The following is a 54,596-nucleotide window of genomic DNA, read 5'->3' on the forward strand; positions in this document are numbered from 1 at the left end:
CCGCCGACAGCGACAACTCCCCGTCGATCGGTCCGTGATTCTCCCGTCGAGACCGTCAGTACAACCGCTTCGATACAAAACTCAGGCTTCAGAAACAGCTAGTCGAGGATGCTTTGTGAGGTACTGAACCTAGGTGTCGCGTCCTACGTTCTGGCGAGCGTCTCGGACGCTGAGCGACCCAGAAACTTCTACCAGTGGGGAAGCATGGGCGTGACGACAGCCGTCGGACTCGGCCTCGCCATCAGCACCGACGAACCCGTCACCGTCCTGGAAGGCGACGGGTCGTTGCTGATGTCGCTCGGCACGCTCACGACCGTCGCGCGATGCGATCCTGACAACCTGACGGTCGTCGTGTGGGCGAACGACGTCTACGGAACGACGGGCGGGCAGTCGCTTCAGGCTAAGCACACCGATTTCGCCGGGATCGCTGAAAACAGCGGTCTCGACGCAGTCACTGTTCGGGACTCTGAGGCGTTCACAGACGCCTACCGGGAGGCCACCGAGTCATCGAGCGTCACCGTCATCGTGTGCCACGTCGACCCCATCGATCCCGACGCACGACCACCGTTCGATTTCCCGTACATCGCTCGGCGTGTCCGTGAGTCGCTCTCGACCGACTCATCGTAGCCTGAACGTCGTCCGCCCCGGAATCGTGTCCTAGTGTCACTGCCGACAGTAGCTGGGATGGTCTGTGCGCAGGTCACGCGACGCTCTGTTCGTCGAGTGGTGACCCGTTTTCGAACCGATTGGCCGCGAGCTGGGAGACGTCGACGAGATCCGTCTCGCCGTCGAAAATTAAGTCAGAGACGATCCGCGCGGTCGCCGGTGCGTGTTGGAACCCGTGACCGGAAAACCCGGCAGCGGTCACGAGGCCCGGGAGCGTCTCCTCGAGGATCGGGTGGTTGTCGGGCGTCACTGCGTACAGCCCGGCCCAGCCCCGTTTGATCCGCGTTTCCGGGCCGAAGTACGCCGCGCAGTCGGCGGCACGCTCGACCGCTTCGGCGGCCCATTCCATCTCTATGTTCCGGTCGTACCCGTCCGGATCGACGGCGTGGTCGTCCTCGGCGAAGTGTCCGCCGACGATCGCGGCGCCGTCGCGCTCGGGTCGGAAGTACGATCCCGTTTCTATATCGATTGTCAGCGGTACTGACTCGGGAACCTGTTTTGACGGGGCGACGACGGCGATTTGCCGTCGTCGCGGGGAGATCGGGAGCGTCGTGCCGGCCATTTCAGCGAGTCTGGACGACCACGCGCCGGTCGCATTGACGACGTAATCAACGTCGATCCGCTCCGTGGCTCCGTTCTCGACGATGTCTACACCAACGACGCGATCGCCGGACCGATGAATATCAGTGACCGTCGTCTTGGGTCGGATCTCGACCCCGAGACCGCGGGCGGCCTCGGCGTACCCCTGTACGGCGAGGTTCGGGTCGGCGAACCCGTCTGTCGGGTTGTACGTCGCGGCGCGGAAGCGTTCGGTGTTGAGTTCCGGACAGTACTCGGTCGCCGCTCCCGGGTCGAGGAATTCGGTTTCGGCTCCGAGGTCGCGTTGCATCTGGACGTCGTCGCGGAATCGCTCGGCCACTGATTCGCTTCGCGCGAGGAACAGGTATCCGCTCGTTCGCAATCCGATATCGACGTCGAATCGATCCTCGAAGGTGTTCCAAACGTGTTTGCTGAACAGTGAGAGTTCGACGTTGATCCGAGTGGAGAACTGCGATCGGATCCCGCCGGCTGACCGGGCAGTGCTGCCCCCGCCGAGCGAGCCTTGCTCGCAAAGCGTCACGTCGGCCCCGCGGTCTGCTAACGCGTGTGCCGCTGCGAGACCGACGATGCCGCCGCCGCACACGAGGACTCTCATAGAGGCGTATCGTGTCACTGGTATAAATTAACACGGGTGAACGGTTGACACGGCTGTCGGCAGCCGTTCAGGCGTATCGCAGTCGAGCCGCTCTGGACGCTCGTGACCGAAGTACTCGGGATGGCCGTGCTAGAAGCTAACAATACCTAAGTCATCACCAGTCGTCGGGGTCGATATGGTTCGCGTGATTCCTGAGACCGTCGTCGAACGACACCTAGACTTAGCGTCTCTCGTCGAAATCGTAGGAGAGGCACTCGTGAAGCAGGCCGTAGACGAAGTCGAGCGGCCTGAACGCCCACATTTCCCAGTGGGCCAAGGACTCGACGGACCGGCGTCGAAAGGCACCGCTATTGCGATGCCTGCGTACATTCACGGGGCCGAGCGGTACGCGACGAAGCTGGTCGGTGTCCACGAGGGAAACGTCGACCGGGGACTCCCGACGATCAACGCGCAGATCGCACTCACTGACGCCCGCACCGGGATTCCGGAGGCGGTCGTGGCGGGGACGATGATCACGAACGCCCGGACGGGGTGTATCGGCGCACTGGCCGCCCGGGAACTAGCCCCCGATCCGCTGACGCTAGGGGTTATCGGGGCGGGCGCACAGGCACGCTGGCAGACTCGCGCAATTGCGACCGTCGCCGGACTGGAAGACGTGCGCGTGTACTCCCCGAGCGAGTCCCGGCAAGCGTGCGCGCGTGACCTCTCGGGCGAAGGGATTCCGGCTCGCGCCGTCGACGACCCGGCCACAGCAGTGAGAGGCGCCGATGCGGTCGTCACGGCGACTACCGCGACCGAGCCGGTGTTTCCGGCGGCCGAGTTAGGTGATGAGACGCTCGTCGTCGCCATCGGCGCGTTCACCGAGGAGATGCGAGAACTCGAACAGACGGTGATCGAGGGTGCAGAGACGGTGTTCGCCGACGTCCCGTCTGAGGTGATCGAGACCGGAGACTTCCGTGGAACCGACCTCACAGCGTCTGATCTCGTTGAGTTCGGATCGATCCTCGGCGACGGGGATCATGATCTCTCGCCGGGGACTCGCGCTGTCGTTGCGTCGGTCGGCTCGGCGACGCTGGACGCCGCCGCGACCGATGCGATCTATCGCCGCGCCGCCGAGGCGAACGACGGTACCGACGTCGAACTATTCCCCGATGAGTGACGGCGGAAAGCGGGAGTGCTTAGGGCCGGGCGTAGGAGTTGCCGCGGAGGAATGGGATCCGTGACTCGGCGACCGGACCCGGTCGGTGCCCATCGTTTCTCTCAGTACAGTTCGCCGTGGAGCGGGACAGATTTTTCTGGGGTCACGAGTACCGGATTCCCGTCGTCGCCCGGAACGCCGAGCGTCAACGCCTCCGAATTAAATCCGGCAATGCGGATCGATCCGAGGTCCGTGACGCAGAGTACCTGTTGACCGACGAGGTCTGCCGCATCGTGATGGTAACCAAGCTGCGCCGCCGACTGTCGTGACTCCTCGCCGAGGTCAAGCCACAGTTTGACCATCTCTGGCTTGTTCGCCTCAGGAAACGGTTCCGCATCAGAGACCTCCGCCACTCGCGCCGTCAGGTCGAAGGGAGCTTCCGCCATGCTGTGAACATATTATTTGAAGAGGGATTAGAGATACCGGTTGAGCCGGCCGAAACGAATGAAGGCCCGTGTTGCGAAGGAGGACTCAATGGATCTCCAGATCGACCACGTGACGGTCGCCGGTCAGGAGCTCGATCGGCTCGGTGAGTCGTTCAGTCAGGCCGGACTAGAGGCAGAGTACGGCGGCCGACACTCGAACGGAGTCACTCACATGTCTGTCGTCGGCTTCCGTGACGGAAGCTACCTCGAACTCATTTCGACGGTTAACCCCGACGAGGAGTCACCGTGGTGGAACGACCCTATCCACGGGGACGGGGGTCCGTGCGCGTGGGCAGTCCGCGTCGACGATATCGAGACAGTAAGTGCCGACCTTGCTGACCGGGGTATCACCGTCGACGGGCCGAACCAGTACGAACGGGTCCGTGACGACGGGACGCTCGTTGAGTGGGATCTCACGACACTCGGGGAGGGTGAACTAGGGTCGACGCTCCCGTTTCTCATCAGCGATCGGACGCCGCGCGAGCGTCGTGTCCAACCGACGGGCGGATTGGCAGAGTCACTGGTACACGGCGTCGACACCGTAATACTTGGTGTCCCTGATCTTGAGGCGGCGATCGAGGAGTTCGAAACAGCCTTCGAGATGACCGACCCAAACCGCGGTGACGACCAGCGGCTTTCGGCGACTGTCGCGTCCTACCCAGATCAGCCAGTCGCCCTAGTGGAGCCGCAAGTGGAGGGGTTCCTCGCTGACCGTATCGACGAATTCGGTCCGCGCCCGGTCGGGTACCTACTCGGGTCTGACGGAGAGATCACTTCAGAGTTCAGCGACGCCGTTGAAGACTCGTTCATGGGACGTCCGGTCGAATGGCTGTCGATAACGGACCCGGTCGGCTGTCGGTATATCGGCGTTGTTCCGGGAAATGAGTAATCGACCGAGGGAATACGACTGGAAACTGTTGGTCACCCGCCGAGGAACTGTCGCCGGACTTCCTCGTCGTTGAGGAGAACCTCCCCATCGTCTTCGAACCGGTTCTCACCGTTAGCGATGACGTAGCCGCGATCGCAGCGCCGGAGCGCCTCTTTGGCGTTCTGTTCGACCATCAGCACGGTCGTTCCCGCGTCATTAATCCTGTCGACACGGTCGAACATATCATCAACGAGGTCAGGCGCAAGCCCCGCGCTCGGCTCGTCCAACAACAGGACGTCGGGATCGAGCATCAACGCGCATCCCATCGCAAGCATCTGTTGCTGGCCGCCAGACAGGGATCCGGCCTCCTCGTCGGTACGGTCCGCAAGGACGGGGAATCGGTCGTATACTGCCTGTTTCCGCTCTTCCGGGACTGTCTCCAGTACGTACGCTCCGATCCGAAGATTCTCTTCAACAGATAGTGTCGGGAAGATGTTATTCGATTGGGGGACGTACCCGATTCCCTCGTAAACGACTTCTTCGGGCGGCATACCTGCGATATTGGTTCCTCGCAGTGTGATCGTTCCGCTGAAGCAATCTGCGAGTCCCACAATCGCCTTCATGACCGTCGATTTGCCCGCCCCGTTGGGCCCGACGATGGTAACGTACTCTCCGTCCTCGACGCGGAGATTTATTTCAGATAAGACCTTGATGTCACCGTAGCCAGCCTCCAGGTCCTCTACGTCGAGCAGGCTCACACTTCACCTCCGAGGTACGCCTCAATGACGCGGTCGTCCGACAACACGTCATCCGGCTGTCCGTCGACAAGTATCCGACCCTGTTGGAGCACGATCAGTCTGTCGACCAACTCAGTCAGTGTTTCGAGCTCATGTTCGATAATGATCACAGTCATCCCGTCCTCGTTCAGTTCACGTATTCGTTCGGCGATTTCATCGGTCAGCGTGGGATTCACCCCGGCGAACGGTTCGTCGAGCATCAGCAGATCCGGGTCTAACATCAACGCGCGAGCGAGTTCCAGAAGCTTCCGCTGCCCCCCAGAGAGGTTCCCACTGTACTCGTCGGCGAGATGATCGAGTTCGAATGTCTCAAGCAACTCGTCTGTACGAGTTCGAACAGCTCGTTCCGCAGACTGCATCGAGTCGGTGCGAAGCAGCGCAGAAAGCGTCTGTTCACCGGGCTGATCGGGTGCGGCGAGCCGCACGTTGTCACGAACAGTCATTGTCTCCAGCTCTCTCGTAGACTGGAACGTTCGAACCAGCCCGCGTCTGGCGAGCTTCTCCGGCGGGTCCCCGGTCACCTCTGTCCCGTCGTACGTCACGACTCCCTCGTCCGGCGTGATGACGCCGCTGATACAATTGAACAAAGTTGATTTTCCCGCGCCGTTCGGGCCGATAACGCCCACGAGTTCTCCCGTATCAATCGACACCGAAAGTCCGTCTATGGCCCGCAGACCGCCGAACTCTTTCACGAGTTCATCGGCGGACAGGAGACTCATCGGTCCACCCCTAACTCCTGCGGATCTCCCCAGATCCCGGCCGGTCGGTACCGGATCACCGCGACGAGAATGAGCCCGACAACGACGAGTCGAATGGAGGCGAACACGTCCGAGGAGACTGGCGTCACGTCGAGCGCAAACCGTGAGATGAGTCGTAGTCCCATAATGATCGCCAGCCCGGCTAGGACAGCCCGGTGGTTCGCGGCGCCGCCAAGCAACATGCCAATCCACACCGTCACCGTCACCTGAATGGTGAAGAATCCCGGCGCAACTGCGCCGTTGTAGAGCGCGAATAACCCGCCAGCGAGCCCCGCGAGGGCTGCCCCGTAGACGAACGCTTGTGTCTTGTAGGTGACCGTAGATTTGCCGACCGACCGAGTGACGAGCTCGTCTGCCCGGATGGCCCGGAGCACGCGGCCGTACGGAGCGCTCGTGAGCCGGGTTACTCCGGCAAGTGTCACCAACGTGATGCCGCCGATGACGAGTAGTGTCGCAGCAAGCCGGGTATCGGCGTCGCCGACGAGTGCGGCGATCGGGCGCGGAACACCGAGGATCCCGACGTTCCCGCCGAACACTCCCTCGAAGTTGACGAATATCGAGTGGAGTATCTCGGCGGCCGCGAGAGTCACGATGGCGAGGAAATCTCCTCGAAGCCGGATTGAGGTGACGCTGACACCGAGTCCGACCAGCGCAGCAGCCACGACACCGACACCGAGAGCGAGGGGCCAGGGGTATCCAAGCCCGATTCCGGCGAAGGTGTCCTGCGCAGAGAGCATCGCCGTTCCGTACGCGCCCACTGCGAAGAACGCGACGTGACCGAAGTTGACGAGGCCGGTGTGGCCGTACTGGAGATCGAGTCCGAGCACGAGCAGTCCGTAGATCACGAAGAGGATCCCGACCTCGACGAAGACGTAAAACGCGCTGGGAAGTTGGGCTCGAAGCGGCGTCAACGCAAATAGCCCGCCGAGGAGTACACAACACAACCCCGCGAGGAGGGCTAGATCACCGTTGTCTGTTGGGATCCGATCGAGGGCGCTCATGCTTCACGCACCTCCGTTCCCGCGATTCCGCTCGGTTTGACGAGCAGCACGATGATCAGAATAGCGAACGCAACTGCGGAGGAGAGGCCGCTCATCCCCGACGGGAGAAACGCCGTCGAGAGCGCCAACACGATCCCGATGAGGTACGCACCGAGGATTGCGCCGTACGGGCTCCCCGCACCGCCGAGGATGGCTGCGGAGAGGATCTGGAGGATCTGACTGAACCCTGTTGTCGCGTTCACGTTCGTTTGAATAGCCAAGAGAACGCCCGAAAGCCCTGCGAGAACGCCAGCCAGCACCCAGACACTGTCGCGGATCAGTTGCGTGTCGATTCCCCGGACCCGAGCGAGATTCTCGTCGTCGCCCATCGCCCGCATTGCGATCCCGACATCTGTCCGGGTTAGGAGACCGTGGATGGCAACGAAAACGGTGACGGCAGACGCGACCACTATCAGTTGTTCCGAGGTAACGAAGAATCCGCCGAGGAGATCTACGGACCCGACCGAGAGGTCCGGGATCGCATCGAATCGAAACGTCGTCGTCTCGGTATCGTAGTACCGGGCCTCTCGTCCCGCGACGAGGCGGATAGCATTTCGAAGAGCGATGCCGAGACCAATCGACGTCAACAGTAACGGAACCGGCCCGGTCTGATTTATCGGAGTGAAGAAGCCGCGTGCGAGTACGATACTCGCAAGTCCCCCGCCGGCCATTGCGACGAGTGCAGCGACCGGGAGCGGGATAGGGAACGTGGTCGCCGCGAAAAATCCGATGAATGCGCCGAGAGTCAGGTATTCGCCGTACGCGAAGTTGATCATGTTCACGATCCCGTAGATCAGAGTGAATCCGATCGCGGCGATGGCGATATACGAGCCCGTGACCACTCCGAAAATAATGTTTTGAAGGAGTCCCATCGAGATCAGTACTGGCCTTCCTCGACGAAACTCCGGACATCCGCGGCGGAGACCTCACTCGTCTGAGTGAACTCGCCGTCCTGTGCCGTATTGATGCTGACCGACCCGAACACGTTGCCGTGCTGGGTGAAGTTGACCGGGGTTGCGGCGCCTTGGTAGTTTATTTCCTCGCCGTTTGCGAGCGCCTCCTTCCCCTCGGCGAACGTGCTGACCTCCGTCCCCTCGCCTCCGCTGACCGGACCGAGGTTTTGTTGAATCGCTTCTGGTGTGGCCTCGCCTGCCCGTTCGATTGCGAGCGCAGTCACTTGAACCGCGTCCCAAGCCGGGGGCGTCCAAGCGTTGATATCCGCGTCACCCGCCTCGGAGTAGATATCTTCGAACGTGTCGTAGTTCGGCCCGGATTGCCCGGGAGTGGCTCCCCAGGCACCGTTGAGATCGCTACCAACCTGATCGATTACCGCCTGTGATGTCAGCGTGTCTGAGAGGATCGGTTGTCGACCGTACCCACCGTCGGACCAGTCGCTCAGTGCTGTGATCGCTGACTCCTGTGGGAGACTCATGAGGAACGCATCGAAATCAGCCTCGAACAAGCGGCTGAGCGCCGATTGATAACTCGAAGCACCGAGTTCGACCTCCACCCGTTCGGCGACAGTCCCGCCGTTGGCCTCGTAGGCGGAGACAAACCCCTCAACGTAGCTCCGCTCTCCCTCGGTAGTCCCGTTGATTACACCTAATGTGTCGAGGCCTTCCTCAATTGCGAAGGCGGCACTACCGCTCGTGTGGACCGTGTCACCGACGACGGTCCGCCACACCCACTCGTCGTCGCTCAAATCTTCAGGGGTTCCCTTGTCACCTCCACGAGTATCAAGGAAGGTCGATCCTGGCCACGGGGTGATGACTGGGGTCGAGAGTTCCTGAAGGTGATCCCAGAGCGGATTGATCTCACTCGAAAACAACCCGATGATCGCCGTGACATCGTCGTTCTCGACCAACTGTGTCGTCACGGTCCGCGCCTCCTGCGGACTGACCGCGGTATCGCGGCGGGCGACTTCGAGTTCGGCGTCCAGTGGACCACCGGCCTCGTTAATATGGTTGACAGCAGCGTCAGTCGCCTGTGAGATACCGGGTTGGAGGAAGTCCCACTGGCCGCTGAGCGACGCGGGCTGTCCGAGCGTAATTGTCTCGGGAGCGTCTGAACCTCCCGTCCCACCGTCCGTACCGTCTCCGTCGCCGCCCCCTCCATCGCCTCCATCGCCATTCCCTCCGAATCCGACACAGCCGGAGATGCCCGCAATCCCGGCGGCCCCAGCGATGGTGAGCAACGCACGACGATTTGTGTGGGTAGTGTTATCAGGAGACATCTGTAGTAGAAGCCTGAGTGGGATTAAATAAAACTTGTGGCAAGAATGGTGGTAGTGTTCAGATAAGCTGATTCCATGCGAAGGCGAACGGTCTGAGCCACTCGTTTGCTGTTTCTGCTTCGGCGTTACTGAAACAGTTTGAGAGATGGTAGTTCTGCGTTTTACCTCACGAAATACACTTTCGGAGCTGTTTCGATTTCCATGTCGCTCGTATCTGAAATCGAGGTCGTGTTTGTCACACGCCCGGTGAAGTGGAACCGCGCCATCAACGAGAAAGATCGCGTCATCTACGTCGTGTTTCTCGCGGAGATCTGCGAAAAACTGATCTGCGAGAGCATTGTTTCTTGTCGGTTCAAGCTGTGTATGGAGTAAATAGTTCGTTTCTGGATCGACAGCAGCGTACAGCCAATACTGTTCATCATCAAGTCGAATCACGGTCTCATCGACCGCAACGTGATTCGGGCTCCGACCAGATTCCGGCTGTAGATCAGCTTTGTGAACCCAGTTGTGAACGGTGGACCGAACCCGATCAACACCAAATACCTCAAGAAACGAAACAGTATTCGAAAGCGATAATCCAGCCAAATGAAGCTGAATACTGAGCTTCATCAATAGCTTCGGTGTTGCTTCTCGCTCCACAAACCCTCACACGGCAGGTGGTTGACGCCCCTAATCGGCGGCCAGCGGCCGGCGATGGTTGGGGCGAGGCGGAGGCCCAGCGGTCGGGCCGGAGCGATTCAACCGCCGGCGCGAGCGACCGTGGGAGCGAGCGCGGTCGGCGGGGTCGAATCCGCCCCAACCCATCTCTGATTCCTCGCAACGACGAGCGGCATCTCCAGGAGACGACGATCCGGAACCGGACGGAAGAGGTAATCCGTTGGCTCCGAGTGAAGGCGTATGGACGACACGCCGTTACACGAGCGGATGGAAGCACACGACAGGGCGGCGAGCGAGGCGAAGAAGGCCGCGCAGAAGCGCGACAAGGCGGCGTCGGCGATCGGGCGGCGGCTGTCCGCGTCGGTCGCCGACGCCGTCGAGCGCGCCGGGGCGAACGTCGAGGTTGCCGGACGGTCGGCGGACGGGCACCGGTATCGGTTCACGGCGCGCCTCGATCGGGCGGCGCTCGTGGCCGCGCTGACGGAGTCGCTTCCGGACGGGTTCGTCGTCTCGCACGTCAACAACGACGGCACGCTCTCTATCGAGTGGACCGGCGACGACAGGACGCCCTCGAAGCGCCAGCACGGCGCGATCCTGAAGGCGATCATCGCCGAGGAGTTGGTGTTAGACGACGACGGACTCGTCGAATCGGTGCCGACGCGCGAGCGCGTGCTCCGCCGGGCCACGGAACTCGGACTCGACGAGACGGACGCGGCCGAGCGGCTGCGTCGGTTGGCGTCGCTCGACGTGGTAGACCTCGCCGACGACCGGGTCTACCCCGACGACAACTTCTCGCGGTACTGACCGCGGGTCGCGAACGCCGTCGCGCGCGCCGCCGGCACCGTTTTGAGGCGACGAGTCGACTAGCGAGGTGACATGAACGGAATTGCGGGCGGAACCGCCCTCGTTACGGGCGCGGGCTCGGGAATCGGACGCGCCTCCGCGCTCCGGTTCGCGGAGGAGGGCGCGAACGTCGTCGTCGCGGACATCGCGACGGCCGAGGGGAAGGAAACCGCGGCGCTGATCGACGACGCAGGCGGCGAGGCGACGTTCGTCGAGGTCGACGTCGCGGACACCGAGTCGGTCGAGCGTATGGTCGACGTCGCGGTCGAGACGTACGGGAGTCTGGAGTTCGCGCACAACAACGCCGGAATCCTGACCGACTTCGTCGACGTGACGGGGATCTCCGAGGCGCGCTGGAACCGGATCATCGACGTCAATCTGAAGGGTGTCTGGGCGTGTCTGAAGGCCGAACTCCCGGTGATGAAGTCACAGGGCCACGGCGCGATCGTCAACACGGCGTCGGAGGCCGGGCTGGTCGGGATGCCCGGCCTCTCCAGCTACTCGGCGAGCAAACACGGTGTGGTCGGCCTGACGAAGTCGGTCGCGCTCGAACACGCCGAGGGAGGGATCCGGGTCAACGCGGTCGCCCCCGGCCCGACGAAGACGAACATCCAGTCCGGGCTGCTCGGCGACGGCCCGGGCGGGTCGGCGCCCTCGCTCCGGGACCGGCTCCGGACCGCCCTCCGACTGATCCGAACGGCTATCCGGACGATTCGGGCCGACTACGACACCGCCGCGATGCGCGACGTGCCGATGGGGCGGATCGCCGACCCCGAGGAGATCGCCGGTGTCGTCGCGTTCCTCTGCTCGTCGGACGCCTCCTACGTCACGGGCCACACGGTCCCCGTCGACGGCGGGCAGGCGGCCGACTGAGGCGGTCGGGAGAACGGAACGGTCGGACTCTCCTGAGGCGACGGGCCTGTCCGACCGATCAGAACGTGATGACCTCGTAGTCGTCGTCGACGAGCGACCGGATACTCGGGTGGCCGTCGTACTCCGCGAGTGTGGCCAGCCCGGCGTCGTCGACCGCGTCCGCGACGTCGAACGCGCTCGAACAGTAGTCGCAGACCGCGGCGTCGTCGCGGACGGTCTGGTACAGCTCGTGATAGTCGCTCTCTTCGTCTTCGAGCTCCGGGACCCACTGCGTCCCGGCGCCGTCGAAGATGAGCTTCAGTTCGTCGCCGTCGTTCTCGGCGAACTCCTTGGCCGCCTCCAGCGCGTTCGCGAGGCGACCGTAGTCTGCGTGCGACTCGTTACCGGCGAGGATCACGATTGCTGCTTTCGCCATCGTATCGCCCGATATATCGCACTCGTACAAAACCGGTCCGCGGCTGTGTGTCCGGATCGCCGGACCGTCTCACCAGTCTCGGGACACCGGCGTCTCGCTCGCGTTCGCGTGCTCCAGCAGCCACGTCGCGGCGTCGTCGAGCGCGTCGCCGTCGGTCGCGGTCAGTTTCAACCGGTTGTGGTCGGCCTCGCGGTCGGGGTAACAGCCGACGGCGACGTCGAACCGCTCCCCGGCCGCCTCCAGCGCGTCGATGATGTTCGACTCGGGCTCGACGGTGTAGAGGAACCGCGAGCGCCGGTCGCCGGCGAACTCGTCGGCGACCGTCTCGAAGGTCGCCTTCAGCTCGTCCGGAATGCCCGGCATGACGTAGACGTTCTCGACCACGCAGCCCGGCGCGAGCCCCGCCTCGGTCAGCAACGGGCGGCTCCCCTCGGGGACCGCCGCCTCGGCCGCGACGTCGACGTCGAACTCGCGGTCCGGGACGCGCTCGCGGATCGCGGCCAGCCGGCGCTCGACCGACTCGCGCGTGAGGTCGGTTGGGGCCATCCCGCGGTCGAACGCGTCCGCGACCGCCTCCATCGTCACGTCGTCGGGAGTGCTGCCGATCCCGCCCGTGACGATCACGGCGTCGAACGCCGCGGCGTACTCCCGGACCCGCGCCACGATCTCGGCCCGGTCGTCCGGGATCGAGAGGATCCGCGCCACAGCGACGCCGCGCTCGCTCAACTCGGCGGCGAGCCAGTTGGCGTTCGTGTTCACCGTGTCCCCCGAGAGCAGTTCGTCACCGACCGTGATCAGCGCGACCTCCATCGATCTCCGGTTCGGTCGGGCGACGGATGTACGTTTCCCGCCGAACTCGAACCCGAATGATAATGAGGGATCGCGGTCTGGATCGGGAGGTGACACGCGACACCACGCGCCGCGCGGTCCTCGCGAGCGTCCTCGCGGCCGGGAGCGCGGGGCTGGCGGCGAGCGACGCGGCCGACCTCCTCGACTCGTTCGCCCCGCCGTCGGGCGAGGCGTGGGACGCCGCCGACCGATCGCTCCCGGAGACCGTCGAGAGCCCGCACGGCGCGGCGAGCGTCGCCCGCGACGAGTTCGGGGTTCCGCAGGTGACGGCCGACGCGGAGCCCGCGGCGTACTTCGCGGTCGGCTACTGTCAAGCGTTCGACCGGCTGTTCGCGATGGACCTCCAGCGCCGCGTCATGCGCGGCCGGCTCTCCGAGGTGATCGGCGAGGCGACGCTCGACAGCGATGAGTTCAACGTCGCCATGGGCTTTTCCGACGCCGCCGAGGTCACGTGGGACGCCGTCGCCGAGACGCGCGCGGGGCCGCTGGTCGAGGCGTTCGCCGACGGCGTCAACGCGGCGATGGAGGACCTGCCGCTCCCGCTGGAGTTCGAGCTGATCGGCTACGAGCCCGAGCCGTGGACCCCGGTCGACTCGATGCTGATGGAGAAACAGATCTCGTGGACGCTCACGGGGAGCTTCGGTGAACTCCGGCGCGCGCTCGTCGCCGACCGCCTCGGCGCGGAGCGCGCGGAAACCCTGTTCCCGACGCAGTACGACCACGAGTACCCGATCCTCGACGGGACGGAGACGCGGCTCGGGGGCACGCGGGAGTCCGCGAGGCACGCGGGCGAGCGCGCATCTCACGAGGGAGCGCGCGGCTCCGGGTTCGGCTCCGCCGACCCCGTCGACCCCGCGCTCACCGACTGGCTCTCCGGCTTCGAGTCGCCGACCGGCGTCGGCTCGAACAGCTGGGTCGTCTCCGGCGACAACACCGCGAGCGGGACGCCGATCGTCGCGTACGACCCGCACCTCTCCCTCCAGGCGCCGCCGCTGTGGTACGAGCAGTCGGTCGAGACGCCGGAGCGGTCGGTGCGGGGCGCGACGTTCTCCGGCGTTCCGTTCGTCATCGCGGGCGCGAACGACCGCGGCGCGTGGTCGTTCACCAACCTCGGCGCGGACGTCCTCGACTGCTACCGGTACGAGATCGACGACGCGGGCGAGCGCTACCGGTACGACGGCGAGTGGCGCCCCTTCGAGGTCGACCGACGCGAGACGATCCCGGTCGCGGGCGGCGAGGACCGCGAACTCCGCGTGCGACGCACCGTTCACGGCCCCCTCATCGAGCGCGAGGGGCGGACGGTCGGCGTCGCGTGGACCGGCCACACCGCGACGCGCACGACGACCGCCATCGAGGCGTACGGGCGCAGCGAGGGGATCGACGATCTGCTGGCGGCGACCCGCGACTTCGACCTCCCGACGCAGAACCTCGTGTACGCCGACGCGGGCGGCCGAACGCTCTACTTCGCGACCGGGCGGCTGCCGATCCGCCGGACCGACGGCGAGGTCGTCGACGGCGACCGGGTCTTCGACGGCTCCGCCGGCGAGGGAGAGTGGGCGGGGTTCGAGCCGTTCGGCGAGTCCTCGTGGGAGGGGTTCGTCCCGTTCGAAGAGAAGCCGCACGCGATCGACCCCGCCGCGCTCTCGACGGCGAACCAGCGCCCGATCGACGACCCGATCCACTACGTCGGCGTCGACTACGCGACCCCGTACCGCGGCGCCCGGATCGCGGACCGCCTCGTCGAGTCGTACTACCCGAGCGACTGGACGCTGGCGCGGCTCCCGGACGACGACCCGCTGTTCGACGGGCGCTCGCGGGGCGACCTCGCGGTCGCGGCCCTCCGCGACGCGCTCGACGAGGTCGGGGGGGCCGGCTCGGAGGACTGGCAGCGGTACGGCGACTACAACACCACCCGCGCGATGGGCCACCCCCTCGGCGGCGAGGCGCCGTTCCTGAACTACGAGGAGCTGCCCGCGGACGGCTCGCCCGCGACGGTGAAGAACTACCGCGTCGAGTCGTCGGTCGGGTCGAGCTGGCGGATGGTGGTGCGACCGGGAACCGACGCGACCGCGGTCCTCCCGGGCGGGAACTCGGGCGACTACTTCTCCGAGCACTACGACGACCAGCTCCGGCGCTGGCTCGGCAACGACCAGCGACCGATGCCGCTCGGCGCCGGCGGCGATCCGGTCGTTCGGTTCGAGCGGTCGACGGAGGGGTCACAGTGAGCGACGCGTCCGAGTCGACCGCGCCCTCGGAGTCGCGCTCCCTCCGCGACCGCGTCAGGACCGAGCCGCGCCCGCACGCGGTCGCGCTCGTCGCCGCGCTCGCCGCCGGCGTCGGGCTCGCGTCGCTCCACTGGCTCGGGCTGATCGCCGCGGGCGCGCTCGCGTCGCTCGTCGCGCCGACCGCCCGTCGCGGCGTCGGGTACGCGCTCGCCGCGGGCGTCGTCGTCCTCGCCGCGTTCGCGGTTTCGCTCGGCCCCGCGGCCGGCGCCGCGTCGGAGATGATCCCGGTCGTCTACGTCACGGTCGGCGCGGGACTGGGGCTGCCGCTGTTCGGGTCGCTCGCGCGAGCGGTCGTGTGAAGCGAACGCGGGCCGTCGCGTGAGGGCGGACCGAAGCGGACGCAGGTCGTCGCGTGAGGGCTGACCGAAGCGGACGCAGGTCGTCGCGTGAGGGCTGACCGAAGCGGACGCAGGTCGTCGCGTGAGGGCGGACCCGCCCCGTCAGCCGAGCCGTTCGAGGTCGGTCACGGTCTCGTCGGTCTCGACGTCGCCCGTGTTGCGCGTCTCGGTCGGCTCGAAGAGGAGGATATCGGCCTCGGGCTCGGCGACCGGACGGTGTTCGGTGCCGCTGGGGACGACGAGCAGGTCGCCCGCCTCCAACACCGCGTCGTCCGCCTCGCGGAACTCGATCCGGAGCCGGCCGGCGTGGACGAAGAACAGCTCGTCGGCGTCGGCGTGGCTGTGCCAGACGAACTCCCCGTCGCCCTTCGCGAGCTTCACCGCCTGTCCGTTGAGTTCGCGGGCGAGCCGCGGCGACCACGGCTCGTCGAACGAGTCGAACGCCTCGTCGAGGGACACTTTCTCCATACCGACGGTCGGCACCGAAGGGTCAAAGTCGCTCCCCTCGCCGGCGCGATATATACCGCTCCGGAGGCGTCCGAACGCCTCCGTGTCGGAGGATACCCCACATATAAGCGCTTAGGAGGGTCGCCGGCGTGGCGTGGCGTATGGCAGCGACCCACGCGGAGGAGGGGAGCGGACCGATCCGGGCGGCGCGGGCGGCCCTCCGCGTCGAGCGCCGGCGCGTCGTCGACGAACGGGAGGCGTTGCGGGCGTTCCGAAGTCGGGTGTCGTCGATCCCGGACGAGAGCGGGAGCGGCTCGGGGGGCGCCGGGTTCGGCTCCGGCGCGTCGAACGCGCCCGCCGGCGTGTCGAGCGCGGTTCGGGATCCGGCCGGAAGCGCGGTGTGGGACGCGGGCGGGAGCGCGCCCCGCCCGGGCTCGCCGCTCGCGGCGGTCAGGGACGCCTATCAGGCCACGGTGATGTCGGTCCCGCACTACGCCGAGGAGTACGACGACACCTACGAGCGGAGCGTCGCCGAGGAGTTCGGTCCCGAGCTCGCCTACGCGCTCACGCGGACGCAGGGGTTCCGCGCGGAGTACAAGCGATCGCTTCTCGGCGCCGTCGAGACCGCGGTTCAGGAGCGCGAGGCGTTCTGCGACGCGCTGGAGTCGGAGACCGAGTCCGTCGAGCGCGCGCGGTCGCGCCTCGACCCGATCCGGACGGAGATCGACGCGATCGACGGAGAGCTCGGCGACGAGAACGACGCGGCGGCCGACGTCGGCTTCGGGGCGCTCGACGCCTGTCGGACGCGGACGGTGGCGCTCAGAGCGGACTGCGACCGCATCGCGGCTCGCCGCCAGCGCGTTCTCGCGGACCACGAACGTCGGCTCGCGCTCGGCGACGAGGTCGGCTTCGCGACGTACTGCTATCAGGACCTCGACGTCACGTACCCGGTGTTAGCGGCGGTCGGCGCGGTCGGCGATCAGTTGAAAACGCTCGGGGATCGGATCGAACGGGCGATGGCGCGAGCTCTCTGATCGATACGTTCGGACCGAGCCGCCACCGAGGGAGGCTCGGTGATACCATTTCAGTTATAAACCGCCGATCGACACGAACACCGCCGAAGCCCCAGTCGCTCGCTTATAAATAACCGTCAACAGATCGGTGGCGAACACCGCCGAAGCCCCAGTCGCGAGGACTCGCGCGCCTTGCTGCGCTCCTCGCTCGCGTTGCTCGCTGCGGTGCTTGCTGCGGCGTGCTTCGCCCTCGCGACAGCGAGAATCGGAGATTCTCTGGCAGCCGGCGCGTAGCGCCGGCGACTGCCCCTTCGAGCCCCGCCCCGCACCGCGACCGCACAGCACCTCACGCCTCCCCAGCCTCGTCGGTCGCCTCGCTCTGCTTCGGCGACCGACTCCCTCGCGCATGCTGTCTCGCGGCCGCCGAGGGCGGCCGCTCGCAGGCACGCGCCACCGCACGTTTATAAATCGCAGCCGCTGTCAGCGCATCTCGGCGACGCACTTCGGGCCCGGTAACACCCGTGTCCGCGCCGATTCAAGTCCCTCCGCGACGTAGGCTGGGGTATGACAGACGAATCCGAGACCGCCGAGAACGGGTCTGGAGACGGCCCGACGCCGACGCCCGGGATCCACCACGTGACCTGCGTGACGGGCGACCCGCAGCGAAATCTCGACTTCTGGGTGGACACGCTCGGTCTCCGGCTGGTGAAGCGCTCGATCAACCAGGACGACCCCGGGACGTACCACTTCTTCTACGGCGACGCCGAGGGGACGCCCGGCACCAGCATGACGTTCTTCCCGTGGACGGACCTCCCGGAGGGGGAGGTCGGCTCCGGGCAGGTCTCCCGCACCGCGTTCCGCGTGCCCGAGGGGAGCCTCGACTTCTGGGAGGACCGGTTCGACGAGCGCGGTGTCGACTACGACGAACGCGAGGAGCGCTTCGGCGAGACCGTGCTCCCGTTCCGCGACCCGGACGGGCTCCCGATCGAGCTGGTCGCCGTCGAGATTCCCGACGACGATCCGACGACGGCGTGGACCGCGCACGTCCCCGAGTCGGCCGCGATCCGCGGCTTCCACTCGGTGACGCTGTGGATCGCCGACCCCGAGCGCACGGCGCGGCTCCTCCGGACGATGGGGCTGGCCGAGACCGAGTCCGAGGCCGACGCCGCGACCGGCGACGAGCGCACCCGCTTCGCCGCGGGCGGGCCGGTCGGGAAGTACGTCGACGTCGTCGAGGCGGACCGACAGGGGCGTTCCGGGCGCGGCACGGTCCACCACGTCGCGTTCCAGACCCCGACCGACGCCGACCAGTCCGCGATGCGAGACGCGGTGGCGTCGATGGGGCTCCGCCCGACAGAACAGATCGACCGCCACTGGTTCCGCTCGGTCTACTTCCGCGAGTTCGCGGGCGTCCTCTTCGAACTCGCCACCGCCGACCCCGGCTACGCGAGCGACGAACCCCTCGACGAACTCGGCGAGCGGTTGGTGTTGCCCGGGCGGTTCGAGGAGCGTCGCGAGGCGATCAAGGCCGGCCTCCCCGACGTGACGGTGCCGCGCTCCGACGCCGAGTTCGCGGCGAACCGCGCGGACTGAGAGCGCCGACTGAGCGGACGCCGACGGACGGCGCGACGACCGAGGACCGATCCTTCTAATCCCGCGCGGCCGAACGCCCTCCCATGACCGAGGACCTCGGGACGCCGGTGCTGGATAACCACCTCCACCTCGACCCGCGGCACGGCCGCGGGGTCGAGGCGGTCGAGGAGTTCGCGCGGCTCGGCGGCACGCACCTGCTCGTGGTGAACAAACCCTCGTGGCTGCTCGGCGTCGAGCCCGACGAGCCCGACGACTTCCGGGCCGTCTTCGAGGAGACGCTGGAGACCGTCGCGGCCGCGACGGAGGCCCTTCCGGGCCGGGCGTGGCCCGTCCTCGGCGTTCATCCCGGGCTGATCAGCCGGCTGGTCGACGAGCAGGGCTTCTCGCCCGGCGAGGCGCGCGACCTCATGGCGGGCGGGCTGGAAGTCGCGAGCGAGTACGTCGCCGACGGCGACGCGCTCGCGCTGAAGTCCGGGCGGCCCCACTACGACGTGAGCGACGCCGTGTGGGACGCGTCGAACGCGGTCACGCGGCGCGCGTTCGAGCTCGGCGCCGCGGTCGACTGCGCGGTCCAGCTCCACACCGAGGCCACCGAGGACCTCACCGACCTCGCGGCGGTCGCCGAGGACGTCGGCCTTGACCCCGAGAAGGTCGTCAAACACTACGCGGCCGGCGAGCTGGCGGGCGTCACGCCGAGCGTGATGAGCGACAAGGACCGACTGGAGCGCGCCGCCGAGGCGGGCGAGCCGTTCCTGATGGAGACCGACTTCGTCGACGACCCGGACCGGCCGGGGATGGTGTTGGGGCCGAAGACCGTTCCCCGACGGGTGCGCTGGCTGCTGGAGGCGGGGCGCGACGAGGCCGTCCGGCGGGCGCACGTGGAGACGCCGCGGGACGTGTACGGGATCGACACCGAGGCGACGCTGGACCGGGAAGAGCCGTGACGGACGCCGCCCCCTCGCGGCCGCCGGCGGTCCTGTTCACCGGGTTTCCCGGGTTCCTCGGCTCGGCGCTCCTCCGTCGCGTCCTCGCCCGCGGCGACGGCCCGGTCGCCTGCCTGATACAGCCGCAGTACCGCGACCTTGCCGAGCGTCGCGCCCGGGAGATCGTCTCCGCGGTCGGGAGCGACTCCGCGGACGGCGGCGACTCCGCGGAAGACGGCGACTCCGCGGAAGACGGCGACTCCGCGGAAGACGGCGACTCCGCGGAAGACGGCGATCCACCGGCCGTCCACCTCTACGAGGGCGACATCACGCAGCCGGACCTCGGTCTCGGGTCGGCGCTCGACGACCCCGACCTGCTCGGCGGCGTCGACGAGCTGTACCACCTCGCGGCGGTGTACGACCTGAGCGTCGACGCCGACCTCGCCGAGGCTGTGAACGTCCGCGGCACCGAACGCGTCCTCGACGCCGCCGAGCGGGTCGACGTCGAGCGCCTCCACTACGTGTCCACCTGTTACGTCAGCGGGCGGTACGACGGGGATTTCACCGAGGAACACCTCCGCGAGGGACAGTCGTTCAACAATCACTACGAGGAGACCAAGTACCGCGCGGAGGTCGCGGTGCGCGAGCGGATATCCGAGGGGCTCCCCGCGACCGTCTACCGGCCGGCGATCGCCGTCGGCGACAGCGAGACGGGCGAGACCGACAAGCTCGACGGGCCGTACAACCTCCTCCGGCTGCTCCTCGCCCAACCGAGGCGGCTCGCGGTCGCGTTCTCGGTCCCCGGCGCGGCCGCGACCGAACTCAACGTCGTCCCGCGCGACTACGTCGTCGACGCGATCGCCGAGTTGAGCGCCCGCCCGGAGACGGTCGGCGAGACGTACCAGCTCTGCGACCCCGACCCCCTGATGGTCCCCGAGTTCGTCGGGGCGCTCGGCGACGCCGCGGGGCGCCGGACCGTCACCGTGCCGACGCCGAAACCGGTCGCGAAGGCGGCCGCGTGGCTGCTCTCGGCCGGCGGCGTCGACGTGGAGCCGGCGACGATCGACTACTTCGACCACCCGACCCGCTACCGCTGTCCGAACGCGAGCGACGCGCTGGCGGGCACCGCCGTCTCGGTCCCGCCCTTCGAGTCGTACGTCGACCGGCTCGTCGCGTTCGCCCGCGAGAACCCCGACCTCGGCGACGATCCGATGACGTGACCCGCGAGCCGTGGTGCGGTCGCGAGGCCCCGTCGCGGGCGGACCGCGTGACCGAAGCGCCTCCCCGGAATCCGGGACTCACGCGGGTGAGACGCGGTCTCGCGCGGCGATCGATAGGAAAGGCATTTGAGTAGTCCGGGCGACGTACGGGACATGACCGACGACGACGCCGTCGAAACGTTCTATACCGACGAACGCTGGCAGAACTGGCTCGACAGGCTGGCCGAGGAGGATCTCGACCCCGAGAACGAGGACTCGGCGCGGCTCCTCCTCAACCTCCAGGACGACGCGGCGATCGCCGTGGTGAAGGTGCTCGCGGCGTTCGACGACGGGCGCATCGACGAGGAGCGCGCCGTCGAGGAGGTCCGCGATATCCGCGAGATCGTCCTCGCCGACGTCGAGTTCGACGACGAGGACAAGGTGATGCTGATCGACGGCGTCCAGACCTCGCTCGTCCCCGTCTTCTACGCGGCCGAGGAGTACGTCGTCGGCGGCGTCGTCGACGGCGACGTGACCGAGTTCGTGCGCGCGGCCGCCGAGGCCGAGGAGGGCGACGACTTAGACGCCGCGCTCGGCTACGTGGTTCAGGCCGGGACGCGCGTCATCGACGGCGAGGCGCTCGACATCGAGCTCGTCGAGGACCTCGAATACGGCCTCGTCTCCGAGTGGGTCAACGGCCTCGACTCCCTCCAGTCGGCCATCGAGGACCCGGAAGTCGTCGAGGAAGAAGACTGAGTCGCGGGCTGCGGGCGGTAGGCCGGGCCCACCGAGGCGGCGGCGACCGGAGGAAGAGTTATGCCGAATCTGGCCGAGACCCGGCTATGGACCTCCGTCGGAACCTCTACGCGGCCGCCTTCGTCGGGGCCTCGCTGTCGTACATCTTCAACGTCCTCGCGTTCACCGGGACGTTCGACGCGTTTCGGTGGGTCGTGTTCGTCGCCCTCTTCCTCGGATTCACCTACGGATTCGAGAGACTCATCGGTTGGCAGACCGACTCGACGTGATCACGGCCGCCGACCGCGCCTTCCGCATCCGTCGCTGGTCGCGGTCAGCGACCGTCAGTCTCGACGGAACGGGGTGAAGCGTTTTGAGCGCGCGCGACGTTGCTCTCGTATGGTCTCTCTCGCGGCCGGACTGGCGATCGCGCTGCTCGTCGTCTGGACGGCCAGCGCGTTCGTCCCGTTCGTGCCGGGCGGCGCCCTCGCCGCGCTGACGGTCGTCGGCTACGCGTACACCACCGGCTTCGCCGAGCCGGGCCTCGCCGTGCTGGTCGCGCTCGTCCTCGTCTCGCTTCTGGCCTCGCTCGCGGACCTCGTGTCGGGAATGGTCTCCGGGAAGCTCGGCGGCGCGTCGACGCGAACCGTCGTCGTCGGGACGCTGGTCGGAATCGTCCTCCTGATCCCGCTCGGGCCGATCGGGCTCGTCGTCGGACTGGGCGGCACCGTCTTCGTCGCGGCCCTCGACGAGCACGGCGGCGACGCGCGCGAGGCCGCTCGGCAGGCGGCGTACGCGGTGGTCGGCGCCCTCGCCAGCGCGTTCGTCCAGGCCGTCCTGCTCGCCGGCGTCACGGTCGCGTTCGCGCTGGCGGTGCTCTGATCCCGGCTCGGCCTCACGCCGCGACGGAGAACAGCAGCAGGTTGTGCGCCGCCGGGCCGAGCCCCATCGCCGCGACGAACCCGAGCAGGAGGTACCCTTCCGCCGGGTCCTCGCGGACGTACGCCGCGAACAGCCACACGACGGCGCTCGCGACGGCGAGCTTCACGAGGAGGAACAGCCACCCCTCACCGAGCACCGGCACCGACGGGAGCCCTTCGATTTCCAGTAGGATCCGCGAGACGGGCGTGCGCTCGCCGAATCCCAGTTGGGTCGTCCCGACCGCGGTCGAGACGCCGTCGAGCGCGTGGCCGAACACCGCGAGGGCGCCCACCCCGCCGGTGACCGCGGTCTCGGGCCGGAGCCGCGTCAGCCCGACCCAGGCGGCGCCCGCAATCGGGACGGTGAGCGCGAGCGCGAGCGCCGACCAGCGCGCGCCCGCGAGAGAGATTCCGGTGCCGACCGCGACCGCGACCACGGGGACGAGGAGGACGGCGCCGGCGCCCGCGAGCGTCGCCGCGACCCGATCGGGCCGGGCGGCGTCGGCCGCGAGCCACGCCGCGCCCGCGAGCGCCCCCACGGTGAGGTAGACAGTCGGCGAGCCGGCGAACGGCGCGAGGAGCGGCGGGAGCGCGTCGACGACGTAGAGGACGTGCGCGGCGGAGCCGAGCGCCATCCACGGGGCGAGCGCGAGCACGCGGCGGCCGGTCACTCGCGGGCGGCGTCGGCGGAGCGCGAGCGCGACCCCGCCGGTCGCGAGCAGGACGACGAGGAGGTGCGGGAGGGGCGGCAGCGTCGTGCCCGCCGGGAGGAGGCCGCCGACCATCAGACGGACAGCACGGGCTGGCTCGCGTACAGGAGGACGTACTCCGCGGCCTTGCCCAGCACCTCGCCGGGGTCGCCGGAGACCGGCTCCCGCGGGACGACGATGAAGTCCGACTCCAGCTCCTCGGCGGTGTCGAGGACGACGCTCCCGGGGTGGACGGTCTTCACCGACGTGGAGAAGCCGTACGCGATCGAGTTGCTGTGGGGGACCCCGGCCGCCTCCGCGCGGCGCGCGACGGAGTCGGTGAACGCCTCCGAGTCGTCGGCCACCTCGCTCTCGTCGACCACGCCGTGGTCGATCGCGCGGACGACCTCCTCGTCGAGGACGTACAGCGCGTGGACGCTCGCGCCGTACTCCGTCGCGAGCGCGATCGCGTAGTCGACCGCCTCGTGTGACTCCTCGCTGCCGTCGACGGGCACGAGGACGAGGTCGATGTCGAGATCGGTCATACCCGGGTCGTCGGCGGGGGAGGTCAAAAAGCCCGCCCTAACGGGAGTGCCAACGGGTCCGGGCGGGGTGTGGCGTCGACGAGCGAGTCAGAACCCGGACAGCTCGCGCTGGCCGGCCGCACCGCGCTCGGCGGGCGGGACGTTCGTCGCGACGATCTCGTCGACCGCCTCGCGGCCGTCGGCGTCGCTGTTGATCGCGCGGGTCGCGTCCTCGCGGTCGACGCGGAAGCCCGCCTCGGCGTACGCGTCGTACATCACGCCGCTGTTCGAGAGCACGACCCACACGCCGGCGTCGTCGAGCTCGCCGGCGACGTCGAGCAGCCGGCGCTGGTCCTCGCGGTCGAACCCGGCGGCGCTGTACTCGTTGAAGCTCGCGGTCGCGCTCATCGGCTCGTACGGGGGATCGAAGTAGACCAGATCGCCGGGGTCGGCGGCGTCGAGGACGTACGCGAAGTCGCCGTTACGGATCTCGGCGTCGGCGAGCAGGTCGCTGGCGCGCCGGACCCGGTCGCGCTGGACCCAGTCGGGGTCGGCGTACCGACCGATCGGGACGTTGAATCCGCCGTCCGCGTTCTCGCGGTAGAGCCCGTTGTAGCAGGTGCGGTTGAGATACAGGAGGAGGGCGGCCTCCTCTAACGGATCGAACGCGCCCTCGTACGGCCGGCGGTTGAACCGCGCGCGCTGCTGGTAGTAGTAGGCGTCCACGTCCCGGCCGCGCGCGGTCTCCTCGGCGTACGGGAGGTCCGGGTCGGGATCGCTTTCGGGGTCGTCGAACGACGCCAGCAGCGAGATCAGCTCGTCGGGGCGGTCGCGGACCTGCTCGTAGAAGTTCACGAGCCGCGGGTTCGCGTCGTTGATCGTCGCGCCCGCGGGTTCGAGGTCGAAGAAGAGGGCGCCGCCGCCGACGAACGGCTCGTGGTACCGACCGAACTCGGCCGGGAACCGAGCGTACAGCTCGTCGAGCAGCTGTCGCTTGCCGCCGGCCCACTTCAGGATCGGCTCGGCCATCGCTGTCGGGTGTCGCCCGCGCCCGGGGATAAACGTCCCGGGCCGCGTTCGCGGGGGTCGGTCTCGGCCGAGGGAGCGCTCGGGAGAAGGGCGCTCGGCCGGCGGCGGTCGGTCGTCGAAGTCCTCGGCGTCGGGCTCCGGGAGGTCGTCGACGTGGCTCGCGGCCTCCTCGATGGCGGGGAGGTGCGTCTCGCGGAGTTCGGGCACGATCTCCTCGACCCGTCCGCGAACGCGGAGATCCGCCCGTCTCGACGGCGCCGTCGGCGAGGCCGGCGACGACGCGCCTTCGCTCCGCCGCCGCGACGGCGACCGCCGGGTCGGTGGTGAGTGTGTCGAGTGTCATCGTGTTGCTGTCGGTATGTACAGAGACAATCTGTTTGAAATAAAATCACGCCGTGCGTGCCCGTCGAGAATGTCGGTCGTCGCGAGGAGGTATCCGGCCTCTGAGTGTGAAACCCCGGCACACGGAGTATCTCACAGAATTTTGAGAAGTGTATCAACGAGTACCGTGGTACACCTTACACCCCATTAACAACCGTTTTAGATGTTTAGAGTCGGTGTAGTGTGGTACCGTTTCTCAAAACATATTTGGGAAGTGAAAGGTTTTAGTCGGGGGAGCGCGTACGGTGAGATATGTACCAAGGCTCTATCACCTCGGCGGAAGCTCACCGGCCGATCGGTTCCGAGTCGCCGCCCGCCGGCCGCTCGCCGCTGGGAGTGCTCGTTTACCTGGCGCTCGTCATCGTTCCGTTCGTCGCGTTCACGTACCCCGTCGCGACCGTCGCGCTGCTCATCGGTACCGTCGCGCTCGCCGTCCTCTCGCGGTCCGTCAGGCGCACCCTGCGCCGGCGCAGCGGTCGCGTCCGAACGCTCACGCTCCCCGGGCTGGGAACCGTCGAGTACCGGATCACGACGAACTGAGGCGGCAGACCCCTCTCGAAACGCGTCGCCGAACCGTCTTTTAAGAGAATCCCCTCGGGCAGCGGTGCCCTCTCGACCTTTTCCCTCTCGACGTTTTTATATCGCGTACGCGACGCGCTCGCCGACGTCGAGCCCGTTCGCGATGGCGGCGTGGAGCCGTCCCTCGCCCGCGACCCAGTCGCCGAGGAGATACAGCCCCGCGTCGCGCGCCGAGTCGACCGGCCCGCGGTCGACGCCCCCTTCGGGGAGCGCGTAACGCCACCCCTGGTGGTCGGTCCACGCGGGGTCCGCGAGGCGCTCGTCGCCGACGATGTCGGCCGTGTGCTCCGCGAGCGCGTCGACGTTCTCTACCGGGTCGTCGTCGTAGTGCGCCGCCGACCACGCGTCGTTCGCCTGAACGACGAGCAGCGTCTCGCCGTCGGGAACGTGGCCCGCCTTACACTCCTCGCGGGAGATCCACCCGACCGCGTGCTCCTTGTCGGTGTTGACGAGCGCGTAGTAGGGAACGTCGAGCGCGAACGGATACCGGAGGATCGCGGTCCAGACGCTGCCGTACTCGACGTCGCCGACCGCGTCGACGAGCGTCTCGCGGAGCGGGTCGTCCCACTCGGCCGTCCGAAGCAGTTCGGCGGTCTGCGGGGCCGGCGGATTCATGAGGAGCACGTCGAACGGCCCGTGCGTCTCGCCGTCCGCGTCGTCGAGTTCCCAGCGCCCCTCTCCGGTCCCGTTCGGGGCGTCCTCGGAGCCGACCCGCCGGACCGTCTCGATCCGGGTCCGCCGGTGGACCGTCGCGTCCGTGCGATCGAACAGCCGCTTCGCGATCTGGGTGAGCCCCCGACGGTAGCTCCACTTGTGGTCGTCGGCGTCGCGCCCGGGAGACACCTCTTCGTCGGCGTCGAAGGTGTACACCGGCTCCGTCACGTCGACGAGCCCCTCGTCGTCGAGCATCTCGGTGACCAGGTCGACGACGCGGTCGTCGTCGCTCTTCAGGTAGTTCGCCCCGTAGTCGTACGTGAGATCGTCGTGGCGACGGGTCGCGGCGCGTCCGCAGAGCCCGCCCGACTTCTCGAACACGGTCACGTCCGCGTCGGGCACGGTTTCGTCGATGACGAACGCCGCCGCGGCCGCCCCCGCGCCCGCGCCGACGATGCCTACGTCTGTCACACCGATCCTTTGGACCGCGATCACTTAACCGGTCGCGTGCGGCGGGTGTGGCGGGTGCGGCGGGTGCGGCGGGTGCGGCGGGTACGACGGCGAAAAGGGGCTCAGTCGTCGTCCGGGCCGACGACCACGACCGGGGCGTCGGCGCCGCGCCGGACGCGAGCCGGAAGCGGGTCGGGGTGAAGGAGCCGGTCGAGTCCGGTCCGGCGGGCGGAACCGACCACCACGAGGTCGGCGTCGTGCGCGGCGGCGAAGTCGACCGCCTCCCGGTGCGGGGTGCCGTAGCGGAACCACTTCTCGACGTCGACGTCGGCTGCGGCGCCGGCGGCCTCGACCGACTCGACGAGCGCCTCGCCGGCCCGCTCGCGGCGCTCGACGACCATGTCCCAGCCCTCGGTGGTGTCGACGACGTACAGCGCGTCGACGGTCGCGCCGTGGGCCGCGGCGAGGTCGACGGCCGTCGACGCCGCCGCCCGCCCGGCGGGGTCGTCCGTCGTGACGACCAGCACGCGCTCGAAGCGCCCCGCCCCGGGAGACGGCGCGGCGAAGTCGGCGTCGCTGGCGGTGGTCGCGGCTCCGTCGTCCGGGTCGGCGGGGTCGGCGGGGTCGACGTCGGTGGACATGTTGTGAGGTTCGGGCCGTCGGTTCGACGAAGGCCCTGTGTTCGAATACATGTACGAGAGGGTTGCTCTTAACAATTTTCGACAGGATAGACGATTATCATAATTTATCCGCGGGGGTCGCGGTCCGTCGCGACCGACGGGAGAGGCGGGGCGACGCCGGCCCTCCCCGGACTCCCCGCGACCGCCGGCGGGCGGGTAAGCGAGGACCGACCGCAACGACGCGTTTTAGTCGGCGAGTGTGGTGGATGGAAACGAAACGGCCGCGCGGGGCCGACGAGACCGGCGCCGCAACGCGGACCGACGCGGGACACGCACGACATGACACGGACCGACAGCACGCGGGCGACGACCGATAGCACGCGGGCGACGACCGATAGCACGCGGGCGACGACCGATAGCACGCGGGCGACGACGGACGATGGGTGAGGACGAACCGACGGCGGCGGACGCCGACTCCGAATCCGGTTCGCCAGCGGACGCCGAGTCGGGATCGGAGGCCTCCGGCGTCGACTACGCCGCACGGGCGGCCGACACGCTCGGCTTCTCGCGGTGGTGGCAGATCGCCGCCGCGGCCGGGATGATGGCCGCGGTGAGCCCGTATCAGTACGTCTGGTCGTCGATCGAGCAGCCGCTCGCGGCCAACCTCGACATCGCGCTGCCGGCGCTGGGCGCGGTGTTCTCCTTTTACGTCGTCTTTCAGTCGCTCTCGCAGTTTCCCGCGGGCAAGTGGCGAGACAGCCGCGGCCCGGGCGCGCTCACGTTCCTCGCGGCGATTCTGGCCGGCGGCGGCTACATCGGCCTCGCGTACGCGACGAGCCTCTGGCAGCTGTACCTGCTGTACTCGCTGGGGGCGGTCGGCGTCGGCATCGTCTACACCGTCGCCGTCAACACCGCCGTCAAGTGGTTCCCCGACCGGACGGGGCTGACGACCGGCGTCGGGACGATGGCGTTCGCGGCTGGGAGCGCGCTCGTCGTCCCGTACGTCCGGGTGAACGCGACCCCGGCAGCGTACAGCGACGTACTCCGCAACATCGGGATCGGGATCTTGGTCGTGACGCTCGTCGGCTCGTTCCTCCTCCGCGATCCGCCGACGGACTGGCTGGACCGTGGAGACGGCGACGAGGGTGACGACGGCGACGACGGGCTCGCCGCGTCGATCCGCGGCCGCAACTACTCCACGCGGGAGATGCTCTCGACGTGGCAGTTCTGGCTGCTGTTCGCGATGTTCGTCGCGATGGCGAGCGCCGACCTCCTCGTCATCGCGAACGTGGTCCGGTTCGCGGAGAACTTCGGGCTGGCGGCGCTGATCGCGACGCTCTCGGCGACGCTTCTACCCATCTCCGCGGGCGTCTCGCGGCTGGTCCTCGGCGAGGCGATCGACCGGTTCAGCCGCAAGCGCGTGATGGCCGGGTCGTTCCTCCTCGCCGGGCTGTTCCGGATCGGGCTGGTCGGCGCCGGCGAGGCCGGCAACGGCGCCGTCTTCGTCGCGTTCGTCCTCGGCGCGATGTTCTTCTCCTCGCCGCTGTACGTCTTCTTCCCGTCGCTGCTGGCCGACTACTACGGCGCGGCCAACTCCTCCGGGAACTACGCCGTCCTGTACACCGCGAAGGTCGGCGGCGGCATCTTCTCCGGGACCGTCGCCGGCTACCTCGTCGCGACGACCGGATGGAACGCCACCTTCGTCCTCGGCGGCGGGCTCGCGGTCGCCGCCGGACTCGCGGTGTTCCTCCTCCGCCCGCCGAGCGGTTCGGGGCTGGAGACGAGCGAGTCGGCGACCGCGGACTGAACGGCGCCGCGGTCCATCTCTCACGTCGGCGCCCGCGCTCCCCGGCGGACCGCGAGCGACCAGCAGCCGACCGCGACGCCGCCGACCGCGAGCACCGCGTTGACGCCGGTCGGTTCGAGGCCGAACGGCGTGAACGCCGGCGAGATCGACGCGTGAAGCAGGAAGCCGACCGCGACTGCGGCGGCGACCCGGCGCGGGCGCCACACCCACGAGTCGACGTCGCTCCTCGCCGGACTGAAGACGCGGTCGCCGGACGCGACGAGGACGTGTCCGACACCGAACACGGCACCGAGCGCGGCGGAGCCGGCGAGGTCGACGGCGACGCTCGTCGCGAAGGCGCGGTACCACAGCACGTGCGCGAGCCTCGCCGCGGCGCCGAGCGTCAGGACGAGCGAGAGGTCGAACATCCCGACCGCGACGCGTCGCGGGGTCACGGGTTTGTTCCCACGACGGCGTAGAACGGGTCCTCGCCGGGGCGCTCCGCGATCCGGTCGACGACGTCGAACCCGCCCGCGTCGAGATATCGCTCGACGAGACCGGCGCGGTCGCCCATCGAGGCGGCACGCCACGCGCGGACCGCCTTCGTCGGGAACATGCGGTTCGAGAAGCTCACGACGACCGTTCCGCCGGGCGCGAGGACCCGGGCGAACGCCGCGAACACCGGACCGGGATACTGGAGGTACTGGACCGACAGCGCACAGCAGACGACGTCGAACGTTCCGTCGTCGAACGGGAGCGACGGGTCGGCGTTGAGGTCGCGGACGACGAACTCGTCGAGCCGGTCGTTGGCGGCCAGTTCGGCCTCGTTGAGCCCGTGTCCGACGACGCGCTCGTACTCGGTGTCGGGCAGGTGCGACACCCAGCTACTCATCGCGTCGAGGACGCGGTCGCCCGGCTCGGTGACCGAGTCGTACAGGGCGGTCAGCCGCGCGAGGAAGGCGTCGTCGGCGTGGGTGACGAACCGCGGTTCGTCGTAGAACGCCCCGTCCGGCCGGTCGTCGCGCTTGCGGCGGTCGCGGTCCGAGAGGACGGTCGGCACGGTATCGGAGCGTGGGGCGCGGGACGGAAGAGCGCGTCGCCGGCGCGAGCGGCCGCCCGCGGTCGCGTCCGTTGCCTCCGTCACGCTCGTGTTCCCCCCGCCACGCTCGTCGCCCCCACCGGACGCCTTTTTGCCGACGGGATTTTACCGTCTGGTAATGGACTCCACCACCGCCGCCGACAGCGGCCTTCACCCGGCGCCTCGCTCCGAGGTATTTCAGAATCAGGGGAAGTTCCGCACGCGGTTCAACTTCCCCGGCCGCAACCTCTCGGACCACGACGACCACGGCTACGGGCCGCTCTCGACCGTCGTCGAGTCGTTCATGGACCCGGGCACGCTGATCCGGATGCACCAGCACCGCGACGAGGAGATCGTCTCGTGGGTGCCCGCGGGCGTGATGCGCCACGACGACCGCGAGGGGAACGAGCTCGTCACCGACTCGGAGCACCTCCTCGTGATGAACGCGGGGTCGGGGTTCTGGCACGCGGAGGAGACGCTCGCCGACGACCCGCCGCTGCGGATGCTCCAGATATTCGTCCGGCCGACGGAGCTCGGCATGGAGCCCGGCATCCAGCACGGCCCGCTGCCGGAGCCCGAGCCGAACGAGTGGCGCCGCGTGTTCGCGCCCGCGGGCGCCGACCACCCCTTCACCGTGCGCAACGCGGTCGACTGCTTCGACGTGCGCCTCGACGCCGACGCGGGCGCGACGCTCCCCGAGATCGATGGCCGCGACGCCTACGTGTACGTCTTCGAGGGGAGCGTCGACGTCGACGGCGTCGCGCTCGACGAGACGGAGAGCGCCCTGTGGACCGGCGACGGCGCCCCGCCGACCGTGAGCGCGGGCGACGAGGGCGCGACCGTCGTGGCGTTCCTGATGGACCCCGACGCGCCCGTGACGCGGCAGGGGACGATCGGACGGTAGCGCGACGACGAGCCCGAACGCTCAACTCCCGGCCCGCCGAACGCGACGTATGCGCACCCCGATCGCCGCCGCCGGGCTCGTCGCGCTCGGCGTTCTCCTGATGGCGAACCCCCTGTTCCTCCCCGTCGCGGTCGGCGAGCCGAACCCCGCCTACACGCACACCGTCCAGCCGGTCGGTGAGGGGTCGGTCGCCGGCATCGAGTCGCCGGCGACCGGCGTGGAGAACGGGTCCGACGGCGGAAGCGAGTCGAACGCGTCCGACGCGGTCGTCGCGTACGCTGACCTCGATCCCGACGCGCGGGCGGCCTTCGACCGGGCCCGCGACGCGCCCGAGGGCGGGTTCGGCGTCGAGAGTCCGGACGAGCGCGTCGACTCGCTGTCGTACCCCGCCGACCCGACGCTCGGCGACGGGCTGCTGATAGTCGAGCGCGACGGCGAGCGGTACGAGTTCTGGACCCGAACCGTCGAGCGCGAGCCGGGGGCCGTCGTCGCTCAGCGGGTCCTGCTCCAGCCGGTCGCGTTCCTCGTCGGCTTCCTCGCGGTCGTCGCCGGCGCCGCCGTCGGGCTTCGGGAGCAGCTCGCCGGGGAGTGACGGGGACGGCTCGGCGGGGAGTGACCGAGTGAACTCACTCCGAGGCCGTTGGGGTCGGCTGGCCCACGGGCGTGGGTGCGTCACCGGCCTCGATCGCACGGCGGGTCGACTCGCCGATCTCAACGAGGTGACACAGGGGATTGCCGGGGTAGACGACCGGGTTCTCCAGAAGGCCGATCAGCAGGCCGGTGAAGGGGGCCTCGACCGCGACCGCGTCCTCCTTGAACGGATTGGTGATCGTCGCGATGCGCTCGCCCTCGCGGACGAGCGAGCCGCTCTCGAAGTGGGTGTCGACGATGCCGCCGGAGTCGGCGCGCAGCCACGTCTTCTCGCCCGTGCCGGCGACGACCGTGCGCCAGCCGGGCCAGCGCACCGTGTCGGTCTCCAGCAGGCCGTACTCCGCGAAGACGGAGCGCACGCCGGCGAGCGCGTCGTCGATCAGCGGGCGCTGAAACCGGTGGGCCTCCCCCATCTCGATCGTGATCGTGGGGATGCCGTCGTCGGTCGCCTCGCCGCGGAGGGTGCCGCTCGGGCCGTCGCTGTCGATGATCACCTTCGATCCGAACCCCATCGCGAGCCGGTACACCGCCTCGTCGGTCATGTCCGCGCGGACGTGGAGCATGTTCGTCCGCCCGCGCGTCGAGGTGTGGAAGTCCAGCCCGAAGTCGCAGGGCGCGATGAAGTTCTCGTAGATCCGGTGGGCCATCCGCTTCGAGCTGGTCGAGCCGGGTTTCCCGGGGAACGACCGGTTCAGGTCGCGGTCGTACACGGGGAGATATCGCTGCTGAGCGAGGAAGCCGGGGACGTTGAGGACGGGGAGACAGACCAGCGTGCCCGCAAGCTCCGAGAGGTCCCACTCGTGGGCGACCTCGCGGACGACCTCGATCCCGTTGAGTTCGTCTCCGTGCGCGGCGGCGGTGAGGAAGGCGGTCGGCCCGTCGCGCTCGCCGTTGACGATGGTGACCGGAATTCGCACCGGGTCGCCGAGGTACGTCTCGCTGATTCCGTAGCGGATGTTCTGCGTTTCGCCGGGCGGCACCGCCCCGCCGTTGTACGTGAACGCCCGGTCGTCGCTCATGCTCCAGCGGAACACGGCGCCGGGTATATATATGGCGACCGGGCGACCCGACGTCCCCCCGAGTCGAGTCGATCGGGGCGTCTTTTAGGGCGGCCCGCGCAAGGAGAGGTATGAGTTCGGACTCGGTTCGGGTGGGAGTGCTGTCGCTACACAACAGCAAGGAGACGAAGGCGATCTGTAACGCGGTCGAGGACCTCGGCCACGAGCCGGTGTGGCTCCGCGAGGAGAACGCCGCGGTCAGCGTCGAGGACGGCGACGTGTCCGTCGAGCCCGCGGTCGACGTGATCGCGAACCGGCTGCTCCTGTCGAACACCGACCAGCCCGCGGAGCTGCTGGGACTGGCGACGACGTTCGAGCGCATCCGGCCGATGCTGAACGAGCCGGACGCCGTGCTCGCGTCGATCCACAAGTTCGCCACCGCCGCGACGCTGGCGGACTGGAACATCCGCGTGCCGGACGCGCTGCTCGCGCTCTCGAACGATCGCCTCAACGAGGGCCGCGAGCGGTTCGGCGACGTCGGCGTGTACAAGACCGCGATCGGCACCCACGGCGGCGGGACGTGGAAGGTGGACCTCACGGAGCGCGTGAACCCGAAGGTGGGAAACCGGCAGGCGTTCCTCCAGAAGCTCATCGACCGCGACGACGAGAAGCACCGCGACCTGCGCGTGTACGTCGTCGGCGACGAGATCGTCGGCTCGATGTACCGCTACGCGCCCGAGGGCGACTGGCGCACCAACGTCGCGCTCGGCGGCGCGGTCGAGGACGCGACCGACGACATGCCCGAGGAGGCCGCCGACACCGCGCTGTACGCCGCCGAAGTGATGGACCTCGACTACGCCGGCGTCGACCTCGTCGAGGGGTACGACGGCTGGTACGTCCTCGAGGTGAACCCCACGGCGGGGTTCAAAGGGCTGTACGAGGCGACCGGCACCAGCCCCGCGCCACACATCGCGAAGCTCGCGATCGAGACGGTCGGCGGCGAGGTCGACGACGACGACGTCGACCGGATCGCCGCGACGCTCGACGACTCGCGGCCCTCCTGTGCCCCCGCGCCGAAGCCGAACTCGACCGAGCAGCCCGACATCGGCTACATCGAGGAGGTCGTCGTGACGGGGACCTCCGGCTCCACGCAGGCGCTCGCGAAGTCCGACACGGGCGCGACCCGGACGAGCATCGACACGCAGCTGGCGGCCGAGATCGGCGCCGGCCCGATCAAGAGCATGACGCGGGTGAAATCGGGCAGCGTGAAGGGCGGGAAGGCGCGCCCGGTCGTCGACCTCGTGATCGGGATCGGCGGGAACCAGCACACCGTCACCGCGAGCGTCGAGGACCGCGGGCACATGGAGTACCCGCTGCTGCTCGGCCGCGACATCCTCACCGACTACCGGGTGGACGTGCGCCGGCGCGCCGACACCGACGAGGCCGAGCGCGACGAGGCGGGGGAGATCTTAGAAGAAGAGGAATAGACGGAGACGCCCGTCGCCGAGGCGGAGCGGTTGCGGCGGCGCGTGCCTCCGAGCGTGCCGCCGAAGGCGGCCGCGAGGAGCACGCGCGAGGGAGTCGCTGGCTCCCGGAGCGAAGCGGAGGGTGCCAGCGACGAGGCTGGGGAGGTGTTCGCTGTCAGTCCAGCATCATTCGTTTATTATCGAGCGACCGGAGCGTTGGCGGTAGCCTCCACAGCAGATCCGAATCCGGCCAATTACGACTCGTATTCGGCCCAGATGTACCGCGTGCCGTAGCTCCGGTAGGGGCGCCACACGTCGCCGATCTCGCGCATCTCGGCGCGCGACAGCTCCCCGCCGTCGGCGTACACCTGCTCGATCCCCTTCCGTACCGCGAGGTCGCCGAGGGGGAGCACGTCCTCGCGGCCGAGCGCGAAGATGAGGTACATGCGGGCGGTCCACGCGCCGACGCCGCGGATCTCGGTGAGCCGCTCGACGACCTCGTCGTCGCTCAGGTTCGCCAGCCCCTCCCGGGTGAAGTCGCGCTCGTCGTCGCGGAACGCCGCGGCGGCGTCGCGCAGGTACTCGACTTTCGTTTCGCTGAGCCCGGCCTCGCGCAGGGCCGACTCGTCGGCGGCGAGGACACGGTCGGGCGTCGGCTCGCCGCCCAACACGTCCAGGAACCGCTCGCGGATGGCCGCCGCGGAAGCGGTCGAGAGCTGCTGGTTCACGATCGAGGTACAGAGCCGAGCGAACTCGTCGGCCGCGGGCGCGACGTCGAGGGGGCTGTGCCGGTCGACGAGCGTTGCCATCGTCGGGTCCTCGCGCAGCGTCGCAGCGACTCGGTCGTCCATGTCGGGGAGACGGGAGCGCGACACGAGTAGGTTCGGATCGGTGCCGGGCCGCCACGGCGTCGCGCCGCGGGACGCGAAAGGGGGTTCGACCCTCACCCGAATAAACTTACGGACCGTTTTGCGTTTGGAAGATGGAAACGTTCAACCATGACGGTTCCGACCGTCCGTGTATGCAACTCGAAGACGTCCAGCGCGTGGCGGTACTCGGCGCCGGAAACATGGGGCACGGGATCGCGGAAGTCGCCGCGCTCGCCGGCTACGACGTGTCGCTGCGCGACATCAACGAGGAGCTCGTCGAGAAGGGGTACGACCAGATCGAGTGGTCGCTCGGCAAGCTCGCGGAGAAGGACCGGATCGGCGACGACGAGGCGGACGCCGCGCTCGACCGCGTCGAGGCGTTCGTCGACCTCGAAGACGCGCTCGACGGCGCCGACGTCGTCGTCGAGGTCGTCCCCGAGAAGATGGCGATCAAGAAGGACGTGTACGACGAAGTCGTCGAGTACGCCCCCGAGGAGGCCGTCTTCGTCACCAACACCTCCAGCCTCTCCATCACCGAGCTGTCCGAGGTCACCGACCGCCCCGAGCGCTTCTGCGGCATGCACTTCTTCAACCCGCCGGTGCGGATGGACCTCGTCGAGGTCATCTCCGGGGAGCACACGAGCGAGGAGACGCTCGAACTGATCGAGGGGCTCGCGGAGTCGATGGGGAAGACCCCCGTTCGGGTGCGAAAGGACAGCCCGGGCTTCATCGTCAACCGCATCCTCGTCCCGCTGATGAACGAGGCGGCGTGGATCGTCGAGTCCGGCGACGCGACGATGGAGGCGGTCGACTCCACCACGAAGTTCGACATGGGCCTCCCGATGGGTTCGTTCGAGCTCGCGGACCAGGTCGGCATCGACGTGGGCTACCACGTACTGGAGTACATGCACGAGGTCCTCGGCGACGCCTACCGCCCCTGCCCGCTGCTCGGCGAGAAGGTCGAGGCGGAGGAGCTCGGCAAGAAGACCGGGAAGGGCTTCTACGACTACGAGGACGGCGAGGGCGCCCAGATCCCGACCGACGCGGTCGACGCCGACGTCCGACGCCGGCTGCTCGCGGTGATGGCCAACGAGACGGCCGGGCTGATCGGCAACGACGTGGCCGACGCCGACGACGTCGACGAGGCCGTCAAGCTCGGCGCGGGCTTCCCGGACGGTCCGGCCAAGCTCGCGGACGAGGAGGGGCTCGACGCCCTCGTCGAGACGCTCGACGACCTCGCCGACGAGACCGGCGAGGAACGCTACGAGGCGACCGACTACCTGCGCGAGGCCGCCGAGGCGGGCGGGTTCCGCGGCGCCGGCGACGCCGATGGCGACGGGAGCGACACGGCCGACTACGAGGTGCTCAACGTCGCGGTCGAGGACCGCGTCGGGCACGTCGAGATCGACCGCCCGCACCGGATGAACACGATCAGCGGCGAGGTCCTCGACGAGCTCGCCGACGCGGTCGACCGGTTCGACGCCGACGACGAGGTGCGGGCGATCCTGCTGTCCGGCGCCGGCGACCGCGCCTTCTCCGCGGGCGCGGACGTCCAGAGCATGGCCGCGGGCGGCGCCGACCCGATCCACGCCGTCGAGCTGTCGCGGCAGGGCCAGCAGACGTTCGGCAAGCTGGAGTCGTCGGACAAACCCGTCATCGCCGCCATCGACGGCTACTGCCTCGGCGGCGGGATGGAGCTCGCGACCGCGGCGGACATGCGTATCGCCTCCGAGCGCTCCGAGCTCGGCCAGCCCGAGCTCGACCTCGGCCTGCTCCCGGGGTGGGGCGGCACGCAGCGGCTCGCACGGATCGTCGGCGAGGGGCGCGCGAAGGAGATCATCCTCACCGCCGACCGCTACGACGCCGAGACGATGGCCGACTACGACTTCGTCAACGAGGTCGTCCCGGACGACGAGCTCGACGAGCGGGCGCGGGAGCTGGCCGAGCAGCTCGCCGGCGGCCCGCCGATCGCACAGAAGTACACGAAGCGCGCGATCCACGCCGGCCGGACCGACAACGAGGCCGGGCTGGAGGTCGAGGCGATGGGCTTCGGCCACGTGATGAACACCGACGACCTCATGGAGGGGATCACGGCGTTCATGGGCGACGGCGAGCCCGAGTTCGAAGGGAAGTAGGGCGCGAGCGGGTCGGCCGTGGCGGTGGAGACAGTCATGTCTCCGACTGTGTATTTTAGCATCCACCACCGGGTAAAGCCGGAGAAATCTTGAGCGGTGGGAGTTTCACGTTCGCAGTCACGGGGACCCAATCTGCGGGAATCCATTCAACCCAGTCGTCGTGGTCAGTAGTTGACTGATGTTAACGAAGCGAATTTCTCGTTCGCACATTAGAGATCATTAACTTCTGAACGACCTCGTTACAAGTGGCAGGCTGGCCGCCCCCGAGGGTCGTTCGGAATCTGCCCCGCTCCGACCTGACCCTACCAATGTCCCATATTTATCATAGTTTGATGTATATATTAGAAACGCGCGCTGCGCTACTGTTGACAGATGTGTCTTCTTATGAGTAGATTCGTCCTGCGTCTGTAGCCGTAGATGTTCTCTTTGACTCTCATAACCAAATTATTAATATTCGACACATACAAATATTGAACGATGAGTGGTCAACTGTTCTGGAAGTATCCAACTTCGAGTAAGATACAGTCGTCGCCTACAGTAGTAAATGGGACACTCTTCGTTGGCAGTACTGATGGCACCGTCTACGCACTCGAAGCCGAGACAGGACGCGAACGCTGGCAATTTACAACTGATGACACGGTTGTCTCGTCGCCGACAGTGGTTGATAAGACTGTCTTCGTTGGAAGTGACGACGGCAACGTATACGCGCTGAATGCGGCCTCGGGTGAGAGACAGTGGCACTTCGAGACAGGAGAGTCGGTCCAATCTTCGCCAACAGTAGCGGATCAGACTGTCTTCGTCAAAAGTAACGACGGCATTGTGTACGCGCTGAACGCGACCTCGGGTGAGAGCCAGTGGCGCTACAAAACCACGGGATCTTCCCCTCAGTCACCGGTTGTTGTAGACGGAACACTCTATATTGGCACCGGAACGACTGGTTCCTCCCACTCTACCGGTAGCGTGACCGCGCTTGATATTAGTACTGGACAGGTACAGTGGAGATTCGAGCCGTTCGAGTTCCCGTGTGGTCACTCGTCGCTAACGGTGTCCAATTATACACTCTTTGTTGGTACGTGGATTCTTCACGCCGACAAATCTAAGCAGGGATACGTCCACGCTCTGGAACCCGATACAGGAGATGAACGGTGGCGGGTGGGATTGAACGGCTGGGTCGAATCGACTACCGTACCCACGGTTGCGAAAAATACCCTTTTTACGGTAACCTATTCAGAGAAGTTACACGCTATTGACATCAGCACTGGGAAAAATGGGATGCTGACGGCGTGTCAAGATTCCAATCTCCCACAGTAGTGGATGGGACGCTTTTTACCGGTGATCAGGATGGTAACGTCTATGCGATTGACATTACATCCGGAGAGAAACATGTTCTGTTCCGCTTGGGAGACAGAACTGTGTCTTCACCAACAGTAGTGAATGGTGTTCTTTATATTGGATGTGATGACGGTAACGTTTATGCTCTGGATATAGAGACAAAGGCATCAAGTGATGACTCTCGAGTATTATTAGGTACGCTGGGTCATCATAAGAATCGTGTAACGACAGATCCAGCACGGATATCAAGCCACCCACATAATTCTCCTAACCAAAGAGATCCCGGTAAACCATCGGACGAGGACACAGACAGTCCAGTTGACTCGACGTACCTTTCGTCAGATCACACGACCGTTGCTATTGAAACTGGAGACACATCTCGTGAGCCAGATCTGGCTGCTGTCTCAAGCCCTCCTCGGAGAGCGTTAACAGACGACGAGATTGAGGCGGGAGAACCGATTGGGAGTGGTGGTCAAGGAATTGTACATCAGGCAAAAATTCTGGACGATTGTCCACCCAATCAGGTTGCTCTAAAAGAACCACAACAACAGAACCGTACTCTCAACAAATCGGTTGTTGAGTCATTCCTCGAGGAAGCTGAAACGTGGGAGATGCTCGACAACCAGGAACGTCAGAAGCCCCGGTGGAATACCTCTGAGCATATTGTGGGAATCGTCGACACCGGTGACCAGTTGCCGTGGATTGCAATGGAATACATGGACGGGGGTAGTCTTGGGGATAGACTGGCCGACCATCCAGACGGATTCCCGATAGACGAAGCACTATGGATAGGGGAGTGTATCTGTCGCGGAGTCGAACTCGCGCATAACAACGGAATTGCACACTTAGACATCAAACCCGAGAATATCTTGTTCCGTGAAACCAAGGACAGGAAGTGGGACGTTCCAAAACTCGCGGATTGGGGGGGATCACGGAAACTCGCTGAACAAACCGGAACGATGGAAGCGTTGTCCGTGGAGTACGCTGCTCCCGAACAGTTTGAACAACAAAAATTTGGGGACCCAGACATGCTCACAGACATCTATCAAGTCGGTGTCCTACTGTACACGGTCTTCACAGGAGAGCCGCCGCACACAGGATCTCAGCTCGCGGTAAGGTGCGCTGTCGTCAACGATACAAAACCAAAAGCACCCAGTGACTGTAGATCCGAACTGCCGGCTGAGTTGGATCGGATTGTTCTCAAAGCAATGGCTCAAAAAAAATCGGAGCGATATAGAACAATTAGCATACTTGTCAACGAGCTCCAATCACTTCGTACCGGTGATGGAGTCACAAAGCGATCAGAAAAGTCAGAGCCGGAATCAGGATGATGAGGAACGAGATACAGTGAACCAGAAGTCCCCGTCGCTTTCGAAAACAAATTCTGTCCTAGGTGTAAGAGTATTCTGAATCCGATAATTACAAGCGAATCACGATAGTTGACGGAGCGATTATATTGCTCTTTGCTGCGGCTATTCGGTCGCGTTAAGTTTGGCGTGAATTGTGGTAGACGGCGAAGGCTTCGAGCCAGTTTTGAGCTGTCTCTAGCGCGACATTGCTGAAACTATTCGCAAACGATGACGTTCGTCGTTCTATTTCCCAAAAGACACGTTCGATGGCATTCCGATTTCCATGTCGAATGATTTGAAATCGATAACCATCTTCAGCGAGAACTGATCCGAGATAGTCTGCGTCATCGACGAGAAATTCCACGTTATTGAGTTGATAGCGGCGGTGTAGCTCGGTCAGAAACCATCGCGTGATCTGTTTATTTGCGGTCGGATAGAGGCTCACGTGAAGGATCTCGTTCGTCTGTGGATCAACCGCGCCGTACAGCCAGAACTTCTGGCCATGGAGGCGGATCATCTTTTCGTCAACCGCAAGCTGATCCTCGGAGACGGTCGAGATCGGCTGTAGATCGGCTTTATGAACCCAGTTATGAATAGCGACGTGACTCCGATCTATCCCAAAGCTTTCGAGAAATTTACTTATCTCACGTAGTGACATACCGACCAAGTGACAGCGAATCCCTACTTCAATCGCCCATCGCGGCGTTCGATCTCGCTCCACAAACGACAAGTCGATCCACGCGATACGTTCGCTGAGGCGTTCGATTTCGGCCATAGACACTCTGAAGTCGAGCGCCTCATTCTCTAACTTAACGCGACCGACTATTCTGGGTCAACTATTTAAGATCTCCTTCCTTCCCCCTACCGAGATAAGTGATTAATCGCAGAGTGGTAACAACGACTGCCGAAGCCCAGCCGCGAGAGCCCGTGCGTCTCGTGTCGCGCCTCGTTCAGTCACTCTGTTTACTCGCTCCTTCGCTGAGGTGCTTACATCGGTGACCTTCGCCCTCGCAACTGCCCCCTCGTGCCATGCCTCACAACAGCACCGCACCTCACGCCTCCCCAGCTCCGTCGCTGCGAGTTAAAATCGCCAGTGACTCTATCGCGTGAGTGATCCTCGGCGCTACGTGCCGGCTGTCAGAGCGATCGAAGGTCTCTCGCTGCTCACATCACCGCACACTGAGACGTCGCTTTGCGGTCTATACGTACCCTTCCTCGACGAGCAGCTCGCCGTTGAGCAGCGAAGCACCGGCCGCGCCGCGGATCGTGTTGTGCGCGAGGCAGTTGTACTTCGCACCGGTGTCGGTCGTCTGGACACCGCCGGCGACGATCCCCATCCCGTCCGCGTACGTGCGGTCGAGGCGGGGCTGCGGGCGCTCGGGCTCGTCGTCGCCGAACACCTTGATGAGCTGGTCGGGCGAGCTGGGGAGGTCGCCGGCGCCCTCGAACGAGCGCATCGCCTCGCGGAGGTCCGCGGCCGAGGGGTCGTCGGCGAACTCGGCGAAGACGTTCTCCAAGTGGCCGTCGAGCGTCGGGATGCGGTTACAAGAGGCGGCCACGTCGGCGTCGTGGAGCGCGACCTCGGCGCCGTCGAACTCGCCGAGCAGCTTGCGCGACTCCGTCTCCATCTTCTCCTCCTCGCCGCCGATGTGCGGGATGGCGTTGTCGATGATCTCCATCGAGGTGACGCCGGAGTAGCCGGCGCCGGAGACGGCCTGAAGCGTCGAGACGCTGACGCGCTCCAGTCCGAACTCGTCGATCGCCGCGAGCGTCGGCACCATCGTGATCGTCGAGCAGTTCGGGTTCTTCACGAGGGCGCCGTCCCAGCCGCGCTCGTCGCGCTGGACCTCGATCAGGTCGAGGTGGTCGGGGTTGATCTCCGGGATGGTGAGCGGCACGTCTTCGGCCATGCGGTCGTTCGAGGAGTTCGACGAGACGACGTACCCCTCTTCGAGGAACGACGGCTCGACCTCGGCGGCGACGCCCGAGGGGAGCGAGGAGAACAGGAGGTCGACGTCGGCGTCGGCGACGCCCGCGGGCGTCGTCTCCGCGACCTCCATCTCGGCGACGTCGTCCGGGATCGGGGTGTCGACGCGCCACTTGGCCGCCTCGCGGTAGGTCTTCCCCGCGCTCTCCGCGCTCGCCGTGACAGCGGCGAGGTCGAAGGTCGGGTGATCGTCGAGCAGCTGGATGAATCGCTGGCCCACGGCCCCCGTCGCGCCGAGGATACCGACTCGTACAGACATTGCGCGTGAGTCAGTGACAGGGACGTAAGTGCGTTCGGATACGGGTCGATTCCGCCGGGCGCGGTCGGCGGTTCGGCGGAACGGCCGGTCCGACGAGAGATGGCCGTCGACGGCCCCGAGTCCCCGACGGACCGTCGCCGAACGGAGCGGTCCGGCGGCCGTCCCGCAGTCCGCCCCGGTAGGCAACACATTATAAATAATGGTGGGTGATATTCTCACGCAATGTCCGAGTTCGGAGCGCTCTCGATCCTCCCGCCGCTGCTCGCCATCGCGCTGGCGATCGTCACCCGCAAGGCGATCCTCTCGCTTTTTCTCGGCATCTGGTCGGGGGCCGTGATCTACACGGGCGGGCTGGGAATCGTCCAGACGTTCGACTGGATCGTCGCGGCGATCATCGCGGACGACGGGTTCCAGGCGACGATCCTCGTGTTCACGTTGCTGCTCGGCTCCGGCGTGGCGATGGTGTGGAACCTCGGAGGGACCTACGCCATCCGCGACTGGGCGATCGAGCGTCTCGACACGCAGCGCAAGGCCGGGCTGGCGGCGTGGGGCCTCGGACTCGTCCTCTTTTTCGACGACTACGCCAACACCGCCATCGTCGGCTCGGCGATGAAGGACGTCTCAGATCAGCTCCGAATCTCCCGCGAGAAGCTCTCGTACGTCGTCGACTCCACCGCCGCGCCCGTCGCGACGCTCGGCATCTCCTCGTGGGTCGCGTTCCAGCTGTCGCTGATCGACGAGGGGTACGCGGAGGCGGGCGTCGCCGAGGCGAACCGACCCAGCACCTTCGAGGTGTTCCTCGCTTCTATCCCGTTCAACATGTACGCGATCCTCGCCATCGCGATGGTCGCGATCGTCGTGCTGTGGGGCCGCGACTACGGGGAGATGCTCACCGCCGAACACCGGTCGTGGACGACCGGGCAGGTCACCCGCGAGGGCGCGGAGCCGATGCAGGACGTGGCGGGCGAACTGGGCGAGCCGCCGGCGTCGACGCCGCGCCTGATCAACTTCTTCGCGCCGGTCGCCGTCCTAGTCGCCGTCACAGTCGCGACCGCGTTCTGGTCCGGCGGCTTCGCGCCGACGGGCTTCCTCTCCGACTTCCTCGCGGGCGAGTTCGGAAGCGCGGGCGACCGCCTGTGGAACGCGGTCATCGGCGCCGACTTCGCGACCGCCCTGATGATCGGGTCGTTCGGGATGGTGCTGTCCGGGTTCGTGCTCGGGAAGGCGTACCGGATCTTCGGGGTGGGGGAGGCAACCGAGCACGCCGTCGACGGGTTCGGAATCATGCTCACCGCGGTGTCCATCCTCGTGTTGGCGTGGGGGATCGGGGAGGTCATCTCCGCGCTGGAGACGGGTCAGTACGTCGCCGAGGCGACGGTCGGGACGGTCCCCCAGTCCGTCCTCCCCGCGCTCGTGATGGCCGTCGCCGGCTTCATCGCCTTCTCGACCGGGACCTCCTGGGGGACGATGGGGATCATGACCCCTATCGCGGTGCCCGTCGCTTGGGAGATAACCGGAGGCGGTGCCGAGGGGCACGCCCTCGTCGCGGTGATGGTCGGCGTCATCTTTTCCGGGGCGATCTTCGGCGATCACAGCTCGCCCATCTCCGACACGACGGTGCTGTCCGCGACGTTCACCGGCGCGGACCTCATCGACCACGTCCGCACGCAGATCTACTACGCGGCCACGGTGGGGCTCGTCTCGATCGCGCTGCTGCTCGCGTGGGGCTTTTTCGGGATCACGCCGTTCGCGCTGCTCCCGATCGGCGTCTTGGCGCTCGTCGGCCTCGTCTACCTCCTCTCCGAGTTCGACGCCAACCGTCGCGGGATCGACCCCGTCTCCGTCTCCGAGCCGCAGACGGACGACGGCGAGCGCGTGGTCGTCGCCGGGACTGAAGAGGACTGAGCGTCCACCCGACCCTTTAAAACCGCTCACCGGTTATGCGGAGTCGCGCGCCATTAGTCCCCGCCCGAGTACTCCCCGATGGGAGCGATGACAGCGCGGAGAACCCAGGCGCGTCACATCGGTCGCAGACGCGACCCGCCCGTCGCCGCGCAGGCGACCGCCCGCCACGAGGGTTTCCCGGTCGACGCGGCACGCCGCCGGAGATGAGACCGGTCGTTAGTGTCGCGGGCGCACATTTCGAACGCTCGATGAGAGGGATCCGACGGCGGCGCACGGGAACGAAGAGCGCGTCACGGGGCGGTGTCGGGTTTTTAATCGGCACACCTCCCACCTTGAGGTATGGTCTACCAGATCACTCTCCCGGAGTGGCTGACGGAGCTCCTCTCGGCGTACGATCAGGTGCTGTCGGAGCTGTTCTGGTTCGCGGTCGGGTTCGCGATCGTCTACCTCGTCGGCCAGATCGTCCTCGTTCCGCTCGCGACGCGGGCCGTCCGCTCGCGGAACCGCAACAACGCCACGATCGAGACCGCGACGGAGACGTACCTCCGCGTGGCGGTGATCGGGTTCGCGGTCCTCACGGGCATCATCGGCGCCGGGTACGGACGGGTGCTCTCCGAGTCGGCGGTCATCATCGCGGCGCTCACGTTCGCCCTCGGTATCGCCGGGCAGCAGGTGTTCGGGTCGCTCGTCAGCGGGATGTTCCTCGTCGCCGACCCGGATTTCAACGTCGGCGACTAGATCGAGTGGCCGGGCGGGAGCGGGACGATCGAGGCGGTCGACTTCCGCGTCACCCGCGTCCGGACGCCGAACCACGAGACGATATCGGTGCCCAACACCGAGCTCACGGCCAACGCGATCACCCGGCCGTACGGCCGCGACCGGTTTCGGCTCACGGAACAGGTGGACGTCGCCTACTACGAGGACACCGAGCGGGCGCTGCTAGAGCTCCAGCAGATCGTCACGACCATCGGTCCGGTGCTCGACGACCCGGCGCCGAACACGCGCATCGTCGAACTCGGCGAGAACGCGATCACGATACAGGCGGAGTTCTGGACCGACGACCCGGGAAACAAGGACATCCAGACGATCCGCTCGGACTTCCGCCGACTGGTGAAACGGCGCTTCGACGAGGAGGGAATCACGCTCGCCCCGCCGTCCGCGAACCTGCTCTCCGGCGAACTCACCGTGACGGACCGGTCGGCCGACGCACCGAACGCGGCGGGGCGGTGACCGCCACGAAGCGGGTCGGTGACTGCCACGCAGCGAGCAGTGACCGCCGGGATCCGGCGACCAACTCGCGGACTGCGGGGCCGCCCCGCGGAGACGTCGGATCGACTACTCGGAGTCGCGCAACACCAACGGCCCGACGGCGAGCGTGCGCTTCGCGAGGGTGAGCACGCGGAGCAGGTAGGAGACGAAAAGCGAGAACGGGAGGAGCGCGACCGCGAACGCGCCCCCGACGACGAGCGTCACGTGGTCGACGCCGAGCGTCCGTCCGGGGAACGTCCCGGCGTCGACGGCCGCGACCATGAGACCGGCGACGACCAGCGCCGGCACCGCGGCGTACAGGATCAGCCGCGAGAGGTCGATCAGCGCCCACTGGAAGTACAGCGTTTTGACGTGTTCGCGGGCGGGGCCGAACAGCGACAGCGACTCCCGCAGTTCCACGAGGAGGTCCCGCTCGTCGTCGGTGAGCGCCTCGTCGTGATCGGTGGTGATGCGTTCGATCCGGCCGATCTTCGGGCCGTAGTCGAAGTTGAGCGCGGCGAACACGACGTCGAAGGAGCCGAACTCGGCGCCGTCGAGCTGGCCGCGCACGGCGTCGGCGTTCTCGGCGATTCCCGTGGCGAGGTCCTCGACGTCCGCTTCGAGCGCGGGTCGGTCCGCCTCGTCGCCGCCGCCTCCGCGACCGCCTACCGATTCGCGGAGGGCCCGGGAGCGCTCCGCCGCGGCGCCGAGGAGCGCGTCGAGGAACGCGGCCGGGTCCGTGGGGGTCGGCGCACCGGTCAGCTCCGCGATGTCGTCTCGGACCGCGAGCGTCCCGTTCATGCGCTCCTGCTGGTCGCCGAGCGGGCCGTTCTCCTGCGTGAGCACGAGCTGTCCGATCGTGACGACGAGCGTCGCCCCGGTGACGATGGCCGTGATCATCGAGGCGAACAGCGTCTCGATCGGGTCGCTCGCCTCGACCTTCGCCGCGAGCGACGGCGAGAGGACGACCGCGGCGGCGACGAACGCGACGAAAATCACGACAGTGAGGACCGCCGCGACGACGAGCCGGTTCGCGCGCAACAGCAGCCAGAGCTTCGCGCGGTTCTCGCCGGCGCGCTCGCGCATCGTGTCGGCGGTGTCCGTGTTGCCGGCGTCGTTGACGTCTCCCCCGGCCGAAGCCTCTCCGACCGAGTCGCTCATCGCGGCTCGGCGCGCACCGAGAGGTCGTCGACGTAGCGGGTCGCGTCGGCCCTCCGGATCGTCGCGGCGCTGACGGCGCCGAGCCCGTCCGTCCAGAGTAGCTCGCGTCGGGTCGTCGTCTCGGATCCGTCCATGAGTAGCGACACGGCTCGCGAGCACTATATAACTACGCGAGTGCGACGAGAGCGACCGGAACGCGGTAGTCGCGGCCACGGGACTCGGTCTGCCGACCGCCGCGAGCGAGCCCCGACGACCCCCGCGATCGCGCCCCGATGCCGGCGGCGCAAGTCACAACCCGCTGCTCGCCGAACCGGGAGTATGTCGACAGCCGCCGGCTCCGACGTCACCCTCGTTCGCAACGCCACGGTCCTCGCGACCGTGGACGGGACGACCTTCCTCGTCGACCCGCTGTTCGCGCCGCAGGGCGCGCTACCGCCGATCGATAACACCCCGAACGACCGGAACAACCCGCTCGTCCCGATGCCGGACGTCGACCTATCCCACGACGCGGTGATCGTCACTCACCGCCACCCGGACCACTTCGACGACGCGGCGGTCGAGGAGCTCGACGCCGACGTGCCCCTGTTCTGTCAGCCCGCCGAGGCCGACGCGTTCGCCGAGGAGGGGTTCACCGACGTGCGACCGGTCGAGGAGACGGCCTCATTCGACGGGGTCACGCTCCACCGGACTCCGGGTCGCCACGGCCACGGGGAACTGGCCGAGCGGATGGGGCCGGTCTCCGGGTTCGTCCTCGACGGCGACGAGACGCTGTACCTCGCCGGCGACACGGTCTGGTACGAGCCGGTCGCCGAAACGCTCGACCGGTTCGACCCCGACGCGGTCGTCCTCAACGGCGGCGCGGCGCGGTTCACCGAAGGCGAGCCGATCACGATGGGGGTCGAGGACGTGGCGGCCGTCCGCGAGGCCACCGACGCCGCGATCGCCGTGGTCCACATGGAGGCGATCAACCACTGTCTGCTCTCGCGCGAGGAACTCCGGGCCGAGACCGAGGACGTGGTGGTCCCCGAAGACGGCGAGCGGATCTGGGTCTAGCGCGCTCCCGTCCGGCAGCCCGAGAGTCTTTGTGTGTCTCCCCGGAACGGCATCGCATGTCTCGCGCGTCGGACCTCGGACGGCTCTACGACCTCTTCGATCGTCTCGAAGCGGCCGGCGACGGGAAGCGACGCCTCTCGGACTGTACCGGACACATGGACTGGCCCGAGCGCGGGGTCTACTTCTTTTTCGCGACGAACGAAACGCGGGAGGCGACCGACCAGCTTCGGCTCACGCGCGTCGGTACGCACGCCGTCTCGACGGGGTCCGGAACATCGCTGTGGAACCGGCTCCGAACGCACCGCGGAGCCAACCGCGGGAGCTACGAGGGCGGCGGGAACCACCGCGGGTCGGTGTTCCGCAAGCACGTCGGACGGGCGATGATCGAACGGAACGGACTCGGCGAGGAGTACCCCCACTGGGGCGAGGGTTCCACCGCGGACCGCGAGCGTCGACTCGCGGAGTTGGATCACGAGCGACGCGTGAGCGAGTACATCCGTGACCTCCCGTTCCTGTGGATCGACGTCGACGACGAGCCCGGACCCGAGAGCGACCGGGCGTACATCGAGCGGAACGCGATCGCACTCGTTAGCAACTACGAGACGGAGGCCATCGACGACCGAAGCGACGAGTGGTTGGGGCGGGACAGTCCGCACGAACGAATCTCCGAGTCGGGGCTGTGGAACGTCGATCACGTCGACGAGGCGTACGAACCGGCGTTCCTGGACCGACTGGCGGGCACCGTGGCGGAGACCGCTGAGCCGTAGCTTCCTCGTGGCGGACCGCCGCCGTCCGCTCGGCGCTCGTGAAGACTTATCGGGGCAGGTGGCGGTTCTGGTGTATGACGCAGCCGCAACCGGGAGAGCAGTTGGTCGGCGCGTACCTCCGCGTCGTCGAGGGGTGCGACCTCGTGACGTACAACCAGCGGTCCATGGAGCAGGGCGACCAAACGGAGCTCGACGTGCTGGGCGTCAAGTCGACTCCCGAGGGCCAGCGGGTCCTCGCCTGCGAAGTCGTCACGCACCTCGACGGACAGCTGTACTCCGGGACGCCCTCGACGGACGAGTGGGCTGCGTACGGGAACGCCAGCTACCAGTACAGCTTAGAGCGGATCTCCGAGAAGTTCGAGCGCGTCGTCGACTATCTCGACGTCGTGTTCGACGACCTCTCGCTGGCCGAGATCCAGCTGTGGTCGCCGTACGTCAGCGAAGGACACCAGACCGCCGGGCTCACCGAGGTCGTCGAACGCACCGAGCGCGACCACGAGCCCGGCGTGCGGCTCGTGATCAACGACGAGTACACCGACCGGATCGAGGAGCTCCGCGACGCCGCGAGCGCGTCGTCGAAGGACTACAGCGAGACGGGGTTCCGTTACCTCCAGATCCTCGAAGGCATGCGGTAGCGCGGTCCGCGTCCTGCGCAGCCTCGCGGCTCGCGGTGTTGCTCGCCGCGAGAAGGTCCGGGTGCGAGAATCGAACCCGAGCGAGACTCGCTTCGCTCGTCTCGCGTGATTCAATCTCGTCGTCCGGACTTTTCGCTCCTCACTCCGTTCGTCGGTAAAGGTCCGGGTGCGAGAATTGAACCCGCGTCTCAGCCTCCACAAGGCTGAAGGATAGTCCACTACCCTAACCCGGACACGCGTCGTCAACTACCTCGCTTCGATAAATAACGGTTACGACTCCGGGACGGGCGTGCGACGGCGTGGCGCCCGGGGCGGGTTCGGTCGCGTCGTCGACCACCGCGTCGTTTTTGACGGTCGCGGGCGTATCGACGCCAACTCGTGGCCTTCACCGACAAGATCTACGTCAAGAACCACCGCCAGCTCTCCTCCCAGCTGGAGGCGAACATTCCGAAGGGGGCGTTCGCCGGCGCGACCCTCGACCTGCTGTTCACCGGCGACGGCCTCTCGAAGCTCGACGAGACGACCCGCGACCGCGTCCTCGACTTCGCCGAGGACTTCCTCGACTGCGACTGTGACTCGAACCCCTACTGCGGCCATCCCGAAGAGAAGTTCATGCGGTACGTCCTCGAACTTCGCGCCGAGGGGCTCGGCCCGCAGGCCATCGTCGACGTGATGACCGACGACTACATGGTGTACGCGTACACCGGCGACGTGCTCTCCTTCCTCGACGACTCGGTCAGAAAACTGGAGGCGATCGAGACGCTCGCGGACGTCGACGGCAACGGCGAGATGTCCGAGCGGGCGCGAAAGGCGAAACGAGAGCTGTCGGGCTAGCGATCGGTCCCGAAGCGGACGCGTCGGTCGGGGTCGGCGACGACGCGACGACTAGTCGTTGTCGGCGGACGCGACGCCCGAGCCGATCTCGTCGACGGGGGCCTCCTCCTCGGTCAGGTTCCCGTCGCGCCAGGTGTCGCGTTTGAACCAGAGGTACGCGACGACGCCGCCGACGACGTTCGAGATCGGGAACGCGATCCACAGCCCCATCGCGCCCAGCGAGCCGGCGGCGACCCACGCGACCGGCAGGCGGACGAACCCGAGGGTGACGAGGGAGATGACGGCCGCGATCATCGTGTGGCCCGCGCCGCGGAAGCCGCCGGTGTACGCCCGCATCACGCCGATGAACCCGAACGAGAGGCCGCTCACGCGGAGGAACGTCGTCGCGTGGTCGACGACCGCCGGATCGGGGGAGAACACGCCGGCGATCGGCCGCGCAGCGAGGACGATGACCCCGCCGCCGACCGTGAGCAGCGCGAGCAGGGCGCGGGCGCCGAAGTGGTTCGTCTCGGCGGCGCGGTCCAGTTCGTCCGCGCCGATGTTCTGTCCCGTCATCGTCTCGATCCCCTGCGAGACGGCGAGCGCCGGCAGGAAGATCACCGAGAAGATCCGCGTCCCGATGCCGTACGCCCCGCTGACCGCGTTCGGGAAGTTCGCGACCACGACGAGGAGCGCGGTGATCGAGACCGAGCGGGCCGCGCCCTCGGCGGAGGCGGGCAGTCCGATGCCGAGGACGGTCTTCCCGAACTCGGGGTCGGGGAGCATCTCCGAGAGCCGTATCCGAACGCCGCGGTCGCCGCGGAACATGATCTGAAGGCCGACGAGGAGCGCGAGCGCCCTGGAGCCGACGGTCGCGATCGCGGCGCCGCCGATCCCCCAGCCGGTGAACCCCGTCGCGTCGAGGGCCGCGGCCTCCAGCCCGCCGAGGCCGAGCGCGCCGAACAGCGGGTTCGCGTCGAAGCCGAAGATGAAGATCGGGTCGAGGAGGATGTTGAGGACCACCGAGCCGGCCATGACGTACATCGGGGTCACCGTGTCGCCGTAGCCGCGCATCAGCGCCATGAACACCGCGAAGCCGAAGACCGCGAACAGGCCGACCGCGTACACCCGCATGTATTCCACGACGAGCGGCGCGACCGTCTCGTTCACGCCGAGGAGCGCGGTGACGTCGTCGACGAGGACGTATCCCAGCACGCCCAGCACGACGGAGATGACGGCCGCGTACGCCATCGTCTGCGACGCGGCGTAGGCGGCGCGGTCCTCGTTGCCGGCGCCGGTGTGTTGCGCGACGAGGACGCTCCCCGCGACGGAGACGCCCAACGCCAGCGAGATCATCAGGAAGACGATCGGGAACGCGAACGTGATCGCCGACAGTGCCTCGGTGCTGTACCGGCCGAGCCAGAAGGTGTCGGCGAGGTTGTACAGCACCTGAAAGAGGTTCTGGACGACGATCGGGAGGGAGAGGAAAAACAGCGGCCACCCGATGTCGCCCGAGGTGAGGTCGAGCTCGTCGGCTCCTTTAAATAGCGAGTCGACGCGGTCGCGGAGCCCCATCAGGCGACCGCCTCCGAGGGGCCCAGGTCGTCGCGCTCGGGGAGGGGACTGTTCGCGGCGTCGGGGATCGGTCGGTCCGTGTGGTCCATTCGGTTCGTACCAATACTGACTGACTGGTCAGTCAAAAACATTCGGAAGCCGGACGGCTGCGCCGATCCGACGGCGGACGACCGCCCTGATCGGCCGTCTGATGAACGCCCTGATCGGACGGCGGACGACCGCGCCGTCCGCTTCCCGGAGGCGAGGAGCGGCCGAACGGTCTAAGTGCGCGCGCGCCCGAAATCCGGCAATGAGTCTTCGGCCCGCGTGGCTAACGTTCAGGCGATACGCGGCGGCGACGACGGGGATGACGCTCGTCCTCTTCTCGCTCGGCGTCTACACCGCGGCGACCGGTTCGGGGCTGGCGTGTCAGGCCCAGTGGCCGCTGTGTTCCGACCAGCTCATCCCGGCGCTGACGATCAACCCCGACTTCATCGAGTGGTTCCACCGCGCGTGGGCGATGGTGACCGGCTTCCTCATCATCGGGGTCGCCGGGTGGACGTGGCTCGGCTCCGAGTTCGAGCGCCGGACCAAGCTGGCGGCGACGCTGGCGGTCGCGATCCTCCCCGTTCAGATCACCGTCGGCGCGATCACCGTCACACTCGGCGGGCTCGTCCCCGGCGGGTACACGGTGTCGACGCACGCCGCGCACCTGATCGTGGCGCTGACGATCTTCACGCTGCTCGGGCTGGCGACGATCTGGGGCGGCGGGCGCGGGAACGCGCGGCTGCTCCGCGCCGCCGCGGGGATCGCGGTCGCCGGCATCGTCGCCAGCGCGGTCTTCTCGCGGGCGGTGCCGTTCCTCACCTACGCGCCGCCCGCGCAGGCCGCCTTCTACATCACCGGCCTCGCCGGGCACCTCGGGCTCGTCGCGGTGATCGCGTACACGACCGAGGCGGTCCGGGGAGGGTACGACGGTCTCGACGCCGGAACGGCGGGCACCGTCCGCGCGCTCGCCGCCGGGTCGATGACTGCCCTCGTCGGGACGCTCCTGCTCGGTCGCGACCTCGTGTTATACACCGCCACATGGCAACAGATCAACCTCGTCGCGCTGGGCATCGCGGTCGCGCTCGCCGCGGGCGCGGTGTGGGCCCTGCGCCGGCCCGACGCCTCGGGACCGACCTCGGAGCCGATCGGCGGCGACTGACGCGCGTCGAGACGGGTTTCGGAACCCGTGTGCGCGGGCCGATCGACCGTCGCACCCGGAACCGGCGCGTCCGAGGGAGGAAAGGTTGAAATCGCTCGCCGTACTCGCACGGGTATGACACGCCGCACCCAGACCGATGTGAGCCGTCGGACGTACCTGAAGCTGACCGGCGGCTCCGCCGCGGTCGGACTGACCGGTCTCGCCGGCTGCCTCGGCGAGAACACCACCACTATCACGCCCGGAACCGCGCCCGGTTTCCCGCCGTTCGAGATGCGGCAGGACGGCGAGCTGGTCGGGTTCGACGTCGACCTGCTGGAGGCGGTCGTCGCCGAGACCGACTACGAGCTCGGTGAGTGGGCCACCTTCGACTTCGACGGGCTGATCCCCGCGCTCACGCAGAACGAGGAGATCGACGTCATCGCCGCCGCGATGACGATCACCGAGGATCGCCAGGAGACGATCGCCTTCTCGGACCCGTACTGGGAGTCCGACCAGGCGATCCTCGTGCGCGAGGGAGGCGACTTCCAGCCGTCGGAGTGGGCGGACTTCGAGGGCGCCCGCGTCGGCGCGCAGTCCGGGACCACCGGCGCCGACCAGGTCCAGTCGAACCTCGTCGACCCGGGGATCGTGGCCGAGAGCGACTCCTCGACGTACGACAGCTACGTCCTCGCGGTCGAGGACCTCGCGAACGAGAACATCGACGCCGTCGTCGTCGACAACCCGGTCGCCGAGACGTTCGCCGCGAACCGCGCCGTGACGATCGCGTTCGTCGAGGAGACCGGCGAGCAGTTCGGCTTCGGGCTCCGGCAGGGCGAGTCCGAGTTCCAGTCCGCGCTCAACGACGGCCTCCAGACCGTCCGCGACGACGGGACGTACCAAGAGATAACCAACACCTGGTTCGGGCAGGAGTAGGATGTCGGTCGCGGGCCCGCTCGCGCTCGCCGCGTCGAACAGCCTCGGCGCTCTCGCGGGCGCTGCCTCCGCCGCGGCGCCGGCGGCGAGCGACGCCGTCGTGCCGGCGATCGGATCGATCGACCCGTGGCTCGTCGGCGACCCCGTCGACTGGTGGTTCGTCCTCCGGAACGTCGACTACCTCGGGGGCGGGCTCGCGCTGACGGTCGGGCTCACGGTCGCGTCGATCCTGCTCGGGTTCCTCGTCGGCTTCCCGGCCGGCGCGGTGGAGGTGTACGGTGACGGACCCGCGAAGCGCCTCGTGGAGACGGTCGGGGTCGTCCTCCGCGGGACCCCCATCGTCGTCATCCTCCTCGTGATGTACTTCGTGATCGGCGTCCCGCAGGTGAACCTCGGTATCGGCTCGATCTCGCCGGCGATCTCGGCCGGAATCTTGGGTCTCGGACTCCGGAGCGCCGCGTACCAGTCGCAGATCTTCCGGGCGTCGCTCGCGAGCGTCGACGACGGCCAGCTGGAGGCGGGGCGGGCGGTCGGCCTCTCCCGGTTCGAGGCGATCCGGTACGTCGTCGTCCCGCAGGCGCTCCGGCGGTCGATCCCGGGCTTTCAAAACGAGTTCACCATCGTGTTGAAGGACACGAGTATCGTCTTCGCGATCGGCCTCGCGGAGCTTCTCACCCGCGGGTACGACCTGTTCACGGAGCAGACGACCGCGGTCCTCGAAGTCATCCTGTTCATCAGTGCCATCTACTTCGTCCTCACGTTCACCACGAACCGCGCGCTCGACTACCTCGGCACCCGGTACGCGATCCCGGAGGGTGAGTCGGCGTGAGTGACGACGCCTTCCTCCGCGTGAGCGAGGTCTCGAAGTGGTACGGCGACGAGCAGGTGCTCGACGGGGTCTCCTTCGAGATGGACCGGGGCGACGTGACCGTCCTGATCGGCCCGTCCGGCTCCGGCAAGTCGACCATGCTCCGCTGTGTCAACCGGCTCGCGGAGGCCCAAGAGGGGTCGATCACCCTCGACGGTGAGGAGGTGCTCTCGCCCGACACCGACGTCGACGAGCTCCGCCGGGACGTCGGCATGGTGTTCCAGAGCTTCAACCTGTTCGCGCACCTGACGGCGACCGGCAACGTCGCGCTCGGGCCGCGACGCGTCCTCGGACTCTCGGAGGAGGAGGCACGGGACCGCGCCGCGGCGCAGCTCGAACGCGTCGGGCTCGCCGACCAGCTCGACTCGTACCCGGCTGAGCTGTCGGGCGGCCAACAGCAGCGCGTGGGGATCGCCCGGGCGCTGGCGATGGAACCGAAGCTCATGCTGTTCGACGAGCCGAC

General features: G+C 67.3%; 57 protein-coding genes, 1 tRNA gene and 2 pseudogenes (1 of these 60 running past the window's edge). 33 read left to right on the forward strand and 27 right to left on the reverse strand.

What is annotated here, in order from left to right; all coding sequences use genetic code 11:
* The first annotated feature begins 108 nt into the window (after positions 1–108).
* Positions 109–627 (forward strand): thiamine pyrophosphate-dependent enzyme, encoded by a 519-nt coding sequence (locus EXE46_RS10085; protein ID WP_137688268.1) that lies wholly within the window; start codon positions 109–111, stop codon positions 625–627.
* Positions 628–700: 73 nt separating this feature from the next.
* Here the strand turns inward: EXE46_RS10085 and EXE46_RS10090 are convergent, their stop codons facing one another.
* Positions 701–1,861 (reverse strand): FAD-binding oxidoreductase, encoded by a 1,161-nt coding sequence (locus EXE46_RS10090; RefSeq protein WP_137688269.1) that lies wholly within the window; start codon positions 1,859–1,861, stop codon positions 701–703.
* Positions 1,862–2,036: 175 nt separating this feature from the next.
* On the opposite strand from EXE46_RS10090, the gene EXE46_RS10095 reads away from it, so the two are divergent.
* On the forward strand, positions 2,037–3,020 hold the full coding sequence (locus EXE46_RS10095; protein WP_137688270.1) for an ornithine cyclodeaminase family protein: 984 nt from the start codon (positions 2,037–2,039) through the stop codon (positions 3,018–3,020).
* Between the two features lie 101 nt (positions 3,021–3,121).
* On the opposite strand, the gene EXE46_RS10100 is transcribed toward EXE46_RS10095, so the two are convergent.
* The gene (locus EXE46_RS10100; protein WP_137688271.1) at positions 3,122–3,445 is read right to left on the reverse strand and encodes a tRNA-binding protein; all 324 of its coding nucleotides are present in this window, start codon (positions 3,443–3,445) and stop codon (positions 3,122–3,124) included.
* A gap of 88 nt (positions 3,446–3,533) precedes the next feature.
* Between EXE46_RS10100 and EXE46_RS10105 the strand changes: the two genes are divergently transcribed.
* Positions 3,534–4,373, forward strand: a complete 840-nt coding sequence (locus tag EXE46_RS10105; RefSeq protein ID WP_158413944.1) for a VOC family protein — start codon at positions 3,534–3,536, stop codon at positions 4,371–4,373.
* Between the two features lie 32 nt (positions 4,374–4,405).
* Here EXE46_RS10105 and EXE46_RS10110 read toward each other — a convergent pair whose 3' ends face one another.
* From EXE46_RS10110 to EXE46_RS10135, 6 genes and pseudogenes are all read right to left on the reverse strand, one after another.
* Positions 4,406–5,110, reverse strand: coding sequence for an ABC transporter ATP-binding protein (locus EXE46_RS10110; RefSeq protein ID WP_137688273.1), 705 nt, complete (start codon positions 5,108–5,110; stop codon positions 4,406–4,408).
* Positions 5,107–5,868 (reverse strand): ABC transporter ATP-binding protein, encoded by a 762-nt coding sequence (locus EXE46_RS10115; protein ID WP_137688274.1) that lies wholly within the window; start codon positions 5,866–5,868, stop codon positions 5,107–5,109. Before EXE46_RS10115 ends, EXE46_RS10110 begins: the two co-directional genes overlap by 4 nt.
* The gene (locus tag EXE46_RS10120; RefSeq protein ID WP_137688275.1) at positions 5,865–6,908 is read right to left on the reverse strand and encodes a branched-chain amino acid ABC transporter permease; all 1,044 of its coding nucleotides are present in this window, start codon (positions 6,906–6,908) and stop codon (positions 5,865–5,867) included. Before EXE46_RS10120 ends, EXE46_RS10115 begins: the two co-directional genes overlap by 4 nt.
* A complete protein-coding gene (locus EXE46_RS10125) occupies positions 6,905–7,819 on the reverse strand; it encodes a branched-chain amino acid ABC transporter permease (protein WP_137688276.1) in 915 nt (304 codons plus the stop codon). The genes EXE46_RS10120 and EXE46_RS10125 overlap by 4 nt, the downstream gene beginning before the upstream one ends.
* Before the next feature lie 5 nt (positions 7,820–7,824).
* Positions 7,825–9,180, reverse strand: a complete 1,356-nt coding sequence (locus tag EXE46_RS10130; RefSeq protein WP_137688328.1) for an ABC transporter substrate-binding protein — start codon at positions 9,178–9,180, stop codon at positions 7,825–7,827.
* Positions 9,181–9,238: 58 nt separating this feature from the next.
* A pseudogene (locus tag EXE46_RS10135) lies at positions 9,239–9,819 on the reverse strand (IS6 family transposase).
* 258 nt (positions 9,820–10,077) lie between these two features.
* Here EXE46_RS10135 and EXE46_RS10140 point away from each other — a divergent pair.
* The gene (locus EXE46_RS10140; protein ID WP_137688277.1) at positions 10,078–10,641 is read left to right on the forward strand and encodes a hypothetical protein; all 564 of its coding nucleotides are present in this window, start codon (positions 10,078–10,080) and stop codon (positions 10,639–10,641) included.
* A 72-nt stretch (positions 10,642–10,713) separates the two neighbouring features.
* On the forward strand, positions 10,714–11,553 hold the full coding sequence (locus tag EXE46_RS10145) for an SDR family NAD(P)-dependent oxidoreductase (protein WP_137688278.1): 840 nt from the start codon (positions 10,714–10,716) through the stop codon (positions 11,551–11,553).
* A gap of 58 nt (positions 11,554–11,611) precedes the next feature.
* On the opposite strand, the gene EXE46_RS10150 is transcribed toward EXE46_RS10145, so the two are convergent.
* Positions 11,612–11,968: a DsrE family protein gene (locus tag EXE46_RS10150; protein ID WP_137688279.1), complete on the reverse strand. Its 357-nt coding sequence runs from the start codon at positions 11,966–11,968 to the stop codon at positions 11,612–11,614.
* 69 nt (positions 11,969–12,037) lie between these two features.
* Positions 12,038–12,778, reverse strand: a complete 741-nt coding sequence (locus tag EXE46_RS10155; protein ID WP_137688280.1) for a molybdopterin-binding protein — start codon at positions 12,776–12,778, stop codon at positions 12,038–12,040.
* 89 nt (positions 12,779–12,867) lie between these two features.
* Here EXE46_RS10155 and EXE46_RS10160 point away from each other — a divergent pair, with 89 nt between their 5' ends.
* Together EXE46_RS10160 and EXE46_RS10165 are read left to right on the forward strand one after the other, a co-directional pair.
* Positions 12,868–15,042, forward strand: a complete 2,175-nt coding sequence (locus EXE46_RS10160; RefSeq protein ID WP_137688281.1) for a penicillin acylase family protein — start codon at positions 12,868–12,870, stop codon at positions 15,040–15,042.
* On the forward strand, positions 15,039–15,401 hold the full coding sequence (locus EXE46_RS10165; RefSeq protein WP_137688282.1) for a hypothetical protein: 363 nt from the start codon (positions 15,039–15,041) through the stop codon (positions 15,399–15,401). The genes EXE46_RS10160 and EXE46_RS10165 overlap by 4 nt, the downstream gene beginning before the upstream one ends.
* Positions 15,402–15,542: 141 nt before the next feature.
* Here the strand turns inward: EXE46_RS10165 and EXE46_RS10170 are convergent, their stop codons facing one another.
* The gene (locus EXE46_RS10170; protein WP_137688283.1) at positions 15,543–15,908 is read right to left on the reverse strand and encodes a cupin domain-containing protein; all 366 of its coding nucleotides are present in this window, start codon (positions 15,906–15,908) and stop codon (positions 15,543–15,545) included.
* A 140-nt stretch (positions 15,909–16,048) separates the two neighbouring features.
* On the opposite strand from EXE46_RS10170, the gene EXE46_RS10175 reads away from it, so the two are divergent.
* From EXE46_RS10175 to EXE46_RS10205, 7 genes are all read left to right on the forward strand, one after another.
* Entirely contained in the window at positions 16,049–16,921 is an 873-nt protein-coding gene (locus EXE46_RS10175; protein WP_137688284.1) for a hypothetical protein, read from the forward strand.
* Positions 16,922–17,464: 543 nt separating this feature from the next.
* Entirely contained in the window at positions 17,465–18,493 is a 1,029-nt protein-coding gene (locus EXE46_RS10180; protein ID WP_137688285.1) for a ring-cleaving dioxygenase, read from the forward strand.
* A gap of 83 nt (positions 18,494–18,576) precedes the next feature.
* Positions 18,577–19,437 carry a TatD family hydrolase gene (locus tag EXE46_RS10185; protein WP_137688286.1) on the forward strand — a complete coding sequence of 287 codons (861 nt, stop codon included), beginning with the start codon at positions 18,577–18,579 and terminating at the stop codon, positions 19,435–19,437.
* A complete protein-coding gene (locus tag EXE46_RS10190; RefSeq protein ID WP_137688287.1) occupies positions 19,434–20,636 on the forward strand; it encodes an SDR family oxidoreductase in 1,203 nt (400 codons plus the stop codon). Before EXE46_RS10185 ends, EXE46_RS10190 begins: the two co-directional genes overlap by 4 nt.
* A 153-nt stretch (positions 20,637–20,789) precedes the next feature.
* Positions 20,790–21,371 carry a DUF2150 family protein gene (locus tag EXE46_RS10195; RefSeq protein ID WP_137688288.1) on the forward strand — a complete coding sequence of 194 codons (582 nt, stop codon included), beginning with the start codon at positions 20,790–20,792 and terminating at the stop codon, positions 21,369–21,371.
* Between the two features lie 86 nt (positions 21,372–21,457).
* A complete protein-coding gene (locus EXE46_RS10200; protein ID WP_137688289.1) occupies positions 21,458–21,640 on the forward strand; it encodes a hypothetical protein in 183 nt (60 codons plus the stop codon).
* Positions 21,641–21,749: 109 nt separating this feature from the next.
* Positions 21,750–22,232, forward strand: a complete 483-nt coding sequence (locus EXE46_RS10205) for a DUF456 domain-containing protein (RefSeq protein ID WP_137688290.1) — start codon at positions 21,750–21,752, stop codon at positions 22,230–22,232.
* 13 nt (positions 22,233–22,245) lie between these two features.
* Here EXE46_RS10205 and EXE46_RS10210 read toward each other — a convergent pair whose 3' ends face one another.
* The 4 genes and pseudogenes from EXE46_RS10210 to EXE46_RS17680 form a co-directional block, all read right to left on the reverse strand.
* Positions 22,246–23,055 carry a DUF63 family protein gene (locus EXE46_RS10210; RefSeq protein WP_137688291.1) on the reverse strand — a complete coding sequence of 270 codons (810 nt, stop codon included), beginning with the start codon at positions 23,053–23,055 and terminating at the stop codon, positions 22,246–22,248.
* Positions 23,055–23,504, reverse strand: a complete 450-nt coding sequence (locus tag EXE46_RS10215; protein ID WP_137688292.1) for a universal stress protein — start codon at positions 23,502–23,504, stop codon at positions 23,055–23,057. The genes EXE46_RS10210 and EXE46_RS10215 overlap by 1 nt, the downstream gene beginning before the upstream one ends.
* Before the next feature lie 87 nt (positions 23,505–23,591).
* Positions 23,592–24,512, reverse strand: coding sequence for a Dam family site-specific DNA-(adenine-N6)-methyltransferase (locus EXE46_RS10220; RefSeq protein WP_137688329.1), 921 nt, complete (start codon positions 24,510–24,512; stop codon positions 23,592–23,594).
* Between the two features lie 111 nt (positions 24,513–24,623).
* A pseudogene (locus tag EXE46_RS17680) lies at positions 24,624–24,855 on the reverse strand (hypothetical protein); the annotation flags it as partial.
* Positions 24,856–25,145: 290 nt separating this feature from the next.
* On the opposite strand from EXE46_RS17680, the gene EXE46_RS10230 reads away from it, so the two are divergent.
* Entirely contained in the window at positions 25,146–25,433 is a 288-nt protein-coding gene (locus EXE46_RS10230; protein WP_137688293.1) for a hypothetical protein, read from the forward strand.
* A 96-nt stretch (positions 25,434–25,529) separates the two neighbouring features.
* Here the strand turns inward: EXE46_RS10230 and EXE46_RS10235 are convergent, their stop codons facing one another.
* Positions 25,530–26,597 (reverse strand): NAD(P)/FAD-dependent oxidoreductase, encoded by a 1,068-nt coding sequence (locus tag EXE46_RS10235; protein ID WP_137688294.1) that lies wholly within the window; start codon positions 26,595–26,597, stop codon positions 25,530–25,532.
* 101 nt (positions 26,598–26,698) lie between these two features.
* Positions 26,699–27,217, reverse strand: coding sequence for a universal stress protein (locus EXE46_RS10240; protein ID WP_137688295.1), 519 nt, complete (start codon positions 27,215–27,217; stop codon positions 26,699–26,701).
* 418 nt (positions 27,218–27,635) lie between these two features.
* Between EXE46_RS10240 and EXE46_RS10245 the strand changes: the two genes are divergently transcribed.
* Positions 27,636–29,003, forward strand: coding sequence for an OFA family MFS transporter (locus EXE46_RS10245; RefSeq protein WP_137688296.1), 1,368 nt, complete (start codon positions 27,636–27,638; stop codon positions 29,001–29,003).
* 20 nt (positions 29,004–29,023) lie between these two features.
* On the opposite strand, the gene EXE46_RS10250 is transcribed toward EXE46_RS10245, so the two are convergent.
* Both EXE46_RS10250 and EXE46_RS10255 read right to left on the reverse strand, forming a co-directional pair.
* Positions 29,024–29,437 carry a hypothetical protein gene (locus tag EXE46_RS10250; RefSeq protein ID WP_137688297.1) on the reverse strand — a complete coding sequence of 138 codons (414 nt, stop codon included), beginning with the start codon at positions 29,435–29,437 and terminating at the stop codon, positions 29,024–29,026.
* Entirely contained in the window at positions 29,434–30,042 is a 609-nt protein-coding gene (locus EXE46_RS10255) for a class I SAM-dependent methyltransferase (protein WP_137688298.1), read from the reverse strand. Before EXE46_RS10255 ends, EXE46_RS10250 begins: the two co-directional genes overlap by 4 nt.
* Before the next feature lie 157 nt (positions 30,043–30,199).
* Here EXE46_RS10255 and EXE46_RS10260 point away from each other — a divergent pair, with 157 nt between their 5' ends.
* Positions 30,200–30,964 (forward strand): pirin family protein, encoded by a 765-nt coding sequence (locus tag EXE46_RS10260; protein WP_137688299.1) that lies wholly within the window; start codon positions 30,200–30,202, stop codon positions 30,962–30,964.
* A gap of 49 nt (positions 30,965–31,013) precedes the next feature.
* On the forward strand, positions 31,014–31,556 hold the full coding sequence (locus tag EXE46_RS10265) for a hypothetical protein (protein WP_137688300.1): 543 nt from the start codon (positions 31,014–31,016) through the stop codon (positions 31,554–31,556).
* 34 nt (positions 31,557–31,590) lie between these two features.
* On the opposite strand, the gene EXE46_RS10270 is transcribed toward EXE46_RS10265, so the two are convergent.
* Entirely contained in the window at positions 31,591–32,634 is a 1,044-nt protein-coding gene (locus EXE46_RS10270; protein WP_137688301.1) for a succinylglutamate desuccinylase/aspartoacylase family protein, read from the reverse strand.
* Positions 32,635–32,744: 110 nt separating this feature from the next.
* Here EXE46_RS10270 and EXE46_RS10275 point away from each other — a divergent pair, with 110 nt between their 5' ends.
* Positions 32,745–34,100, forward strand: coding sequence for a RimK/LysX family protein (locus tag EXE46_RS10275; RefSeq protein WP_199234152.1), 1,356 nt, complete (start codon positions 32,745–32,747; stop codon positions 34,098–34,100).
* Positions 34,101–34,333: 233 nt separating this feature from the next.
* Here EXE46_RS10275 and EXE46_RS10280 read toward each other — a convergent pair whose 3' ends face one another.
* Entirely contained in the window at positions 34,334–34,930 is a 597-nt protein-coding gene (locus EXE46_RS10280) for a DNA-3-methyladenine glycosylase (protein ID WP_137688302.1), read from the reverse strand.
* Between the two features lie 170 nt (positions 34,931–35,100).
* Here EXE46_RS10280 and EXE46_RS10285 point away from each other — a divergent pair, with 170 nt between their 5' ends.
* The 3 genes from EXE46_RS10285 to EXE46_RS10295 all read left to right on the forward strand — a co-directional run bounded on the left by EXE46_RS10285 (position 35,101) and on the right by EXE46_RS10295 (position 39,746).
* Positions 35,101–37,083: a 3-hydroxyacyl-CoA dehydrogenase/enoyl-CoA hydratase family protein gene (locus tag EXE46_RS10285; RefSeq protein ID WP_137688303.1), complete on the forward strand. Its 1,983-nt coding sequence runs from the start codon at positions 35,101–35,103 to the stop codon at positions 37,081–37,083.
* A 477-nt stretch (positions 37,084–37,560) separates the two neighbouring features.
* Entirely contained in the window at positions 37,561–38,394 is an 834-nt protein-coding gene (locus tag EXE46_RS10290; protein ID WP_137688304.1) for a PQQ-binding-like beta-propeller repeat protein, read from the forward strand.
* On the forward strand, positions 38,367–39,746 hold the full coding sequence (locus tag EXE46_RS10295; protein ID WP_137688305.1) for a protein kinase: 1,380 nt from the start codon (positions 38,367–38,369) through the stop codon (positions 39,744–39,746). The genes EXE46_RS10290 and EXE46_RS10295 overlap by 28 nt, the downstream gene beginning before the upstream one ends.
* A 154-nt stretch (positions 39,747–39,900) precedes the next feature.
* On the opposite strand, the gene EXE46_RS10300 is transcribed toward EXE46_RS10295, so the two are convergent.
* Positions 39,901–40,539: an IS6 family transposase gene (locus EXE46_RS10300; RefSeq protein ID WP_137688306.1), complete on the reverse strand. Its 639-nt coding sequence runs from the start codon at positions 40,537–40,539 to the stop codon at positions 39,901–39,903.
* A gap of 424 nt (positions 40,540–40,963) precedes the next feature.
* Positions 40,964–42,010, reverse strand: coding sequence for an aspartate-semialdehyde dehydrogenase (gene asd / locus EXE46_RS10305; RefSeq protein ID WP_137688307.1), 1,047 nt, complete (start codon positions 42,008–42,010; stop codon positions 40,964–40,966).
* Positions 42,011–42,232: 222 nt separating this feature from the next.
* Between asd and EXE46_RS10310 the strand changes: the two genes are divergently transcribed.
* The 3 genes from EXE46_RS10310 to EXE46_RS17410 all read left to right on the forward strand — a co-directional run bounded on the left by EXE46_RS10310 (position 42,233) and on the right by EXE46_RS17410 (position 45,145).
* The gene (locus tag EXE46_RS10310; RefSeq protein WP_137688308.1) at positions 42,233–43,915 is read left to right on the forward strand and encodes a Na+/H+ antiporter NhaC family protein; all 1,683 of its coding nucleotides are present in this window, start codon (positions 42,233–42,235) and stop codon (positions 43,913–43,915) included.
* Between the two features lie 339 nt (positions 43,916–44,254).
* The gene (locus EXE46_RS17405) at positions 44,255–44,653 is read left to right on the forward strand and encodes a hypothetical protein (RefSeq protein WP_241981531.1); all 399 of its coding nucleotides are present in this window, start codon (positions 44,255–44,257) and stop codon (positions 44,651–44,653) included.
* 87 nt (positions 44,654–44,740) lie between these two features.
* Positions 44,741–45,145 (forward strand): mechanosensitive ion channel family protein, encoded by a 405-nt coding sequence (locus EXE46_RS17410; RefSeq protein ID WP_342765020.1) that lies wholly within the window; start codon positions 44,741–44,743, stop codon positions 45,143–45,145.
* 105 nt (positions 45,146–45,250) lie between these two features.
* Here the strand turns inward: EXE46_RS17410 and EXE46_RS10320 are convergent, their stop codons facing one another.
* Together EXE46_RS10320 and EXE46_RS16855 are read right to left on the reverse strand one after the other, a co-directional pair.
* A complete protein-coding gene (locus EXE46_RS10320) occupies positions 45,251–46,324 on the reverse strand; it encodes a hypothetical protein (RefSeq protein WP_137688309.1) in 1,074 nt (357 codons plus the stop codon).
* A complete protein-coding gene (locus EXE46_RS16855) occupies positions 46,321–46,458 on the reverse strand; it encodes a hypothetical protein (RefSeq protein ID WP_158413946.1) in 138 nt (45 codons plus the stop codon). Before EXE46_RS16855 ends, EXE46_RS10320 begins: the two co-directional genes overlap by 4 nt.
* 184 nt (positions 46,459–46,642) lie before the next feature.
* Here EXE46_RS16855 and EXE46_RS10325 point away from each other — a divergent pair, with 184 nt between their 5' ends.
* From EXE46_RS10325 to EXE46_RS10335, 3 genes are all read left to right on the forward strand, one after another.
* Positions 46,643–47,377 (forward strand): MBL fold metallo-hydrolase, encoded by a 735-nt coding sequence (locus EXE46_RS10325; protein ID WP_137688310.1) that lies wholly within the window; start codon positions 46,643–46,645, stop codon positions 47,375–47,377.
* Between the two features lie 56 nt (positions 47,378–47,433).
* Entirely contained in the window at positions 47,434–48,144 is a 711-nt protein-coding gene (locus EXE46_RS10330) for a hypothetical protein (protein WP_137688311.1), read from the forward strand.
* Between the two features lie 74 nt (positions 48,145–48,218).
* Positions 48,219–48,779 carry a hypothetical protein gene (locus EXE46_RS10335; RefSeq protein WP_137688312.1) on the forward strand — a complete coding sequence of 187 codons (561 nt, stop codon included), beginning with the start codon at positions 48,219–48,221 and terminating at the stop codon, positions 48,777–48,779.
* Between the two features lie 160 nt (positions 48,780–48,939).
* Here EXE46_RS10335 and EXE46_RS10340 read toward each other — a convergent pair.
* Positions 48,940–49,012: transfer RNA gene (locus tag EXE46_RS10340), tRNA-His, on the reverse strand.
* Between the two features lie 145 nt (positions 49,013–49,157).
* Here EXE46_RS10340 and EXE46_RS10345 point away from each other — a divergent pair.
* A complete protein-coding gene (locus EXE46_RS10345; RefSeq protein WP_137688313.1) occupies positions 49,158–49,613 on the forward strand; it encodes a DUF5814 domain-containing protein in 456 nt (151 codons plus the stop codon).
* Between the two features lie 51 nt (positions 49,614–49,664).
* On the opposite strand, the gene EXE46_RS10350 is transcribed toward EXE46_RS10345, so the two are convergent.
* A complete protein-coding gene (locus EXE46_RS10350) occupies positions 49,665–51,167 on the reverse strand; it encodes an MATE family efflux transporter (RefSeq protein ID WP_137688314.1) in 1,503 nt (500 codons plus the stop codon).
* Between the two features lie 289 nt (positions 51,168–51,456).
* Here EXE46_RS10350 and EXE46_RS10355 point away from each other — a divergent pair, with 289 nt between their 5' ends.
* From EXE46_RS10355 to EXE46_RS10370, 4 genes are all read left to right on the forward strand, one after another.
* Positions 51,457–52,353 (forward strand): COX15/CtaA family protein, encoded by an 897-nt coding sequence (locus EXE46_RS10355; protein WP_137688315.1) that lies wholly within the window; start codon positions 51,457–51,459, stop codon positions 52,351–52,353.
* A 114-nt stretch (positions 52,354–52,467) separates the two neighbouring features.
* On the forward strand, positions 52,468–53,265 hold the full coding sequence (locus tag EXE46_RS10360) for a basic amino acid ABC transporter substrate-binding protein (protein WP_137688316.1): 798 nt from the start codon (positions 52,468–52,470) through the stop codon (positions 53,263–53,265).
* A gap of 1 nt (position 53,266) precedes the next feature.
* Positions 53,267–54,094 (forward strand): amino acid ABC transporter permease, encoded by an 828-nt coding sequence (locus tag EXE46_RS10365; protein WP_137688317.1) that lies wholly within the window; start codon positions 53,267–53,269, stop codon positions 54,092–54,094.
* Positions 54,091–54,596, forward strand: the 5' portion of a protein-coding gene (locus EXE46_RS10370; RefSeq protein WP_137688318.1) for an amino acid ABC transporter ATP-binding protein. Its footprint extends 241 nt past the window's final position; 506 of the gene's 747 nt are visible here — the first part of the coding sequence; the start codon lies at positions 54,091–54,093; its stop codon lies off the right edge, out of view. The genes EXE46_RS10365 and EXE46_RS10370 overlap by 4 nt, the downstream gene beginning before the upstream one ends.

The sequence above is a fragment of the Halorubrum sp. GN11_10-6_MGM genome (assembly GCF_005435165.1).
Classification (GTDB): domain Archaea; phylum Halobacteriota; class Halobacteria; order Halobacteriales; family Haloferacaceae; genus Halorubrum.

Excerpts from the sequence above, each read along its gene's own strand:
- EXE46_RS10085 (WP_137688268.1), top strand. The coding sequence starts at position 109 with ATGCTTTGTGAGGTACTGAACCTAGGTGTCGCGTCCTACGTTCTGGCG.
- EXE46_RS10090 (WP_137688269.1), bottom strand. The coding sequence starts at position 1,861 with ATGAGAGTCCTCGTGTGCGGCGGCGGCATCGTCGGTCTCGCAGCGGCA.
- EXE46_RS10095 (WP_137688270.1), top strand. The coding sequence starts at position 2,037 with ATGGTTCGCGTGATTCCTGAGACCGTCGTCGAACGACACCTAGACTTA.
- EXE46_RS10100 (WP_137688271.1), bottom strand. The coding sequence starts at position 3,445 with ATGGCGGAAGCTCCCTTCGACCTGACGGCGCGAGTGGCGGAGGTCTCT.
- EXE46_RS10105 (WP_158413944.1), top strand. The coding sequence starts at position 3,534 with ATGGATCTCCAGATCGACCACGTGACGGTCGCCGGTCAGGAGCTCGAT.
- EXE46_RS10115 (WP_137688274.1), bottom strand. The coding sequence starts at position 5,868 with ATGAGTCTCCTGTCCGCCGATGAACTCGTGAAAGAGTTCGGCGGTCTG.
- EXE46_RS10120 (WP_137688275.1), bottom strand. The coding sequence starts at position 6,908 with ATGAGCGCCCTCGATCGGATCCCAACAGACAACGGTGATCTAGCCCTC.
- EXE46_RS10125 (WP_137688276.1), bottom strand. The coding sequence starts at position 7,819 with ATGGGACTCCTTCAAAACATTATTTTCGGAGTGGTCACGGGCTCGTAT.
- EXE46_RS10130 (WP_137688328.1), bottom strand. The coding sequence starts at position 9,180 with ATGTCTCCTGATAACACTACCCACACAAATCGTCGTGCGTTGCTCACC.
- EXE46_RS10140 (WP_137688277.1), top strand. The coding sequence starts at position 10,078 with ATGGACGACACGCCGTTACACGAGCGGATGGAAGCACACGACAGGGCG.
- EXE46_RS10145 (WP_137688278.1), top strand. The coding sequence starts at position 10,714 with ATGAACGGAATTGCGGGCGGAACCGCCCTCGTTACGGGCGCGGGCTCG.
- EXE46_RS10150 (WP_137688279.1), bottom strand. The coding sequence starts at position 11,968 with ATGGCGAAAGCAGCAATCGTGATCCTCGCCGGTAACGAGTCGCACGCA.
- EXE46_RS10155 (WP_137688280.1), bottom strand. The coding sequence starts at position 12,778 with ATGGAGGTCGCGCTGATCACGGTCGGTGACGAACTGCTCTCGGGGGAC.
- EXE46_RS10170 (WP_137688283.1), bottom strand. The coding sequence starts at position 15,908 with ATGGAGAAAGTGTCCCTCGACGAGGCGTTCGACTCGTTCGACGAGCCG.
- EXE46_RS10175 (WP_137688284.1), top strand. The coding sequence starts at position 16,049 with ATGGCAGCGACCCACGCGGAGGAGGGGAGCGGACCGATCCGGGCGGCG.
- EXE46_RS10180 (WP_137688285.1), top strand. The coding sequence starts at position 17,465 with ATGACAGACGAATCCGAGACCGCCGAGAACGGGTCTGGAGACGGCCCG.
- EXE46_RS10185 (WP_137688286.1), top strand. The coding sequence starts at position 18,577 with ATGACCGAGGACCTCGGGACGCCGGTGCTGGATAACCACCTCCACCTC.
- EXE46_RS10195 (WP_137688288.1), top strand. The coding sequence starts at position 20,790 with ATGACCGACGACGACGCCGTCGAAACGTTCTATACCGACGAACGCTGG.
- EXE46_RS10200 (WP_137688289.1), top strand. The coding sequence starts at position 21,458 with ATGGACCTCCGTCGGAACCTCTACGCGGCCGCCTTCGTCGGGGCCTCG.
- EXE46_RS10205 (WP_137688290.1), top strand. The coding sequence starts at position 21,750 with ATGGTCTCTCTCGCGGCCGGACTGGCGATCGCGCTGCTCGTCGTCTGG.
- EXE46_RS10210 (WP_137688291.1), bottom strand. The coding sequence starts at position 23,055 with ATGGTCGGCGGCCTCCTCCCGGCGGGCACGACGCTGCCGCCCCTCCCG.
- EXE46_RS10215 (WP_137688292.1), bottom strand. The coding sequence starts at position 23,504 with ATGACCGATCTCGACATCGACCTCGTCCTCGTGCCCGTCGACGGCAGC.
- EXE46_RS10220 (WP_137688329.1), bottom strand. The coding sequence starts at position 24,512 with ATGGCCGAGCCGATCCTGAAGTGGGCCGGCGGCAAGCGACAGCTGCTC.
- EXE46_RS10230 (WP_137688293.1), top strand. The coding sequence starts at position 25,146 with ATGTACCAAGGCTCTATCACCTCGGCGGAAGCTCACCGGCCGATCGGT.
- EXE46_RS10240 (WP_137688295.1), bottom strand. The coding sequence starts at position 27,217 with ATGTCCACCGACGTCGACCCCGCCGACCCCGCCGACCCGGACGACGGA.
- EXE46_RS10245 (WP_137688296.1), top strand. The coding sequence starts at position 27,636 with ATGGGTGAGGACGAACCGACGGCGGCGGACGCCGACTCCGAATCCGGT.
- EXE46_RS10260 (WP_137688299.1), top strand. The coding sequence starts at position 30,200 with ATGGACTCCACCACCGCCGCCGACAGCGGCCTTCACCCGGCGCCTCGC.
- EXE46_RS10265 (WP_137688300.1), top strand. The coding sequence starts at position 31,014 with ATGCGCACCCCGATCGCCGCCGCCGGGCTCGTCGCGCTCGGCGTTCTC.
- EXE46_RS10270 (WP_137688301.1), bottom strand. The coding sequence starts at position 32,634 with ATGAGCGACGACCGGGCGTTCACGTACAACGGCGGGGCGGTGCCGCCC.
- EXE46_RS10275 (WP_199234152.1), top strand. The coding sequence starts at position 32,745 with ATGAGTTCGGACTCGGTTCGGGTGGGAGTGCTGTCGCTACACAACAGC.
- EXE46_RS10280 (WP_137688302.1), bottom strand. The coding sequence starts at position 34,930 with ATGGACGACCGAGTCGCTGCGACGCTGCGCGAGGACCCGACGATGGCA.
- EXE46_RS10285 (WP_137688303.1), top strand. The coding sequence starts at position 35,101 with ATGCAACTCGAAGACGTCCAGCGCGTGGCGGTACTCGGCGCCGGAAAC.
- EXE46_RS10290 (WP_137688304.1), top strand. The coding sequence starts at position 37,561 with ATGAGTGGTCAACTGTTCTGGAAGTATCCAACTTCGAGTAAGATACAG.
- EXE46_RS10300 (WP_137688306.1), bottom strand. The coding sequence starts at position 40,539 with ATGGCCGAAATCGAACGCCTCAGCGAACGTATCGCGTGGATCGACTTG.
- asd (WP_137688307.1), bottom strand. The coding sequence starts at position 42,010 with ATGTCTGTACGAGTCGGTATCCTCGGCGCGACGGGGGCCGTGGGCCAG.
- EXE46_RS10310 (WP_137688308.1), top strand. The coding sequence starts at position 42,233 with ATGTCCGAGTTCGGAGCGCTCTCGATCCTCCCGCCGCTGCTCGCCATC.
- EXE46_RS17405 (WP_241981531.1), top strand. The coding sequence starts at position 44,255 with ATGGTCTACCAGATCACTCTCCCGGAGTGGCTGACGGAGCTCCTCTCG.
- EXE46_RS10320 (WP_137688309.1), bottom strand. The coding sequence starts at position 46,324 with ATGAGCGACTCGGTCGGAGAGGCTTCGGCCGGGGGAGACGTCAACGAC.
- EXE46_RS16855 (WP_158413946.1), bottom strand. The coding sequence starts at position 46,458 with ATGGACGGATCCGAGACGACGACCCGACGCGAGCTACTCTGGACGGAC.
- EXE46_RS10325 (WP_137688310.1), top strand. The coding sequence starts at position 46,643 with ATGTCGACAGCCGCCGGCTCCGACGTCACCCTCGTTCGCAACGCCACG.
- EXE46_RS10330 (WP_137688311.1), top strand. The coding sequence starts at position 47,434 with ATGTCTCGCGCGTCGGACCTCGGACGGCTCTACGACCTCTTCGATCGT.
- EXE46_RS10335 (WP_137688312.1), top strand. The coding sequence starts at position 48,219 with ATGACGCAGCCGCAACCGGGAGAGCAGTTGGTCGGCGCGTACCTCCGC.
- EXE46_RS10350 (WP_137688314.1), bottom strand. The coding sequence starts at position 51,167 with ATGGGGCTCCGCGACCGCGTCGACTCGCTATTTAAAGGAGCCGACGAG.
- EXE46_RS10355 (WP_137688315.1), top strand. The coding sequence starts at position 51,457 with ATGAGTCTTCGGCCCGCGTGGCTAACGTTCAGGCGATACGCGGCGGCG.
- EXE46_RS10360 (WP_137688316.1), top strand. The coding sequence starts at position 52,468 with ATGACACGCCGCACCCAGACCGATGTGAGCCGTCGGACGTACCTGAAG.
- EXE46_RS10365 (WP_137688317.1), top strand. The coding sequence starts at position 53,267 with ATGTCGGTCGCGGGCCCGCTCGCGCTCGCCGCGTCGAACAGCCTCGGC.